This is a genomic window from Streptococcus sp. 20925_1_22, assembly GCF_041431685.1.
GTDB lineage: Bacteria > Bacillota > Bacilli > Lactobacillales > Streptococcaceae > Streptococcus.
In genome coordinates, this window is the sequence record NZ_JAPVYE010000001.1 from 403700 (window position 1) to 461076 (window position 57377).

Genomic DNA, 57377 nt, shown 5'->3' on the forward strand with positions numbered 1-57377 from the left:
GCATGGCGGGCATTTTCACTACATTCCTAAGAGCGACCTGTCACCAGCAGAATTGGCTGCGGCTCAGAGCTACTGGAATAGCAGGCAGGCCGGCGGACGGGTGAATACGCCTGACTACGGCAGGACGATTGCTTCTTCCAACACATGGAATCAGAATAGTGCTATCAATCAGGGTGGAGCTGTCTCAAATCCGACTCCACAGCTGCCAAATCATTCAAAGATTGAGCAACCAAGCCCTGGCTTAGCGGTTACTCAGCCGAGTCCGTCTAATTCGCTCCAGCCGTCTCAACCATCTCAGCCATCCTTGCCAAGTCTGCTGCAGCAACTCTATGCCCTGCCTCAGTCTCAGCGCTATCACGAAGGGGACGGTGTGGTGTTTGACCCACTGAAAATCAGCCGTCGGACAGAAAATGGGATCGTTATCCCCCACGGATACCACCATCATTTCATTCCTTATGACAAGCTGTCAGACTTGGAAGCGAAGATTGCCCGCTTGATTCCTATTGGTTATACTTACCAGCCGCTAGGAGATCCTCTGCAAGCTTTGAAGCCTCAGTTACCGTCACAGCCTGAGCACGACCATGGTTTTCATGCGGAGGCTGTCATTGGCAAGGACGACCAAGGCTACATGGTATCGCATGGAGATCATGCTCATTACTTTTACAAGAAAGACTTGACTGCTGAACAGATTCAAGCAGCGGAGCAGGTCTTGGCCAAGCAGCAACCAGCAAAACCGTTAGCAGTAGTCAATGACGCTGAACGCTATTCACGCGATGCCAGCGATGAGGAAAAGATTGCTTATATCTGCCAGACCTATGGCGTTCCCAAGGAAGCGGTTCGCATCTCAAATGGCTTCTTTGTCTTTAATAACCCTGACCAAGCCTATGATCCGACTCATATCCACCCCTATGCTGTCCGCAAGGAGCATGTTCGAATTCCTCTGGTAACGGGCAATGCAGAGCTGGACTTCATGAATGAGCTCTACACAACAGCCTTGCGCTCAGGTCTTTCACCTTACAGTCTGCAGGTGGAAGATGGTCAGTTTGTCATTCCTCATGGCGACCACAACCACTATATCAAAATCCAGTCCAAGGGCGCAGCAGAAGCCTTGAAAAATCGTCTGCCTCAGATTCAATCTAAGTATGAGCAAGGCGATTATGATGAGGCTGCTGTTTTGCAAAAAGTAGAAAGCCTGAAAGCGGATAGTCAGCGTCTCTATGCCGATGATCCTCTTATGCAGCGGCGGATTGAGCTTGCTTTGGGGCAGTTCGTGGAAACCATGAAGAAGCTGCCTAGCAACTCAACAGCTGGCTACCTGAGCAGTCTGGATAACTTTGATAAGCAGTTTATCCATGTGGATCAGACGGTCAAGCCAATCCAAGAGACCGAGCTAGACAAGACCTATCAAGGACTTTTGGAGAGAATGAACCGACTTGACACGGATAGTTATGGAATGAAGAAAGCTGACTTGCTGCAGCGTCTGCAAAATGCTTATGCTGGCCAGAATCAAGCTGAAATGGCAGAGCTAGGACAAGTATTATCTGCTTTAGAAGATTATCATGATCGGACAGGCGTCACAGCGGTTGATTATATTCGTTATTTCTACCAAGCTTTAGAGGATGGGCGTTTGAGCCCTGAGCTGCGCAGAAAAGCAGCCGAGCTGACCTTGACTCTCTATAAGTCTCAAGCCTTTATAGAAGCGACCAATCTCCAACAGCTTTTCCCTGCCCTCTATCAGACTAAAAAAGAGATTGCAGCTGCCCTTGCTAGCGGTCAGCCTTCTGCGTCCTCTGAAAAGACAGAACTAGATCAGGGAGAGCCCGATCAACCAACCTATAAGGCCATGATTTATGACTTTTTGAAGGGGATTTATGATGATTTTGGCACCTCGGATGATAGCGAGAAGAGTGCCCAAGCCCTTGTCTTCCTTGGAAAAGCGCAGGAATTGCTAGGAGAAATAAAGGATCAAAACAGCCGAGCAGACTATGCAGCTAGAATCTTGGAACTAGGCAAGGAATTAAAGAGCAGTAGCTCAGATAAGCAAGCTCTGCTGGCAGCAAGTCAGAAGCTTTTAGATCAGATGAGCCGGACTATTGCTGGACAAAAGGAAGAGCCAGCTAATACGGAAAATCAGGAAGTTTATCAACAGCTTTATAATTTGCTCATGTCTATCCATCAGTATTTGGAAAAGAATCAAGGAAGTGAGCAGCAATACCAGCAGCTGGACCAGCTTTTTGATAAGCTCGGACAGAGAGCTACAGACAAGAAAGAGCTGCTTAAGGAAATCCTGGCCTTCCAGCAGTCACTCGTCCATCCTGAGGGAGCAAGCGAGTCCGATTCTCAGCATAGGGACGATGATGGCTATCACTTTAATCTGCAGGATATGGTCGGAGCGGATGAGCAAGGATATCGAGTAGCCCATCTGGACCACGAGCATTATATCTACAAGAAAGACTTGTCAGAAGCTGAGCGTCAAGCTGCAGATGCCTATGCGGTGCAAAAAGGCTTCCTAAAAGCACTGGCTGAACAACCTGCTTCTGGTCAGCCAGCAAGCAGCAGTGCTCCAGAAACTGCGCAAAATGGCAATCTACCTTCTGAATCTGCCACTGGAGAAGCAGCTCAAAACCAATCTGACAAACCTGCAGAAGCTTCGATAGCTGCAAACCCGACTGGTCAATCAAGCTTAGCAGCGAGTTTTGTCATGACAGAGGAAGCATTCAACCAGAAATTGCAGGAGCTTTCTCAGCTCTACGGTGTCAGTCCAGAGGCTTTCAGCTATAATCCAGCAAACAGAAGCATCAGCTTTACAGGAGCAGACGGCCAACTGAAAACTGTCCAGATTAGCTAAGCTTACATTTTGATGTAAAAACAACAATACAACGAATGATGAAGACTAAGCCAAGTCTAATACCATCATTCGTTTTTGATTTTGACAACCCTATACTTATTTGATTGATATTGTGTTAAAATAAACAGAGACTGATAGATGAAAGGATTGTCATCATGACAGAAAAAAAACTACCCATCAAAGAATATCCTAGAGTAAAAAAAGAAGCTATTTATAGCCGCCTTATATTCTTGCTAACGGCCGTTACAGGAGCTATTCTATCCTTTATTTTGGTCTATTCAAAATCTAGGAATCTAATCTTTGAAAATGTTTCAATTGGTTTAGTTGTGTTTGCAGGTATTGTTATATCAAGGCCGTATTGGACAAAAAAGAAACAATACGAGAATCAGTATCCAGAATTGAAAGGAATGTCTACAAGAGGTGCTGAAGCTTCTGGGAATTTTTGGGGAAGACATCTGATTGTATATCCAGCCATTCTTGTTTATATGGTTTGGGCCTTTTTCGCCTATCATCATCCTGTTCAAAATCAGGAGATAGTAGATATTGAACTTCCAGCGATTAGTACAGAATCTGAGTATAGTTTAGATTTTCCAAAATCGGATAGTTCAGCCAGCACCGGCGACAGTCAGGGGGATAATCAATCAGATGCTTCGTCGGTCGGACAAGAGGAAGAGGTCAATAAATGAATAAAAGAAAACAAATTATTTTAGTGATAGCTGTCTTACTAGTAGCTTTCTGTAGCTTTGTCTATCTAAAAAAACAATTCTTTTCTCCTTCCAAGCCAAAGGAAGACTCCAGAAAGGAAACTCTTGTATTTGATTCTTCGCTGAAAGATATTACTCTGACAGATGATGGGCGCTATGTCTTAGTTAGTCCTAAAGATTCAAATTTGCAACCCAATGATTTAACACTTACAAGAAATTATGTAGTTTCCTCATTTATATCATATGATCAAACCTATTCTAAAGAATATAAAAAATTATCTAGTAAGCTCACAGCATTCGAAATTTTAATCTATGATCTGCGTAAGAAAAATTTTGAAGAAAAGCGTATAGACCTCAAAAAGACTGTAGAGAAATATACTTCAGAGTATAGCTTGATAGATGATGGATCTATGGAAAATATAGGATATGGGATTTATCATGATAATATAGACTACTTAGAAATTTTTGTCTCTAAAAAAGATAATGTAAAAGAAAGAAAAAAACTATTGTTAAATCTGGAAAATGGGAAATTGACAGAGCTTAGTGAAGCTATGGAAGAGGTGATTCTCGCACAAAATAGTTTCCCTTCCCTATTCAGAACCAATCTCGATGATATTCTATATTTTAATGGATTTTCAGACTTAAATTATTTAACTTATATTAATGATAAAAAGGAAAACGAGATTGGGCAGGATATTAATCTTAGCCGTGAATTTCCTGACTTGGTAAAGCGTTTAAAGAAAAATAGAGTTACAAAAATTCAGTATCGTAGAGGCTTGGTTTCTCCTGCAGATTACTATGAAGATCTTCGGCATTGGTTTGCGCCAGTTGGTCAGGATAAGCTAGATATAGTCGCAAAGGATTATGAAACGAACGAAGAAACCCCTTTAAATAATTACCAAGAATTCATTGATTGGTCCAAAGCGGAAGCTGAAAAATCACAGGAAAGGATAAAAGCAAATGGGAAAAAAGAGACGGATTAATACGACTCAAATTTACGAAACATCTGTTCGGTTAAATGTGGCAACTATGCCAGGAGCTCAAAATAATGTTTTTTAGAAAGTAAAATGATGAGGTTGATTTTCAAGAATTAATAGACCATCAATTTAACCCGGAAAATTTTGAATGTCAAAACCTTCAATTAATTGAAGGTGTATTTCTAAGATGAAAACAAAAAAGAAACGAGAGAAAAATGACCAAAGAAGAATATTTGATTTTAAAGAAAGAAGCGAATCTCCGCTTGCTCTTCATCATATTGCTTGTGATTTTAGGAGCTGTTTTATCACTTGTTATGATTGCAAATCATTCTCCATATCATAGTTTTATGTCTATTTTTACAATTACGATGTTTGGACTTAATTTTGGGTTTCTATTTCCTTGTTGGCAACGCAAAAAAGCAATCGAAGCTGAGCATCCTGATTGGAAGAAAATTAAGGGAAAAGACATAAAGATTTTAGGCGAAAATCTTTTAAAATCTGTTTCGATATTTCTTGGCACGGGGCTTGTTCTCATTGTTTCTTTCTTTTCGCTTTATAGGCCAGTTGTGACAAAGCCATTTATTATCATTGATCCTAAAGTATATGAAAGCATTGAGAATCATGAGCCAGCCCAATCCTCAACAGAGATATTAGAAGAATCGTCTGAACAGCAAAATACAGAAGCAACTTCTTCTTCATCGTCAGACAGCTCTGCTAATAGTAAAATCCCGAACAGTAGTATGTTAAAAGAAGTTCAGAAGCAATTTCTCGAAGATCTTCATAAACAACGTGAGGAAGAAAATCAGAATAATAATCAATAAGGCTGTGAATAAGTTGAAAATTCATTAACCTAAAAGAAGGTGAGATATGGCCGTAGGAGGATAATAAATGACTTTTAGAGATACATTGACTACAAAAGATAGAATACTAAAGTTAATTGATTTTGAAAAAAGAATAATAAATGAAAAGCAAAAAGAAATTAATGGTTTAATTAAGGATACGGAGGAAGGAGTTCAAAGATACAAGCTAACAAATGACGAAGTTATTGCAAATATCAAGGGGACGATTAATGTATTAACCGAAGAAATACTAGTTGCCACCTATACAGCTGGTTATCCTCTTGAAGATTTTAAGGAGGAATATATTAACTTTGTCAACAGTCTGCTTCCAGTTTGGCAGAGCAATTCTGGCTATCTTCAAATGGTTTGGGTCCTTTCTATTGGGATTCTTTTGGAGATTAATGATGAGATTTTTGATCAGCTAGTTGATTTGGTCAAAAAGGATGATCCAGAGGATTATTTGATTGATTACTTGATTCAGTCTCGTCATCCAGATTGGAAGATTCGGATAAACTATAATTTTCCAAGACCTTATGGCTTTACTCGGAAAATTATTGAAGAAGAGAATGCTGAACAGGCACTCAAACTGCTCAAAGAATATGTAACTAAGAAATGGTATCCAGGACATAGGGATACAGGTTGGTATGACTTGCATAAAGCAAATATTGATAATTATTATGGTTACTGGTCCTTTGAATCTGGTGCTCTCTGCAAACTCAAGGGCTTGGATTACAAAGAATTGGAAGGTGTCCCGTATTTCCCTTATGATTTGGTTGCTGAGGGTGCAGAAGTCTAAAGTATACTAAGAGATAATTAAGTGATAGCATTAACGATTTACAGAAATATTGACTATCTCTATTAAAAATTACAAATGAAACTAAAAATAAGGAAGGTTTTAAGATGTCCCAAGAGAAATATTTACAGGTTAAAAAGGAGTATAGAATTCGTCTTGCTTTAGTGATTTTCCTTTTCATTTTATTTGCCATACTAGATTGTATGCTAATAATTAGTTCTTCCAGATTTATCCCATTTTTAGCAACAGCCATGGCGTCTGTCATACCAGTGAATCATTTTCTGCTTGTTCCTTTTTGGCAACAGAAAAAAGCGATGGAAGAAGAGCATCCTGAATGGAAAGAACTTAGTACAAAAGGAGTAAAGATTCCTGCGGTAGATGCTAATAAAAGGACATTAGCAGGTATCAGTGCAACTTTAGCTTTGCTTCTCTCCTTTGCAGTATTCTATAGACCTGTTGAGCAGCAGAAGATTAATTATAAAGAGCTAAATGATGCACTCAAGGTTAATGAGGGAACATCTACCACATCTACCACATCAACATCTTCTATGTCTAATTCGTCAACTGCCATTGAAGAAAGTGCTCAAACGGAAAGCTCCAGTAGTGATAATAGTAACTCTCATTACCATATCCCTGGAGCTGATGACGAGACGATTAAGAAGGTGGTTGATAAATCCTTACAAGACTTGAGGCAGCAAAATTCTGGAGAACAGCAAGCAGAATAGAAGGAGGGAAGAAAATGAGTGATGCTAGTTTAAAAGCACAAATTGACAGTGATAAAGCCAACAAGTCTATGTTCCGTATTACGAAGAAGCGGTTAAAGGTCATGTAGATAATCCGAAATGGTAGGCTGATCCTGATGCATCTAGGATTGTCGCTGGAGAAGAGTTGAAGAAAGCGCGCTCACATTATCAACAGATGCTTAGAAAAGGTGAACTGCCAAAAGGATACAATAGACAAGGGTTGGCGTTTGGTGGTGAGAATGTTCCGGAAAATATTCAATTTACTGGAGAAACAACGATTAGACATTCAGAATTAGAAAGATAAGATACTAGTTTTTATCATGAAAATGGTTATGGTAAAAAGGATCAAAGGTATTGAAAATACATCAAAGAGAAGTGGACTATATGTATTTGGAAATAATCCAAATCATACTGAAGTCACTAATTTCCAAGATGAAGTATTGAGATGGCAAAGACAGCAAGGTTTAAGATAGGAGCTTGATAGATGAGTGAAGTATTACTGCCTGGAATTTGGTATGGCGAGGTAAGCCAATTAAGTTTGGATGAATTAAAGAATAGCTTGCTTTCGGTACAAGACGAGCGTGAGTGCATACTGTTAATTGTTGAAATAATGAAAAAGGGAGATTTTTCCGTTAAAAATCTTTTAATTGATTTAATGAATCAAACAGAAGATGAAGCTGTGTTAAATTTATGTATCAGATTATTTTGCTCAGTGTGTACAAATGATGATTTAAAAGATGTTAATAATTTTCGTTTTTTAGATTCTGTATCGGAATTTGGAGCTTTTACATTCGTTACTGGTGCAGTTGAAACAATGTCATATCAAGTTATTCCATATCTTTTGACGCTGTGGCAAGAATGGGAAGATTCTGATAATGATTTAGAAATTGCTATACAGGATGCGTTGGATTCTTTTCTCGAATATCGCTCGGTTTTATCAGAGAACGCAACGTTAGAGGAAGTAGGAAATCTATATATAGATGTAGTAAAAACTAAAAACTTAGATTGTTATTATTATAATACTTCTCTTGCTTTTCCTGGTTTGTTTACACAAGAAATTATGACTGCTCTACACATCGCTGCTCAAAAGAAAGAAAAATATCATTTATATCTTCAATCGTCACTTTTGTCTATCTATTCGGGCGAAAAAGTTCCAGTTTACACTAATGTTGTAATTTCAAGAGATGAAATTGATTTAATGATTAGTTATATTGATCGTCTAATCAAAAAACATTGGGTAGAAGGCATGAAGTATTTTTATGGTCATCCTGTTGAAAACTAGAAGTGTTGGAGAAAAGATTGTAAAATATTTTATCCCGAAATCTTTTACTAGAGGCTGGTTCGGATTATAAATTGAAAAATAAATCTGGGAAATCGTGTCTAGACTATGCGGAAGAATATTCTTGGAGAAGTAGTCTGCTTGATATTATAAAGGAGTATGAAGATGGTAGAAATTAATAACAATGATTTTGGTGGTTTCGTTGTTTCAAACAATATTCTTGATGGAAAAGCTATTCGATATTCCTATCGTGAGAAATCTGCTATCCCCCAATTAAATGGTTGGACACTTTTATCAATCGAAGATGATGAAGCTTACCTAGCTAATTCAAAAAATTTCACAATTTTAGGAGCAAATAGCATTGTAAAAATTGCTCCTGTTATGCTGGAAATTTTTGAAGCTCCATGCGGTACAGACTTATGCTGGCTATATGAGGAAGGCGTTCATGTAGGATTTTATGATTTGGTGAGAGATAGAGAAACAACTATCGAGGAAATCATTAGCTGAATATAGCAATGATGGAGGAAAACTAATGAGGAAACAGGAATTATTAGATTTTTTGAAACATAATAGTAGTAAAGTGAAATATTATCCTGTACACTTAAATAAAAAGGTTTTAGAGCAGTTTGCGATAGGTTATTATCAGGATTTAAGTGCAAATAGATTTATAGTGTATGAGGTGACTGAACGTCAACAGTTACATGAAAAAGCTAGTTTTGAAAGAGAAAAGGATGCTATTGAAGAATTATATGAGATTGTAAAGTTTAGATGTAGGATTAAAAGTATCCCTATTCAGTTAGATGTTTCAGAAATTGATGCAATCGGAACGAGTGATACAGACTTGGAACTTTTATTAATAGATGGTAATCTTTGGCTTCCAGATACCGAAGAAGAACATCTGTTGAAGCTTCAAGAAAAGCTCAACAACTACATCTACTTCCTCGAAAACAAGCAGTATGTGGCACGATACGGCGATAGCTTTAATAAAAAAGTCATCCATATCACATTCCAGTATTCTCCATCTGACAACGGTTTGGCCTTTCTCGCAGCTGTTCAGAAAGTGTTACAACCTACAGATATGAGCTTGAAGGTAGAATTGCCAGAGTGAGAAAAAACCACAGAAATTCCTCGTGAATTTCTGTGGTTGCTTTTTTTACTCTTGATAGGAAACAATTCCGATGATGGTATCGACAGCGCATTCCATGGTTTCTAGGCTGACATATTCGAAGCGGCCGTGCATGTTCTCACCGCCGGCAAAGAGGTTAGGTGTCGGGATACCCATAAAGGAAATTTTAGAGCCGTCAGTTCCGCCACGGATAGGCTCGATGATAGGCTGGATGTCCAGACTTTCCATGACTGCTTTGGCGATATGGATAGGTGTCATGTCCTTTTCAATGACCTGCTTCATGTTGTAATACTGGTCTTTGAGGCTCAGGATAACGCGCTCGCTGCCCAACTCTTGGTTCATCTTGTCAGCAATAGCCTGCATAGCAGCTTTGCGATTTTCAAAAGCCTCTGTCTCAAAGTCACGGACAATGTAGCTAGCATGAGCTTCTTCGACAGTCCCGGTCAGGTTCATCAGGTGGTAGAAGCCTTGGTAGCCCTCGGTCTTCTCTGGTCGGTCGGTTTCTGGCAGCTGGCTGTGGAAGTCAATAGCCAGCTGGAGAGCATTGACCATCTGGTCTTTAGCAGTTCCCGGATGGACATTACGGCCTTGGAAGGTCAGTTCTGCTCCAGCAGCGCTAAAGGTTTCGTACTGGAGTTCCCCTAGTGGTCCACCATCCACTGTGTAGGCAAAGTCCACATCGAAGTCTTCAGCATCAAACTTATCAGCCCCGATACCGATTTCCTCATCTGGTCCAAAGCCAACTCGGATTTCTCCATGCTTGATTTCTGGATGGGCAGACAGGTATTCGATAGCAGTCATGATTTCAGCAATACCTGACTTGTCGTCTGCTCCCAAAAGGGTTGTTCCATCAGTCGTAATCAGAGTTTGGCCCTTGTATTTATGGAGACTGGCGAAGTCCGCAGGATCTAAGTTAAAGCCAGATTGTCCTAGCGGAATCACACCGCCATCATAATTCTCAATGACCTGCGGCTGGATGTTCTCTGCGTTGAAGTCTGCTGTATCCATGTGGGAAATAAAGCCAATCTTGCGGGTAAAGCTAGGGTCATTGGCTGGCAGAGTTCCAATTGCAAAGCCGTTGGGCAGGTAGTAGACATTTTCCAAGCCGACCCGCTTCATCTCAGGAATGAGGACATTGTTGGCAAAGTCCACCTGACTCTGGGTGCTGGGTGTAGTTGTAGATGTCTCGTCTGAGCGCGTGTTGACCTTGACATACGTCAGGAAACGATCTAAAAGATTAGGATATTTCATAAATGCTCCTTTTTCATTTCATTTAAATCTATTTTAGCATATTCAGGGGAGAGTGAGAAATGTTTTTCGTTTCTTGGGTATAAAGGCAAAATCTAGCAATTAGTTTTATATCTTGTCAAAATCTGGTAAACTATATCTATGCAAATGGAAAAAACAATCAGCAAAGCTGTGATTTTGGGGGCTTCGGGAGGTGTAGGTCGTCAGCTGGCTAGAGAACTGGCTCAAAGGACAGACCAGCTGGTCTTGGTTGGCAGAGATGAAGCGAAGCTCACTCAGTTGCAAGAGGACTTGTCTGGAGTTAGAGCTAAGCTTTCCTGCAGAGTTTTGGATTTGCTGGATGCGGCTGCGGTAGACGATTTTGCTCAGCAGCTAGAGGCAGATCTACTGATTAATTGCTGCGGTGTGGCGAATTTTGGTCCAGCGCTATCTCTTTCGGAAGCTGCTGAAAATGCCCTCTGGCAGGTCAATTACCAAGCACCGATTCGGCTGATCAAGCAAGTTGCGGAGCGCAATTGCAAGATAAGACTTGTCCAGCTTTCATCACTAGCGGCACTTTGTCCCCATCCTTATCTGGCAGCTTACAGCGCCAGTAAGGCCGCTTTGCAGACTTACTGTCTAGCCTTGCAAGAAGAGATGCGCCTCAAAGGCTCTGAAATGAGAGTTTGTCTTTATATACTGGGACCGGTTCGGACTGCCATCTTTCCTCCAGAGCTGCAGGATGCTTTGGGTGGTGATCAATTACAGATGAGTCCAGTTATAGCGGCACGGCGCATCATTAGACTGCTCCAGCAAGGCCGTTCCTATGCTATAGTGGGCATGAGATATCGACTACTGGCTTGGCTCATGAAGCTACTTCCGCAAAGATGGATTATCCGTTTGATTGGCGCATATCTACGAAAGGGGCTTTGAACATGAAATTTATTTTTTCCCTGCTGGCTGCTGCCTATTTGCTTCTCTTTATCTTGCGTTGGCTCTTGTCTTTGGCTTATTTGAAAAAAGGGCAGAGCTCTTCATCAGACTTTCAAGAGGAGCTTTATACGGTGGTCCAGCCCATCCTATCTGGTGACCCCCGTTTGGAAAATGATTTACTAGCCAATCTCCAACAGACAGAAGCAGTTGAGTTTTACTGGCTGATTGATCAGTCTGACTCAGAGGCGCAGCGAGTGGCTGACAAGATTTGTCAAAATCCTTCCTATGCCCAGCGCATTCGCGTTTTTCTCATGGAGGATGTCCCTCAGGGGATTAATCCTAAGAGTTATAAGATTGAGCAGATTATAGATGAGCTGACCCGGCCATATCTGATTGTTCTCGACGACGACAGTGTCATTGATTTTTCAAAAATGGGAGAATTGACAGACCATCTGGGTGAGAATGTTATTTTGACCGGTATTCCCTATAATCAGGAACGAAGCAATTTCTGGTCCAAGCTAGTGGCAGCTTTTGTCAATGGAAATTCTTTCGTTACTTATTTTACCATGGCAGAAGTCAAAGCCAATCACTCGATTAATGGAATGTTCTACATTCTGCCACTTGAACTAGCTAGGGAACAGAGGCTCTTCAGTGCTATTAAAGACTATCTATGTGATGATTTGGCTGTGGCTGATTTTCTGCGCAGCAAGGGAGTGGAGATTATCCAGACGCGGGTGACCTGTAATGTTCGGACTACTATCAAGGATGCCAAGCGATATTTGCTGCAGATGAAGCGTTGGCTGCTTTTTAGCTCTATCTATCTGAAGGAGCACTTGGACTGGAAGGTTATTATTTTAATTGCTCTGCCTAGTTTTCTGCCCCTTCCTGCTTTGCTCATCAGTTTCATTCTTAGCTGGCCTTTTGTGCTGCTGGCTTTGCTTTTGCTCTTGGTTAAGGCGGTTTGGATGCTGGCTTATCGTCGCCTTATCCTAACTACTCAACCGCATCCTGATGAAGTGTTTTACGAAGTGCTGAATGATTTACTCTTGCCTTTGCTTTTCCTCTATGTTTTGCTTAGTCCGCGGGTGATTAACTGGCGGGGAAGGAAGATTCGAGTGACGGATGGGAAAATCCGCTATGAGTAAGATGAAGCAGTACTTGGATAAGTTGGATGCTCTGTCGCTAGATCAAACCTTGATAGAATCTAGTAAAGTCTTGCTTTTTCTCAGTGGCAGCAGTCATTTGAACTGCGCTAGTCTGACAGCAGGACAGCTTGAGTTTCTTGAGCAGATTTGTCCACCAGATTTCTCAGTGGTGGCTAGCAATTTTCCGTTTAACCAGGGATTTGAGCACGGGAGACAAATCCAAGTTACCTTGCTGAATGCTTCCATTTCCAATATCCGTTACTATTGGCATACTCTCTACAATTCTCGCTTTCAGGAGGCTTTGCAGCGGCATTTATCTCCTTTACTGGATGTTGAGGAGGCTGTCATTATCTGCAAAAGCTCTGGACTCAATATGCTGACTCAGTGGCTGGAGGACTTGGGTGAGGAAAAGCTGCCCTTCAGACTGAGAGTGATTGCGCTAGGGCCTGTTTCACGGAGACTCCTAAATCGCAAGGATATTGACTTGCTGGTCATTAAGGGAAAGAAGGATATTTACAGTAGATTTCTAGATGGCCATCCAGCTGATGTGGTGGTGGATAGCAACCATTTTGATTATGAATACAGGGAAGATGTGAAAGGATTAGTTCATGACTGGATTAGAAAAAGTGATAAAGATTGATGTGATTAGTGTGCCATTTAGTGGGCATTTGCTGCCTACTTTGACCTTAGTCAAGCCTCTGCTGACGGATCCGCGTTTTCGGATTCGGGTCATCACTGGCTGCCAAAAGAAAGAGCTAGTAGAGGAAATTGGTTTTGACTGTCTGGCTCTCTTTCCAGAAAGACCGACAGTGATGGAAGACATCGCCAATACTCCGCAGCAAAGCAATCTTTTGATTGCCTATCAGCAGTTTCGGGCCAATTCCAGACTAATTCCAGAAGTTATAGATGAGTTAAATCGAATTTGGCAAGAGGGTGGTAAACCGGATTTGGTCATAGCGGATTTTGTTGCTTCCCCAGCAGGCCTGATTTCTGATTGCTTTGGCATCCCTTGGATAACCACGATTCCGAGTCCGGTTGCGATTGAGTGCCGGACGACAACGCCGACCTATTTGGGAGGATGGAAACCTCATCAGGGTGCCTTATACAAGTTCAGAGATGCCTTGGGCAGGCAAGTTATTCGCTGTGGAAAGAAAATGGCCTTTGCCTTGGTCCGGAAGAGTTTGGGAGACTATCAAGATTTTAAACTCTATCGGGAAGACGGCACAGAAGCTATTTATTCGCCTTACTCTATCTTGGCTTTGGGCATGAAAGAGCTGGAGTTTCGAGATGATTTTCCTAAGCATCTTCGCTGGGTTGGCTACAAATGCCTGTCCTTTGATCGTCTGCCTGAAGCACATGAGTCTTATTTTGAGACCGATAAGAAGCGGGTTTTAGTGACTTGCGGTACGCATTTGAAATGGGAGAAGGAGCGCATGGTGGAGCGGGCGAAAAAACTGAGCCTACTCTACCCAGATTACCTCTTTTACGTCACCTTGGGAGAAGCTAGTGGCTTGGGAAATGTTCCTCGCAAACTGGCGGAAAACCTGCTGCTCTTTGACTATCTGCCTTATACAGATATTCTGGATAAGATAGATTTTGCCATTCACCATGCGGGGACGGGTATCATGATGGCCTGTATTGAGCATGAGATTCCCAGTCTCATTTTGCCGCAGGATTATGATCAGTTTGATAATGCCGTTCGTGCTGAGCTAGCCCAAGTAGGGCTGGTAGCTCGTAGAAAGACCGATGCTGAAGTGCTGCGCATTTTTAAGGAATTGACAAATCGCCCGGACTGGTCTCAGTTGAAAACTCTTGCCCAGCAAAGCAAAGAATATCAGCCTACAGAAATTCTCTATCAAGAGCTGGGGCGGCTGCTTAAGGTTGATTTATAACTGGAAAACTCAACAAATCATTAAAGCATACTTCCAATATTAAAGTGTCTGAATTATTAAATTTTCCTATTCTTTTCAAGGAATAGGTTTTTTGGTCTATTCAAGTCTTTTTTAAGATGTTAAAATGAAAGTGATTACAAGAAAGTCGTTGGAAAGTCAACTTGGCTTTCTCGAAGTGACTGAAGAGGAAAGATGATGAAGAAAGCAATTCTAATGATGACTTTTGGCTCGCCAGAGGAGATTAGCTTTGAGGGAGTGGCTGAATTTTTTACCAACATTCGCCGCGGTGTCAGGCCGCAAGACCATGAAATTCAGACCCTCTATGATAACTATGTCCTCATTGGTGGAACGCCTCTGCAGCGTATCAGTCTAGAAGAGGTGGAAAAGGTCCGTCAGCGTTTATCTGGTGAGTATGCGGTTTATTTTGCCAATAAATTCTCACGTCCTTTTATCACAGATGTGATTGAGCAGATGGAAGAGGATGGTATTGAGGATTGTATCTGTTTGATTCTAGAGCCGCATTTTTCTTACTATTCTGTCATGGGCTATGAGAAGTTTATCCAGAGTGATTCCATCCGCTTTAATATCATTAAGGAATGGTATCAGGAAGAAGCTATTCTTGATTATTGGGCAGAGGAGCTGAGAAAGATTCTTACAGAAGAGGTTGGAGAAGAGACCTTCAAGATTTTCTTCTCAGCCCACAGTGTGCCTATTCTGGCCTTGGATTTCGGAGATCCTTACATTGATCAGATCTATGACAATGCCCGCTTGATTGCTGAAAGGTTAGGTCTGACAGAAGAGGATTATCTCAATGTTTGGCAGAGTGAGAGTGACATCGGACTCCCTTGGATCAAACCTGACGTTCTGGACTACATGCGCCAGCAAGAAACACATCCGCAGCATTATATTTTTGTGCCGATTAGCTTTATCAGTGAGCATATAGAGGTCCTTTTTGATAATGACGTGGAGTGCAAGGAACTTTGCGATGATCTGGGTGTTGCTTATCACAGACCGCCTATGCCCAATGCAGACGACCGGCTAATTGATGCCCTGATTCAAACTATCCGCCGCCATGAGCATGAACCCTTCAAAGAATGCTTTCCAGAAGAAGAAACCTTCGATGAATTACAGCCGTCGGAGGAGAGCAGCCAGATTCTTGCAGAGGATGAAGAGCTGAAAATGCCAGATTTCGTCAAGAAGCTGATTGAGAAAAAAGGGCGCGAGAATGTTAAGATGCCATATTTTGTCAAGAAAATGCTGGAGAAAGCAGGAAAGCTGCCCAAGAGCTGATTGTTCATATTCGTTGATGAGTTTATAGGATCATTCTAGAAGGAGAAAACCGTGAGACTTTGGCACCAAGATTTGATTGAAAAACTTCCGCGCCAGCAGCTTTTAGGCCAGCACCGAGAGTGCGCAGCCTTACGTGGACGAGGGTGGGGTAAGCCGCATGCGACGGTCAACTATGTTTTTGAGCACAGTCCTTATTGCCTCTATGCTTATCATCTCTTGATTATGGAGGAGATGCAACGACGGGGCTATCAGCCGGATAGCCTTTGGCTGGACAAGGAATACCGTGGCAAAACCTGCCCACCCTACCAGGAGTTGCAAGCTGAGGAGCTCGAACATCCCATTTATCCGGAGCATGACGCAGCCTATCTGCAAGAATGCCTGGAAAATCTCAAAGAGAAGGGGATAGATATTGTCTGATTTCCAAGTGCCAAGACGGCATAGTATTAAGGTTATAGAACAACAAAAAGGAAGATATAGTGCTCTTCCTTTTTTATATGTTTTTTGTGATAAAATACCAGTGACTTTTAGGAGCTCGAAATTTTTTAAATTTTCCGAGTTGTAATTATTGACATTACAATTCCGTGTGTTATAATTTTAGATGTAACAAAGAGCATTACAATAAAAATTTGTAACTTAAAAGGAGGAACATATTATGGCAAGCATTACAATTTTTGGACAAGGAAATATGGGACAAGCAATCGCAAGTGTATTCACTTCAGGTGGACATGAAGTTGATTTTGTAGGGAAAGAAGGTCTTACAAAACGTGCGGGTGATATTGTTGTATTGGCTGTTCCATACGCCGCAATTGCAAGCATTCTTGAAGCTAATAAAGCAGCGCTCGCTGGAAAAATCTTAGTAGATATTTCTAACCCTGTAAACTTTGAGAATATGGATGAATTGCTTACACCGGCTGGGAGTTCAGCAGCAGAAGAAATTGCTAAGTTAATTCCTGAAGCTCGTGTGGTCAAAGCCTTTAACACAAATTTTGCGGCGACAATTGCTTCGAAACAAGTCTCTGATAAAGAAAGAACAACTGTTCAATTGGCTTCGGATGACCAAGAAGCTAAGAAGATTCTTGCTGGATATATCCAAGAAGGTGGTTTAGATACGATTGATGCGGGCGAGCTCAAACGTGCTCGTGAATTAGAGGCAATGGGTTTCTTGCAAATAACACTTGCTGCACATGAGAAAATCAACTGGACAGCTGGTTTTGCTGTTATTAAATAAAGAAAAAAATAGCCTCAAAGCAGGCTAATTCTTAGACTGAAAACAAAATCCTCAGAAGTTTGACTTCTGGGGATTTATACTTTTATGAGTTCAAAATAAACTTCTCGATAGCTGTAGCGACCCCATTTTCCTCGCAGCTGTCTGTGACGGCATCGGCTAGGCTTTTGACATGATCTGAAGCATTGCCCATGGCTACACCGAGGCCAGCATATTCCAGCATTTCGATGTCGTTGTTAGCATCTCCGATTGCCATGATTTCCTGAGGATTGACGTCCAATTGTTTAGCCAATCGCTCTAGGGCAAAGGCTTTGGTTACACCAGATGGCATGGCCTCGTAAATGACCGGCTGGGAGCGAACACCGCTGAAACTCTGGCAGATTTCTTGGCCAAAGTCAGCTTCAAAAGCATCTACCTGCTCTTGGCTGCCTAAAAACATAGCTTGAAACATTCTGTGTTGACCGCTGCAAGCCTCTTCCAGACTAATCTTGGTTGGAGTGGTGAATACTAGGCTAGCATCATTCACGACATAGGAACTGGCTTTTTCTCCGACGACGAAATAATGCTCCTCATCAAAGAGAGTCAGCTGGACAGGGCTATTTTCAGACAGGCTGTAGAGATAGCGAATATCCTGACCGCTAAGCTCTTGCCAGTCCACCAAACTCCAGTCGCTGGTCTGATGTGTAGCGCAGCCATTGTCCACGATGACATATTCGTTTTCTTGTGCAAGGCCCAGCTTGTTGTAATAAGGCTTGACGCCGACCAAGGGACGACCTGTGCAAAGAACCAATTTGACCCCTTTCTCAATAGCTCGGTGCAGAGCTTCAATGTTAGCTTGGGGGATTTCTTTTTTGCTGTTGAGTAAGGTGCCGTCCATATCAAGTGCAAGAATTTTAATCATAAAGTGTCTCCAAAATTATTCTCTGACTAGTATAGCATAATTTATAGAGAAAGTCCGAGTCTATAGGAAAAATCACTGGTCTTGTGTTATAATAAATAGAATACCCTAAAAGGATGAGACAAATGAATTTAGAAGATTTGAAAAAACGTCAGGAGAAGATTCGCAATTTCTCCATCATTGCCCACATTGACCATGGGAAATCAACCTTGGCTGACCGGATTTTGGAGGCGACGGAGACAGTTTCCAGCCGGGAAATGCAGGCCCAACTTTTAGACAGCATGGACTTAGAGCGGGAGCGCGGCATTACCATTAAGCTTAATGCTATCGAGCTCAATTATACTGCCAAGGACGGTGAAACCTATATCTTCCACTTGATTGACACGCCAGGACACGTGGACTTTACCTATGAGGTATCGCGGTCGCTAGCGGCCTGTGAAGGGGCTGTTTTGGTCGTGGATGCGGCTCAGGGAATTGAAGCTCAGACCTTGGCGAATGTCTATCTAGCGCTGGACAATGACTTGGAAATCCTGCCAGTTATCAATAAGATTGACCTGCCAGCTGCGGATCCAGAGCGGGTGCGGGCAGAAATTGAGGACGTGATTGGGTTGGATGCAAGCGAAGCCGTGTTGGCTTCTGCCAAGGCTGGCATCGGAATTGAGGAAATTTTAGAGCAGATTGTGGAAAAAGTTCCAGCTCCGACTGGAAATGTTGAAGCACCACTCAAAGCCTTGATTTTTGACTCAGTCTATGATGCCTATCGTGGGGTAATCCTGCAAGTGCGGGTTATGGACGGCGTGGTCAAGCCGGGGGATACCATTCAGCTCATGAGCAATGGCAAGACCTTTGACGTGACTGAGGTCGGCATCTTTACTCCGAAAGCCATCGGTCGTGATTTCTTGGCTACTGGGGATGTTGGCTATATCGCGGCTTCTATCAAGACGGTACAGGATACCCGGGTCGGAGATACAGTGACCTTGGCGGACAATCCAGCAGCAGAGCCACTGGCTGGCTACAAGCAGATGAATCCTATGGTCTTCGCTGGTCTCTATCCGATTGAGTCCAATAAATACAATGACCTGCGCGAGGCGCTTGAAAAGCTCCAGCTAAACGATGCCAGTCTGCAGTTTGAGCCAGAAACATCTCAAGCCCTTGGTTTTGGTTTTCGCTGTGGCTTCTTGGGCTTGCTTCACATGGACGTCATTCAGGAACGTTTGGAGCGTGAGTTTAATATTGATCTGATTATGACGGCGCCATCCGTTATCTATAAGGTCAATATGACAGATGGGGCTTCAATTGATGTGTCCAATCCGAGCGAGTTTCCGGACCCGACCAAGATTGATTCCATCGAGGAGCCTTATGTCAAGGCGCAGATTATGGTGCCGCAGGAATTTGTCGGTGCGGTGATGGAGTTGGCCCAGCGCAAGCGCGGTGACTTTGTGACTATGGACTACATCGATGATAATCGGGTCAATGTCATCTATCAGATCCCGCTTGCTGAAATCGTCTTTGACTTCTTTGACAAGCTCAAGTCCTCTACTCGTGGCTATGCTAGCTTTGACTACGAAATCTCTGAGTATCGCTCGTCCAAGCTGGTTAAGATGGATATTCTCCTCAATGGCGACAAGGTGGATGCTCTCAGCTTCATTGTTCACAAGGAATTTGCTTATGAGCGCGGTAAGCTGATTGTAGACAAGCTCAAGAAAATCATTCCTCGTCAGCAGTTTGAAGTACCTATTCAAGCCGCTATCGGACAGAAAATCGTGGCTCGGACAGACATCAAGGCCTTGCGTAAGAATGTCTTGGCCAAGTGTTATGGTGGTGACGTTTCTCGTAAGCGCAAACTCTTAGAAAAACAAAAAGCCGGTAAAAAACGGATGAAAGCTATCGGTTCTGTCGAAGTCCCACAAGAAGCCTTCCTCAGTGTCCTGAGTATGGATGAGGAATAAAGTCTTATATCTCTAGGATATATCCCAAAAGGAGAAAATCATGAAACAATCGTATCTGCTTGGAGCAGTTCTGGTATTAACTTCACTTACTCTTGCATCGTGTGCCAAGTCTGGACAAAAGCCTGATCAATCTAGTTCTTCGACTAGTTTCAGTGCACAAGTGAAAAAGAATTCTTCAAATTCTTCTTCTAAAAGAAGCAAGAACAAAACCAATCAAGAAACAAAACGTGTTGGTTCTCCAGAGTTTGGTTATATCGATATCCCAAGTAAATGGATTAAATTTTTTGATGCAGAGGTTGAGGGACTTATCCAATATACCGACGGTTCTGCTTATAATATCGTTACCATGAATGCTGTTTCTAAGGCAGAAGCTGAAGTAGCAGATGGTGAGACTTTCAATGCAGAAACAATTGCTCAACATGTAGCCTATAATTGGAGTCAAAAAGATAATATTGAGAAGATGTGGGGCTCTAAAAGTACTGTCTCAGGAATAGAAGCCTTTCAAATAAACATCATTCTGAAATCGGGACAACTTGCTAATACATTGGTTTTCCAAAAAGATGACAAAGTCTATATACTATCCTTTGAAGGCGACGAAGAAACTCTTGATGATTTCATTACAAACATGAAAGATACTTGGAGTCTTGATAGCAAGGGAGCAGTCAGCGAATAATAGTTTAAAAAAACAAGAGGCCTATTTATTAAGTCTCTTGTTTTTTCAGTGTAGAAGCTAATTATGTTTCACAAAAAGATAGTAACAAATCAGAAAAAATGTTCGGCTACTATCAAATCTAAGTAAAAAGACTTACAAAAATTTGTAGGTCTTTTCTTGAAATCCGAACGTTAGGAAATCTTTTTTTGATTTTACTTGACATTTTCTAAAATAGGAATATGATAAAATGTGAACACTGTATAAGACAGACCTTATGCGTGTTCGAAAATAATAGAGCGTTGCATCCGTAAGTCAATTTGACACGGCTCTTAAAAAACAAAAGGAGAAAGAATGAATACTTATATCCAAAAGAAAATCGCAAACATGAAGCTGACGCTTTCTGAAATGTCTGGTGGCTATAAACGAATGGTGACTAGTATGAAGAAGCTCGGCTTTTCTGGTACCTTGAAACTTATCTGGGACGATTTGTTTGCTCATCGCAGTCTAGGTCAATGGGTTTATCTCTTGATTCTAGGGAGTTTTCCGCTCTGGCTGGAGCTGATATATGAACATCGCATCGTGGATTGGACGGGGATGATTTGCAGTCTGACTGGGATTATCTGTGTGATCTTCGTTTCTGAAGGACGGGCTAGCAATTACCTCTTTGGTTTGATTAATTCTGTGATTTACTTGATTTTGGCCTTGCAGAAAGGCTTCTATGGCGAGGTCCTGACGACTCTTTACTTTACCATCATGCAGCCAATTGGACTCTTGGTGTGGATTTACCAAGGTCAGTTTAAAAAAGAAAAGCAAGAGTTTGTTGCTCGTAAGCTAGATGCCAAAGGATGGACAAAGTATCTATCGCTCAGTATGCTTTGGTGGTTGGTCTTTGGCTTGATTTATCAGTCTGTGGGGGCTAATCGTCCTTATCGTGATTCAATCACAGATGCGACAAATGGTGTAGGGCAAATCTTGATGACGGCTGTTTATCGTGAACAGTGGATTTTCTGGGCAGCGACCAATATTTTTTCTATTTACCTCTGGTGGGGTGAGAGTCTTCAGATTCAAGGGAAATATTTGATCTATTTAATCAACAGTTTGGTCGGATGGTACCAGTGGAATAAGGCTGCTAAAAAAGCATAGTCCTATAAACGGAAAAGAAATCGGATGCGACAATGTCTCTCTTTCCTTTCGTCCTAAAAATATGGTAAACTAGTGTTAGTAAAATTTATTAGATTTAGGAAGGAATGACCATGAAAAAGAAGTACTTTCTGCTCTCCCTGATAATCTTAGCCGGTCTTTCCCTGTCTTCTTGTAGCCTTATCAGGAGCTATAGAAGTCGGAAACCATCTGATTCCTCTAGTCGGGTTTCCCTGAGAGATGACAGCGATACAAGTAGTAGCAGTCGTAAAGAAAAAGATTCGTCAAAGACTACTGGTACGCAGCGGGTCGGCTCTGATGATTATGGCTATATCAGTATTCCTGATAATTGGATAAAGTTTACAGACGTAGATGGTGGCGACAGTGTCCAGTATACGGATGGAAGTGGCTATAACATTGTCACGATGAACGCTTATACAAAAGAAAAAGCTAACATTGGAGAAGGTGAAGAATTCAACGCTGAAACCATTGCCCAACGTATTGCCTACCACTGGAAGGATAATAAGGAAGTTGATGATTTTTGGGGAGCAAAGAGTACCGTAGCTGGAAATGAAGCCTTTCAGATTAATGTTGTTTTAAAATCCACTCAAAACTTAACGGTTTGGGTCTTCAAACAAGGTGATAAAGTCTATATGATGTCCTTTGAAGGCGATGAAGATACTCTGTATGAGTTTATCCCCTATATCGAAGAAACTTGGAGCGTCAGCAAGGACGGCGGAAAAAACATTTAGCGATAGCATTTGATGATAACTCTCTAAGTTTATAAAAAGCAAATCTGGGACTGGTTCTCAGATTTTTTTGTGAGGTGGAATATGTCATATTTTTGGGGTTTGACAATATTTAAGAGCGCTCATTTTATGATATAATAAAAACAATTTGAATACAGAAAGAAAAATATATGACTCAAGAAATCGACCTTGAAAAGTACCATCAGTTAGCTCTGCAGAAGCAGAAAGAGCATCGAAAATTTTTAGCCAGTCTCAAGAAGAGACCACCAAAAAACCTTGATAAACTAGCCCAGCAAATCCATGATGAGGTCTTTGAGGAGATTGACTGTACAGCCTGCGCCAATTGCTGTAAAACTCTGGGGCCGGACTTTAAGGAAGCCGACATTGTCCGCATTGCCAAGTATTTCAAGATGAAGCTGCCGGCTTTTGAAGAGGAATTTCTGCAGGTGGACGAAGACGGTGACAAGGTTTTCAAGGCCATGCCTTGTCCTTTTTTAGGTGGAGACAATCTCTGCTCAATCTATGATGTCCGTCCCAAGGCCTGCCGTGAGTTCCCTCACACAGACCGTAAGAAGATTCATCAGATTAATCATCTGACAATCAGAAATACCCTGACCTGTCCAGCGGCTTATCTCTTTGTGGAGAAGCTGCGGGATAGGTTGTAAAATCCCCTATAAATCTTGTACAAAAATTCTAGGGCGGAAGTATCTTATATCTGTTAGACTATAGTTAGAATTGAACACGGCCTAAAAGTTGTGTGAAAAAGATAAAATTTTCTCGGAGCAGGAGCCCCTCCGCAAATTTTCCTATTTTCACTTTGCTTTTAAGAGCCTTAGTATCTTTTATGAGGTGAAAAAGAATATGATGCATCAATTCAATCGAACCATGGAATATCTGGAAAGCAAGTTGGACGCAGAAGTGGACTTGCAACAATTTCAGCAGCTATCGGGCTATTCTTATGCTCTCTTTAGCAGGCTCTTTTCCATCCTAGCAGATATGACTTTAGCGGAATATCTACGCAATCGCAGGCTGTCAGAAGCAGTGACAGACTTGCGGGAAAGCTCTGAGAAAGTCATTGATATAGCACTGAAATACGGCTATGAGTCTGCGGATGCCTTTAGCGCAGCCTTCAAGAAATTCCATGGTGCGACTCCCTCAGAAGTTCGAAATGGAAGACCTTATCGCGTCTTTCCTAGACTTCAATTATCCTTAAAGATTACAGGAGGAAAGAACATGGATATCAAGATTCAAAAGAAACCTGCTTTTACTGTGGCAGGCGTCCTATTGAAAGCTATTGACAATAGCCAGTGCCCATCCGCTTGGGAGCAGCTCTATGCAAATCACAGCTTTGAAAGCCTAGAGAGTCTGGGCAGTGGCCAATCCTTTGGCGTCTGCTCGGATGTCAAAGAAGGCGAAATCATCAACTATATGGCCGCTTATGATGTGAAGGATAAAGCTAAAGCAGAAGAACTAGGTCTGTCAATCAAAGAAATCGCAGAAGCTGAATATGCCATCGTACCAGTCAAGGGGGCTATACCAGCCAGCATCCACCATGCTTGGAAATATGTCTTGGAAGTCTTTTTTCCAGAAACTGGCTATCGCCACTCAGGAGCACCAGATTTTGAAGTTTACACCGAGGGTGATATGTACTCCCCAGACTATCAAATGGAACTCTGGATACCTGTGGTGAAATAAAATGGTGATTGCAAGTCATTTTTTAGGCGATGATTACAGAGGAGGATGATGCTATGCAGATGTATTTTGGGGACGTTTCTCTTTGCTATACATATTCACTTGCGATGGCGCTGCATTCGTATGGTTATGATGTTCGCCCTGAGTTTTTGGAAGCCATTATGGTAATGGGAAATGGCGCTAGTATTATAAAGGAAGATGAAAAACACCCCTTAGTCTTCTTTGATAATGGGATGCCAGACAGTTCTATCAGCCATTCTTTAAACATTCTGGGTTTTACATATGATGAATACTATATAAAGGATTCAAATGCGGTGAATCATATCTCTATCAGAGAGATCTTAAGTAAGTTCTTGCTCGGCGGACCAGTTGTTCTTGGGCCTTTGGACATGGGGTATCTGACTTATAATCCCAATCATATTCATTTGTATGGGGTGGACCATTTTGTTTCGGTTTATGATCTAGATGATGAGTTTATCTATTTCCATGATCCAGCAGGCTTTGCTTGTATGAAAATGACTTTCTCAGAATTTTCGAAAGCCTGGGAAGCTAAAAATATCGACTATAAAAGAGGTTCTTTCTCCATGTGGGGAAACTTTAAAAAAATCAAATCTCCTACTTCCAAAGAAGTTTACCAGAAAACATCTATACTGATGAAGCAACGATATGAGCACGGCGAGGAGAATGTGATAGCAAGATATGCTAAGTCAGTAGCGGAGAATGGCTTGAATGAAGAACAAAAACATCTTCATCAATACTTTAGTTTCAAATTAGCTTCTATCAGAAATCTATACATGAGCAACTTCTTAAAAGACCACGATACGGTCAGATCTGAACTAAAAGAAAATTTAGCAAAATTGTTTGGCCAAGCTCATCTATTTTGTATCAAGGAAGATTATCAAAAACTGTCAGAAGTCTTGTTTGATATTGCAGCGCTAGATAATAAATTTAGAGATTTGTGTATTAACTATAAAGAAGAGTAGAAGAAGTGAGAAAAACGAAGATGCTGTTTGGGAATGTAGCAGAATCGAAATAAGGGATAGCAGACTATCAGATGTACCTCTGGATACCAGTGGTGAAGTAGATTAGAAATCAGCCGTTTATTTTTGAGCGGCTGGTTATTTTAGTTATATATTTTGATAATTGTTTAGATTGTATCAAAGCTTTAAATCAAAAGAATTCTGCCAATGATCTTACACTTTAAAAAAACTTTTAACCGATTTTGACGAGATGCTATGGATATATAGTAGAACTGGTTATCATTGCAGTAAATAAATTAGTTGTCTTCACTTTAAAAAATGGTTTGGAATTTAAGTTTAATTTCTTGCTCAAATTCCTTTTGGATTCGATAAATTGTAAAATATAGTACAACAAAACACTCACAGAATCTCAGATAGTGTAAATTGTAAGTAACCACACCACCCCATACACAAGAAGATTCTATGAGCTACTATCATTTGACCATAAAGGAACGGATTAAGATAGAGACCTATCTGGATTAGGGTTGAATTTTTCCCAATTTTCACTAATATTGGTGTCCATCAATCAACTATCAGTAGAGAGATGAAACGTTTTCCAGAACAGTGTTCAGCTGAAAGAGTTCAAAAATCGTATGACGACTTCGCGAAACAAAAAGGGCGAAAAAAATTTTTACACAGAACTCAAAAAGGAAATAGAGACTGCTCTAAAAGCTTCATGGTCTCCAGAATAGATACAAGGTCGCTTTAAACTAAAGAATAGACAAATAGTGACCTTTAAAACCATTTACAATTGTATTTACAGTGGTGTGATTCAGGTTGAATTATAAATCTTAAGACGGAAAGTGAAGAATAGGAAGAATCCAGAAACTAGAGGGAAGTTCATAATCGGAACTCTTATTTTTAAATGTCTCAGAGAGGTTAAAAAGCGTGAAGTCGTTGGCAATTGGGAGTTAGATACATCGGTTTCCTCAAGAGGAGGCAGTAAAGGATGTTTGGCAATCTTTCTGGAGTGAAAGACTCGGTTTTATCTGGAATTCAAAATGCCAGACACAACAGCTAAATCCATGTTGTCAGCTATTGAACGATTTACAAGACGATTTTGTAAAGAGTTTCTAAAGACCTCTACTTCAGATATAGGAAAAGAGTTTGCTTGGTTACCTTTTAGTTGAATAAATGTTGAACTTTTTATTGCAATTTATCATTAGAAAAAAGAGCGGAAATATTTTGTGAATAAATCAAAATTAATCAATTTCAAAAAGCTTAATAAAGCGGAAACCGGGTTTTTGAAAACACTTTAAATAAGAAATTTGGCGGACATTCAATTTTGAGTGACCTCAATAAGTACCTGTCTTAATTGCCTAACAATATGGTATAATATGACTATAAAAAAATCTAATATAAGGAGTGGCAACATGGGATTCCCACATTTACATCAAGCTGTCTATAGCATTACTCAATCTGTATTAGACCAAATAAAAGTTAATAATATAGAACAATTCAAACAATACTATAATGAATATGGAAGCTTTGATTTGCCAAGTTTTATAAATTTTGATAGGCATGTTTTTGAAAGCTCGGCAAATCTTAATGAATTCGCATTAAATATAACTAGAGATTCTAGAGCTAGTATTGGTAAGGCCATGCTTTCATACAGAACAATTACAAAGGGTACGTCAAAAGGGAATAGTCAATATAAGGGTTCAATATTTCATACAGGGCACCTACTTCCGTATATGCTAGTTGGAAATTTACCAGAAAAGGAGTTTAATTCACGAAAAACAAATCTTGAAAATGTTGTACCTCTAACACCGTGGGCAAACGGTAGAGGTTTTAAATTAAATACAAGCTACGGCAATTCTCAACGTGTTTATGAGCAACTAATCAAAGATAGTATTACTAAAGCTTTAGAATTATCTGAAACCGATTTTAGGGTTTTTTATCAAGTTGAGGCAATCTATGATAATGCTTTAGAAAATGTACCACGAGGTATACTTCTTCAAGCAATATCAAATAATAAAAGTCACTTAAGGGATTTACATGTATTTGTTCCTAATGTGAAATACGGAAGAAATAATAGTATTGATTATTCAGATTGGAAATTAAATCAAGAATTACTGATATCTATGTAAATTGACTCCTCAGAAAGGAAAAATACTAAATTGCCATACAAATTTCTACTTTTCGACCTTGACCATACGTTGCTGGATTTTGATACGGCAGAAGACATCGCCTTGACTCATTTTTTAGAGGAGCAGGGCGTGACGGAGATTCAAACCTACAAAGATTATTATATTCCCATGAACAAGGCGCTTTGGCGGGAACTGGAGCAGGGGGAAATTACCAAGCCGGAGCTGGTCAACACTCGCTTTTCTCGTCTTTTTGCACATTTTGGCATTGAGAAGGATGGCGCCGAGTTAGCCTTCCTTTATCAGCAGCATATTGCTCAGCAAGGACAAACATATGCTGGTGCTAGCGAGCTTTTGGACGGTCTGACAGCAGCTGATTATGAGATTTACGGAGCGACCAATGGCATCACGGCTATTCAGACCGGCCGCATGGCTCATTCCGACATTTCACCCTATTTTAACCATATTTTCATCTCGGAAAAGATGGGGACTCAGAAGCCCGAAGCTTTGTTTTATGAAAAAATAGCAGAGCAGATACCAGATTTTGACCTGTCCCAGACTTTGATGATTGGAGACTCTTTGACTGCAGATATTGCTGGCGCTAATAATGCCGGCCTGGACTCTCTCTGGTACAATCCCATGCATCTAGAAAATAAAAGTTTTTTTCAGCCGACCTATACCGCTTATTCTTATGACGATATTATCAGACTATTAGTTCCATACGGAGACTGCAAATGAAAAAAATCCTTGCTTTATTTTCTATTCTTGCCAGTTTGTTGCTACTGACAGCCTGTTATGCTAAGAAAGAAGAAGTCGACGAGAGCATACGAACGACGAAGGCCCTTTTTAAAATGCTCCCTTTTCAGCCCGTCAAGATTAGTTCTGATGGCAGTTATCATTATGAGGGTGGCGGGGCGACAATTGATTTGTATTTCACCGAGGAAGATATCCAAAAGTACCCTATTCTAAAATACCACCCAGATCGAAAGGGCAGTAAAATCGAATTTTATGAGATATTTTACGGAGAGAGAACAGCAGATCAGCTACTGGATTGTTTGGTAGACCAAGAAATAACTAGCTTAATTGATGAGATTAAGGGCGAGATGGAACATGACATGACAGCTGAATACCAGCAAAAATCAGAATTTGACAGAGCTCAATTTCAGACTATAAGCGTTTCGTCCTCTAAAAAGGTTGATGATTCAGAAAGTCTAAATAAATATCTCATGCTATATAGTAAGTTTTTAGTCGAATTCAGGAACAATCCAGAAAATCATGATAAGCTAAAAGAGATTGTCCAAAAAATGGATCAAGCTGGTCTTTTAAAATGGTCTTTCGAATTTCATTCAGACCAAGTACTGGATGAGAAAAATATATCAGAAGACGAGGTAAAAAGCAGGTCCTATAATAGTCGTAGTGGAGACACAGAGTATTATGCACCGGAGACCATTAATAAGTATATGGATTTAGGTGCTTTTCCTAAAGACGCTTCAGTCAAATTGTTTTTTAAAAAATATGAAAACCTTTCTGAACAAATAGTTTTAAACAACCAAAAAGACTAATCTAAAAAATTTTTAACTCTGTCAAGAAAAAAACTTGACAGCTGTTTTTAATCTGCTATAATAGAACATGTGCTTAATAGCTCTGCTATTTCACCAAAAGAAAAAATAAAGAAAAGAGACCTTAATAATGGCAGTAAAAATCCGTTTGACTCGTATGGGTTCTAAGAAAAAACCTTTCTACCGTATCAATGTTGCAGACTCACGTTCACCTCGTGACGGACGTTTCATCGAAACGGTTGGTACTTACAACCCACTTGTAGCTGAAAACCAAGTGACTTTGAAAGAAGACCGTATCCTTGAGTGGTTGGGTAATGGTGCACAACCTTCTGATACTGTACGCAACATCCTTTCAAAAGAAGGCGTATTGAAGAAATTCCACGATTCAAAATACTCTAAATAATAGAAGTGTAGGTTGACATATGGACACGATTGAAAATCTAATTATTGCGATAGTGAAACCTTTGATTTCACAGCCAGATGCCTTAACTATCAAGATTGAGGATACACCTGAATTTTTAGAATATCACCTGGATCTTGATCAGAGTGATGTTGGACGTGTAATCGGTCGTAAAGGTCGTACTATCTCCGCTATAAGGACGATTGTTTACTCTGTCCCAACCGAGTACAAAAAGGTTCGCATCGTCATTGATGAGAAATAAGAAGCAGCGGGGCTATGTGTCCCGCTTTTTCTATGGCCCTTAATGAAACAAGCCTTTAGGCGTAGTTGAATTTAGGGCCATTGATGCAGTTCGAGCTATGCGAGAACTACGTTCCTTAATTTCCTTGCAGAAACAAGTTATTAGGCTCAGTTGAATTTAGGACCATTGATGCAGTTCGAGCTTCGTGAGAACTAGTACTTCATTTAAGATAAAAACGAAATGCAGGGGCGAGTTTAGAGAAATTCGAAACTGGAGGACATATGAAGTCAGAAGATTATGCTTGGAACACTCATGAGCGTAAGTGTTATGAGAATGATCAAGTGATTTTACCGAGCCCTTATAAGCTAAAAATTCTGGATGATAGTGAGAAGAGATTGGAATTGGAGCTTGTTTTGGAGGAACTTCCTCAGGGGCAACTGGCTCGATGGGCTATGAAAATGGCGTCAAGCTTTATAGCTCTGATAGATGCGGAAGATGAGTCTGAAAAGCAGAAGATTTTGACTCAGGTAAGAGCGATTTTTTGGGCTCGACTTGATGATAGGGCATCTGCCTATGAACTAAGGCAGGCTGGTTTCTTGGCTAACAAACTGTCGCAGCAAGCCCAATCACAAATCGGTAAATATGCTGCGCGTGTCTTTGCCCAAGCAGTCGCAACAGGCCACATGCGGGGCCATGCTATCGTCGCAGCGGATTATGCCATCAAAGTCAGAAACTTGCAGAGTCCAGATGATTTGCAGCGGGCTGTCAAGGAAAGAGAAGGGCAGATAAGGCTAGCCTCTGCGTTTATTAGATCAGGAAAGGAAACTTTATGAAGCATTTATTTTCACGCTTGTCACCAGCGCAAAAGATTATCTTGTCTTTTCTTCTGGTGATATTCTGTGGCTCCTTGCTACTCAGTCTGCCTTGGGTGCAGACGGAAAGTTCCCAAGCGGGCTATCTGGATCATCTTTTTACAGCTGTCTCGATGGTCTGTGTGACAGGACTTTTTACTCGATCGGTTGTGGATACATACAATGTCTGGGGGCAGCTCCTTTGCATGTTACTGATTCAGATTGGTGGCTTGGGAATCCTGACTTTTATCGGATTTTTCACCATGGAAAGTCGGAAAAAGCTCAGCCTCAAGGATCGAAGTATTCTGCGGGATAGTTTTAGTTATGGTCATAATCGTACCTTAGGTCAATTTGTCCGTTCGATTTTTATCACGACTTTTACTATCGAAGGACTGGGTGCGCTCCTTCTCATGATTCGCTTCATTCCCAAGTTTGGTCTGAGAAAAGGGATTTTTAATTCTATCTTTTTAGCAGTTTCTGCATTTTGTAATGCGGGCTTTGATAATTTTGGCAATGATAGCCTACTAGGCTTGCAGACAGATGTTTTGGTCAATATCACCTTGGCTCTCCTCATCATCACTGGAGGCCTTGGCTTTATGGTCTGGTTTGACTTGGCGACTAAATTGGGAGGAAAACAGAAGGGACTGCACTTTCATACTAAGGTAGTCTTGCTGCTGACTGCTGGTCTCCTTGTTTTTGGGACGGTCACGAGTCTCTGGACGGAGTACAATAATCCTGGAACGATTGGCAATCTTTCCTTTGGCGATAAGCTACTGGTCAGCTTTTTTCAGACAGTCAGTATGAGGACAGCTGGCTTTGCTTCCATTGATTATACAGCTGCTCGTCCAGTAACCCTGTTTATCTATCTGCTCCAGATGTTTCTGGGAGGGGCTCCGGGTGGTACAGCGGGCGGTCTGAAAATTACGACCTTCCTAGTTCTTTTGCTTTTTGCTCGAAAGGAAATCCTGGGCTTGCCTCATACCAATATGGGGCGGAGAACACTGGCTCCTCAGCTAGTGCAGAAGGCTTTTGGTGTGACAGTGATTTTTCAGCTGACATTTCTACTTGGTCTTTTGGCTCTTGGGCTAGTGACTGATAGCAGTCATCGCTTTATTTACCTGATATTTGAGACTGTGTCAGCACTGGCTACAGTTGGTGTCACGGCCAATATCACTACCAGCCTCAATACAGCTGGTATGATTGTGATTATGCTGCTGATGTTTATTGGACGGGTAGGGCCGCTGACTCTTATGGTCAGTCTTAACCATTATCAACCGAAGAAGGCGGCTACCTTGCATTACAGCAAGGCGGACATTATGATTGGATAGGAGAAAAGAAATGGCAAATCAAACAGTTGGAATCCTCGGCTTGGGGATTTTTGGACAGAGTATCATTGAGGCCTTGATTTCTCAAGATGTAGAAATCATTGCGATTGATAATCACGAAGAGACAATCAATCAGTATGAAGACATGATTGCCGTTGGTGTGATCGGGGACATTACTGATATGGAGCTTTTAGAGGCGGCAGATGTTGGGTCCTGTGATACGGTCATCGTAGCGACGGGAGAAAGTCTGGAATCCAGCGTCCTAGCGGTCATGCACTGCAAGGCATTGGGCGTTAAAAATGTCATTGCCAAGGTCAAAGATGAAGTAACTCAGCAGGTGCTGGAAAAGGTGGGAGCTGATCTGGTTATTCTGCCTGAAGTGGAGGCTGGTATTTCATTGGCCAAGACCATTCTCTTTAACCATTCGATTGAGGTCTTCCAGTTGGATGATGATGTAGTGGTGGCTGAGTTTGAGTTGCCTGCTAGCTGGGTCGGGAAAACGGTCCGTGAAGTAGATGCTCGCAGGCTTTATCATCTTAATATTATCGGCTACCGTCTGAAAAAAAATCAGCCTTTGGAAAGCCATTTTACCCCAGACTTTGTCTGGCCAGCAGGCGTCAGCATTATGGCTGTGACTGATAACCAGCATTTGGATAATTTACGTGAAATAGTGAGTAGCAGCTAGGATAATTCCTCCTTGCTGGGGGCCAACCGATTCTATCTAGGCATTCGGCACCTTTCTATTATATGAAGAAAAAATCGATACATAGGAGCTCTTTCAGGGCTCTTTTTTGAAACCAGTTGCAAAATTTATTATACTATCACTAGAAAAGGAGTGATTTTATGAGCTTAACCAGCCAGATCATTACAGCAGATTTTCCAGATTTGGATAAGGTAGAAGCCTTGAATAATGAAGCTTTCCCAGAGGAGGAAAGGATACCGCTCAGTGAATTTTTACGATATGAGGAACAGGAGGATGCTAATTTTTTCGCCTTTTATCATGAAAAGGAATTTGTTGGTTTTGCCTTTGCCATCTCCAACGCGCAAGCCTTTTATGTTAGTTTCTTTGCTATTATGCCCCACTTGCGCAGCCATGGCTATGGCGGTGAAATCATCGAAAAGCTGGTCAATTTCTATCAGCGAACCATGCTTTTAGAAATCGAGCGCCTATATGAGCCGTGTGATAATCTTGAACAGCGTCAGGCTCGCTGGGAATTTTATAAAAGCAAGGGTTTCCGCTCGTCGAATGCATTTCTGGAATATGAGGATCTTAGCTTTGAAATTCTTTATTGAGGGGATTCTTTTGACGAATAATCTTTTTCGATACAAAGTCCTTGCCAGCCTTCCTCGCACTCATCCCAGTAGAAAAAGCGCTCCAGATTTTTAGGTCTGCCAAATAGTCTAGCTATGATTTTGGCTATTACAGGAATGCCCGTATTTTCCAGTAGCTCAATATAGGGGCCTTGACTAAAGTATATTAAGGCATTGTTGGTTTTTTTCCTTCTGCCGTATTCGACGACAAAACCCTTTGCTTCCCATTCCTTGACCGCTTGCCGTAAGTCTTTTACCTTGTAAATCAGATGGCCGCTTCTTATCATAGTAGTCCCTCCTTTTCGTATTCTGCCTTTACCTTAACATAGATTTTTAGGAAAAACAAGCCTTGAGATTAGCCTTCATTCACAGTGCAAGCAACTGCCTCTTGTAACACGGATCTTGGTTGAATATGAAAAATTTTTGATATATAATTTTTGGTATAGGGGTATCCTTATTCTGCTAGTAAAATAGCTATCCCTCAGATAGTAGTGTGTGCACAGATAATATTGTTAAGAATTGATTAGAAACATTATGAAAGAAAGAATGATCAAAACGAAAGTAGGACAGCTATTTGTGTCCTATCAACCTGCGGAAAAGATTGCTGTATTTTTAAGCGGTGCAGGGAGTCTGCCGACCTATGAAAATTTTTTGCCAGTTATTCGGAAGTTACCTAAGAATTAGGGCTATTTAACAATAGATTACCCTAATGCTGGCCAAAGCCCACTGGAAAAACAAGAAAATTTTGTTTTGGACGATTTAGTTCAATCTATTATAGAGGTTTTATCACATTTTAAAGTCCTCCAGTATGCTATTTGCGCGCACAGTATTAGCGGCCTTGTAGCTGTTAAAATTACTGAGTTAGAGCCGCTTTGTCAGGGACTAATCTTGATTGAGCCGACCACTTATTCTGTTCTATACGGAGAATTAGCGCAGAATCCTTATCCCGAATTTTTATCCTTACAGGAGAAAGTTCAGACGCTCGGTGGAGGATATGAATATCTGAAAAAAATAGGACAAGAGAGTTTTCCAGTAGCTGATTTTAAAATCTTATGGGCTAAGGCAGAAAAGAGTTCAGATAGATTAAAATCTGTACAAGAAGGATTTCAACATTACTGCAGTATTGCAAAAAGCGATTTTCAAAACATAGATATTTCTTTTCAATTCCCGATTTTTATCCTGAGTCAGGCCTATCGAGAACAAGAATATAAAGATTCCGAATTTGCTTCACAAAAAACTCAGATTATTTTAGGAGGCAATAATCACTATTTACATTGGAGTCAGTCAGAAAAGATAGCTGAGCTTCTTTTAGAAATGTGATTGAGAAGAGAAAGTCCAAAGTAATATAAAACATTCCTTGTTAATGAGCGATATTATCCTGTATTGTTTTGTAATAGATTTGCAATGATATTATAATAAAAATGCTACAGACAAAGGCTAGTATGTATAATAAAGGAGAAAAAAATGACTAAAATTAAAAGTAATATATCAGATGCTCAGAACTATGCAACAAAAATCAAACAAGGGAGTTCCAATTTATTAGGAATCGGACAGGCTCAACAGGATGATAAAACGACCGTTTCGGGGAATTCAAATGCTCATGAGGCTATGAAGGCATCCCAAGATGCCAGACAAGGTATTTCTAATGCTCTCTCTGAAATGGTGACGAATATCCATAGTGTTGCTGGAGAATTTGAAGCAGTGGATCAGCAGATAGCTGAATCTGTAAATGGCTAGATAAAATACTCTGACTATTCTGGAAATCAAGGAGGACAGACTGCTCATGGAAGAAGAAAATAAAGAGAAACCAGTTAAGTTTGTATATGATCCTGATATGACTCTGGCAGAACGATTGCAAGCGCAACGAGAACAGATGCAGAATCTGCGGGAGCAGGAAGAGTTGAAGCGAATGCTGGCTAACCAAGATAAGGTCATGTATAAGATAAGTCGGCACTTCCAGGAAGAGCAAAAAGTCAAGGAAAAGATTAAATCTCCAGAGGTGCGGATTGAAGACCTTCGCTACAAAGAATCAGAATTATTGGAAAAGGAATATCAGATAGACGGTGATTTAAAAAAAGTAACAGAATACTATGAATCTGTGGAGTCTGACGCACATAAAATGCATGCTTTATTAGATGAACTAGCCTATCGCTACAGTCCTCAAAACGGCTTTGAGCATATGCGTGATGAATTTTTGCAGAACTGGCAGAGTTTTCGAGCAAACTTTGAAGAAGATAGCGAAGTATTGAAAAAGCAAAAAAGAAAGGTCTCTGAAGAATATGATAAGGCCTACCACGAGCGTATTCGGATAGTAAACAGTTTAGAAGATAAGAGGAACTACCAATGAGTATAGACATGTATTTGGAAGATTCGCAGTCCCAAGCGGCCAGTACCCAGAAGATGATGCAAGAGGAAATTAAAGCTTACGAAGAACTGGAAAGAAGTTTGGTAGATTTTGAAGCCAGCACAGAATCGCTAAAGGGAAAAGCCTATGATTCAGCACGAAGTTATTCTGAACGGGTTCTTCGTCCTTTGGCACATGGCGGAAAGCTACTGTCGGAAGCAGTGGGTAAGACAGTTAAACAGTTTCCAGAATCATATATTGCGCAGGTTGCTAATGAAAGCCTAAAGGAGTCTGACATAGAAGCTAATATTCAAGGATTAACCAATATTATCACTATTCAGGAAACTAGCATATTTGGAGTAAAAGCAGTTGGACTATCGGAGTTAGTGAAGAATCAGCAGAAAATGATTGATACGTTGACTGATGCAAGACAAGTACTTCAAGAGAAACTAGATAAACTTAGAGAATTCAATAATTCATCGCCTCAAATTTTCTCAGAGATTGAAAATCTGAAAAATATGATTACTACAGGGCTCAACCATTTGAATAATGCATGGGATGCAAAGAAAGGAGTTTATGTCTTGCCAGCTAATCTGGATTGGGCAACACAAATAATGAATTATACTCCACCTTCAAATTTGCAAGACTCACAATCTAGGGATAAAGACTTTATAAATAATCTTATCGAACAATACGGTTATGATGAAGATACTGCTAAAAAAATATTGAAACTTAAAGAGGGAATCGATAAAAAATATCCTAGAATGTCTCAGAAGAAAAAAGATTATCTGCTCAATCGTTCTTTAGGAGCTCCGGTATATGATGGTTATAAATGGGATCAGACAGCTGGTGATCTAGATGGGGACTCAGCTCAAGAGTTTTATATAAGAATGGGCTTGACTGATGCTGAATCCAAAAGTTTATATTATGAAATAGAAAAGCAGCATTTTTTTCTAACTTTACTACAGGTACAATAGTAGATCCTGCTGCAGAAGGAGATGCAAAATACACTAATCGTTTAAAATTGTATAAGGAAACTCACAATATTTCAGGTATGTCTGATTCTGAAATAAAAGCAGCTTTTTTAAATGATTGGAAGGAGCAAAATAAACGCTATGCTAATAAAACAGATTTTGCTCATCAGTTCATCACGACTGCAACTCACCTCAACCTTTCCTTGCCACCAGGCTATATGATGCTAATGTTTGGAGGAAGAAAGGGAATTGAAGCAGTTTCGGGCTGGCGTGGTGATGCTACAACGGATGCAGAAACAAAACCATCTATGGGGAATGATGATTTTAGAGCAGATTTAGATGCTGTAAATATCACGAGCATCATGAATGAAAAGAAACTTTCTTTTTTGGAAGCTTCTAACTATTATTACCGACAGTTAGAAGATAAAACAGATTCCAAAACGGATAAGATGACACGTTCAGAATTCTTTCTTAAATATACTGATATTAATGATGTAAAAAAAGAGATTTTCAAGATGGTTCCTAAAAAGTTTTACGAAGGTGCCAAAGATACGTATACTGAGCCAACTGAGGAAGAAAAACGTGCCTATATCAAAAAACATTATCCTGATTCTTATAATTTCCTTAGAAGTTTGGAGGAACGAGATAATCAATTGGGAACTTATGCGGAAAGGGAATGATTATTATGAAAAAGGTTCTAATTTTTATATTAGCGCTTGCCTTGCTTTTGATAATTGGTTTTCTAACCTTCTACAATCAACAGGGCAGTCAGTCTAGCAGTATTTTTGATGAAATTTACAAGGATGAAATCCAATATGCAGGTGCTGGAGATAAGAGTCAGATGAAGCTCTTGAAAATAAAAGGAGCTGACCTTGTTACGGAAAAGGACAGTTCGGATTTTCAGGCAGGCACAGTGATGGTAGTATTCCAATCAAAGGATTTCCCAGAAAACAGCAATCTTAATATCATAGCAAATAAAAATCAGATGCTTATTTTTGATTATGAGGAGAAATGGGATGAGAATGTTCAGTTATCCTTGACTGCCAGTTATGATGCAAAGGCCAAGACTCTCACACAAAAAGCTAAACTCCTAGACTATGACAGCAAAGATGTTATCGTTCCTAGAGATAAGTTTGAAAGCTATGGTTTGACTCAAGCTAAGATTGAAGAAAAATTCGCCTTATTTGAGAACGTTTTCCTTAAAGAATGGAAAAATGTTTCAAGCGGCCGCTTTTCTCTCAGTAATAAGGGCAATGTGAAGGTTGTAAAAAAATGGAATTAAGAGAGCCATAGCTGTGATAATATGAATTACCTTTCTAACAAAGAGGTAGTGGAAGAAATTCTTCAATAGTCAAAACGCATAAAATTAATGCTTCTGTGAACATTGATTTTATGCGTTTTTTATGTAAACTATTATCATATTTGACTTTGAAATTGCTACTCTTTGAAATAAGTAAACCTTTCGTCGAGCTTGCCGTTTATTTTTTAATGACTTCGTTTGTTTTAGCTGGTAATTTTAATAATAAGATGAGTCTAGCCAAGAATCTCAGCAATAGCATCTCGAATTTCCTGAACGGTTGCGGATTTGCTATGGTCACTGGTATCAAACTCGATATATTGGCCATCATCATCAACAGTTCCCCCGACAGGCCCTTCGGATCCATCGACTGATGTTCCAATGGCAGGGGGGATGCTTGTATCTGCATAGTCTATATCAATAACGATGATGCGCGTATTGGCCTCTAAATCATCTATCATTGGAAGAGACGATGCGGAGGTCATGTTCTGACTAGCATAGTATTCTAGGAAAGCCTTGATGGTTAGGTTATCAATTTGAGCAATTTTTTCGTCAAGGGCTGAGATATTTCTAGTTTCTTTCGTTTCATTTTCCATTGCTTGGCCTTTTTTGACCTGTGTCAAAGCAGTCAAACTGGCGGCTGTGGTAGCTAGAATAGCAGTAGAGAGAAGGAGTTTGCTTAACTTTTTTCCCATAGGTATCACCAACTTCTTTCTAGTTTTGCGTAAACACACTTGGGTGTTTACGGTGTTGAGGTTCTATATGTATAATTATACGTTAAATAGCAACATTAATCAAATAAATATAGGCAAGAGAATTCCCCCTTATCTCTCTTGTACATTCCCCTATATCATGATAAAATACTAGGCAGAGTATAATATGTTGGAGTCGAGATGAATTATTTTAATGTTGGAAAAATTGTCAATACGCAAGGTTTGCAAGGTGAGATGCGGGTTTTGTCAGTGACGGATTTTGCAGAAGAGCGTTTTAAAAAAGGTAATACCCTTGCCCTGTTTGACAAGAAGGATCAGTTTGTCATGGATGTGGAGATTGCCAGCCATCGCAAGGTTAAGAACTTTGATATTATCAAGTTTAAGAACATGTACCATATCAATGACATTGAGAAATTTCGTGATTTCACTCTGAAAGTCCGAGAGGAAGATTTGACTGACTTGGAAGATGGGGAATTTTACTACTATGAAATCATCGGTCTTGAAGTCTATGAAAATGACGTTCTTCTTGGTAGGATTAAGGAAATTCTGCAGCCAGGAGCCAATGATGTCTGGGTGGTCAAGCGTAAGGGCAAGCGAGACTTGCTACTGCCTTATATTCCGCCAGTGGTGCTGGGGATTGACATTGAGCAAGGTCGGGTTGATGTAGAGATACCGGAAGGACTGGACGATGAAAATTGATATTTTGACTCTCTTTCCGGAGATGTTTGCACCCTTGGAGCACTCTATCGTCGGTAAAGCGCGGGAAAAAGGCCTCTTAGAAATTAACTACCACAATTTCCGAGAAAAAGCTGAAAAATCCCGGCATGTAGACGACGAGCCATACGGCGGAGGCCAGGGTATGCTGCTACGGGCTCAACCTATTTTTGATGCCTATGATGCCATTGAAAAGCAGCAGCCGCGCGTGATTTTGCTGGATCCTGCTGGTCGGACTTTTGACCAAGCCTATGCTGAGGAACTGTCTAAGGAAGAGGAACTCATTTTCATTTGTGGCCATTACGAAGGCTATGATGAGCGGATTAAGACTTTAGTGACAGATGAGATCTCGCTTGGGGACTATGTCCTTACTGGAGGAGAATTGGCGGCTATGACCATGATTGATGCTACCGTTCGCCTGATTCCAGAGGTTATTGGCAAGGAAGCCAGTCATGCTGATGATAGTTTTTCATCTGGACTCTTGGAATATCCTCAGTACACTCGCCCCTATGATTATCGCGGCATGGTCGTTCCTGAAGTCCTCATGAGTGGCCATCATGAAAATATCCGTAAGTGGCGTCTCTATGAAAGTCTGAAAAAGACCTACCTAAGACGTCCTGACTTGCTGGAACACTATGAAATGACGGCCGAAGAAGAAGCAATGTTAGAAGAAATTCGACAAGCTCAATCTGACTGACAAGCAAGGTTAACTCTTAGAAAGTATCTAGGAGTTTTTACTTTATTTGATACAGAAATGCTCATTTTTGTTGGAAAAACCATCTTATTTTTCTAATACAACATTTTTGTAACCAAATTGTAATAAAAAAACTATTAAAACTATACGTTTGCTACTAGTTAATACTAGCGTTTTGTGATAGTATATTACTATGCGGGCTGCTATACCCAGGTTAATTATAGTATGTGAGATTATAAAAAGGAGATTGATTATGGAAAAGAAAATAGGCAAGTCTGTTGTAGCGACTGGTATCGCGGCTACAACTATTATTTCTGGTGGACTGACCCATCAAGTGCACGCGGATGAGTTGGTTGAATCAACTATAACAGCTCCACAAGCGACTGAAGTAACTGGAAAACCGGTGACAGCAGCAGATGTAGCTGTTGCCCAAGAAAATGCTGAAGCTGCTAAAGCTAAACTCGATGAGCAAAGATCGATAGTAGATACTGCTAAAACAGAAGCTGAAGATGCAAAAACTAGCGTGAAAGTGGCTGAAGCCGCTGTTGAGAATGCTAAAGAAATACAGGCAGAAGCAACAGAAGAAAATGTTGCTAAAGCGGAGACAGAAGCAAAAACAGCAGAGCAAGAGGTTAGCACGAAAGACGTTGCTGTTCGAGAAGCAGCGGCTAAAGCTGCCAAGGCTGACCAAGCTGTTAAAGATCAAGCAAATACTATTAAAGCGAGTCAATCTCTGGTAGATGTTGCAGAGACTGAATTGAAACAAGCTAAAACACCACTTAACTCAGAAGAGCAAGCTGTAGCAACTGCTAAGAGTCAGCAAAGTCAAGCACAGACTGCTTTAGACAATGCAAAGGCTGAACTGACAAAGGCAGAGCAAGCAGCGTCTTCTGCTCCACAGGTGCAGGCTGAAATCCAGAATAAAATCAATCAGGCAAAGGAATCTTTGGGGCAAACCAATCAAGCTATTAGCTCGCTTGAAGGACAGATTCCGACTGCCGAGAAAGCAGCATCAACAGCTCCTGTTGACCTTCGCAATACGACTTATTCTCAATTTTTAGAAAATGTTCGTAACAATGCGGCCAATCAAGAAATTCGAGATGCTGCCAACAATGCTCTTGCTGTTTACCAACGTGGACAGAATGAATTTGGTATCTCAGTTAATTCTGACCCAACCAGTCCAGCTAGTCTAGAAAATAACCTGCAAGCTTTAGAGTTGGTGAAGGCCATTAATGCTTACCGTCGTAATGCTGGCTTACAAGAGTTGTTGGTTGATCCGTATGCAAATGTGGCTAGCCAGATTCAGACTATCTACTTTGAGCGCAATAACGGGCACATGGGCAAGCTGATTGGTAACGAAAATGTGGCGATTAGCTTTGACCCACAAGGAGCTGTCAATTTCTGGCATGGTGAAAAAGAACTCTACCAACAGATTGCAGCGCAATATGGACTGCCTACTGATGAAACTCAGATTGATGCTAATGCTATCTATACGAGAGTTGGATCTGGTGTATTTGCTCAGATTGGTCACTATGTTCAGATGATGGACAATAAAGCTAATGCTATCTCGGCGGCTTATGATAAACATCAAAACCGATTTGGCACACCTCATGGTACATCCGAAGTTGGTTTCCATCATATTAGCAACTTTGACCAACGTGTTAATAATGGTACTTTGCTGACTGTTGCGGCTATGGAGCAGTTGTTACGTGCTGGTGGTGGTCGTTCTGCAGGTTCTAACGCTAATGTTACAGCACTTAAGAATCAATTGGCTGAACTCAAGGCTCAAAAAGTTGGTCAGGAATCAGCTATTAATATCCTCAATGCTCAATTAGCTGATGCTCAAAAGGCAGCGGCAGCTCAAATTGCAGCAGTTGAAGCAGCTCGTCAGAAGGTAGCAACTGCTGAAAATAATCTGGCATTGACCAAGCAAAATGTTGCCCTTAAGCAGGAAGCTCTCGACAGAGCGACAGCTAAGATTGCAGCAAACCTAGCACCTTATCAGACTAACTTGAGCAATGCTCAGGCAGTTCTAGCGGCAGCTAAGGATAAGTTGGCAGAACTTCAGTCAGCCCAAGAAGCTGCGAAAGCTAGTTTGACAACTGCTCAAGAGGATTTCTTGGCTGCTCAAAAAACATTAGCAGCAGCTAAAAAGAAAGTTATTGATCTAAAAAATGCTCCTCAGTTACTAGCAGAAGCTGAGCGAGAGTTGGCAGAAGCGCAGCTTGATTTTGAAGCTAAACAAGCAATCTTAAATCAAGAGACTGCAACTTTAGCTGTCCTTGAGGAATCCTACAACAGTCTTCAAGCGAATTATGAAACTCTCTTAAATATCTTGAATCAAGCATCTCTCCTGTATGGAAATGCTCTGAATAGTAACTATCGCTCAGGTGAAGATAAACAGACTCTAACAGCTGTAAAAGGCGGAGCTGCTGGTCCAGGTGCAGAGGATGAATCTAAGAAAGATTCAGATGTTAAGACTGCAGAAGTTCATGCGAACACTCGTGAAGTCAAAGGAGCAACTACAGGCGCTGTTCAAGCGGCAGGTGGTGGTGCATTCACTGATTTTGTTGTAAATCCTGCAGCTCAGCTTGCTAGCGTAGCTACGACAGCTGATAAGGCTCCAACAGTTCCTGCTATTCTGCCAAATACTGGTTCAGAAGCAGAACGCCTAGCAATTTTTGGTATGGCACTTGGTGCAGCGGCCTTTTTGGGAACCAACAAGCGCCGTCGCAGAGACGAAGATTATAATTAAAGAAATTCAAAATGAGTCTGGAATAATTTCCAGACTCATTTTTTTGTTCAAGCCTAATAAACAATCTCATATAAAAGCGATGAGAAGTTAAGTTCCACATTTTCTAAGAAAGATAAAAACTTCCGATATTAACTGTCGGAAGTTTTCAATATTCATAATAGATTTTATTTGACCGCTCCGCCTGTTACACCTTCTACGTAGTATTTCTGCATGAAGATGAAGAGAAGAGTGATTGGGATAGCGATGATAATCGCTCCAGATGTGAAAGGCAAGAACCATTTATTGATGGCATCCTTATTAAGCATTTGGAAAAGTCCCAAAGCAACCGTGTATTTTTCCTTGACATCGCCTAGGATGACAGAGGCAAAGATGAAGTCAACCCAAGGTCCCATGAAAGCCATAAGCGCTGTATAAACGATAATCGGTTTTGAAAGCGGTAGTGTGATAGTCCGGAAGATTTGGAAGCGGGTCGCTCCGTCAATCATAGCGGATTCGTCCAAAGAATATGGGATAGTATCAAAGAAACCTTTAGCTATATAGAAGCCTAGAGCTGCTCCAGCTGAATAAACCAGAATCAGTGATGTCAGGGTTTGTGTCAAATTGAGTGCTTTCAGGATGTAGTAAACCGCAATCATAGACATGAAGCCTGGGAACATGTTAAGTACCAGGGCCAGCTTGAGGAAACGATTTTTATGCTTGAATTTGATGCGGCTGAGTGAGTAAGCCATACCAACAGTAATCAAAGTAGACAGGATACAGGTCGCTGTTGCAACAATCAGGGTATTCATAAACCACTGAAGAAAAGGATATGTGTTGTTATTAAACAGTCTGATATAGTTGTCAAGAGTATAGGTCTTAGGGAAGAAGTAAGGGACTGCATTAGAGCCTTCACCACGGAAGCTGGTCAGAAAAATCCAGATAATCGGCGTTAGCCAGATGAATGCTAAAACAGCCAGCAAGACATAAATCCCTAATAAACTGAGTTTTTTTCTATTTTTCATTATTTAGCAGTTCCTTCCTTGAATGATGCGGATCTAGTATAGGCTAAGAGACTGAAGGCTGCAGAGATTGCAAAGATCAGTATACCGATAACAGATGCCAGATTGTAGTCCTTGGCTGAAACGGTCAGTTTATAGAGCCAGGTAACCAAGAGGTCAGTTGAGCCTGCCTGATAGTAGGAAGAGTTAGTAGGTCCACCGCCTGTCAGGAAGTAGATAACGTTGAAGTTGTTAATGTTTCCGATAAACTGTTGGATAAGTGATGGCGCCATAATCAAGAGAATTTGAGGGAAAGTAATGCTCTTGAAGATTTGAAGCTTGCTAGCTCCATCAATTTCAGCAGCCTCGATTTGCTCGCTAGGTAGGTTCATGATAATCCCAGTCGCTACCAGCATGGTAAATGGAATACCAATCCACATATTGACAAGGATGATGGAGAACTTAGCCCAAACAGGGTCACTCAAGAATGGAATTGGATGCTGAATGAGATGCAGGCTTTGCAATAATCCGTTCAAAGGTCCATTGTCATTCAGGAAGTTGCGCATCAAGAGCAGTGATACGAATTGCGGCACAGCAATAGTGATAACGAAGAGCGTGCGCCAAACTTTCTTGTACTTGAGGCCTTTGGTATTGAGCAAGAGAGCTAAAACGATACCGAAGAAGAAAGTAGTAGCTGTTGCAGCAACCGCCCAAATCAAGGTCCAGCCTAAAAGTGGGAAGAAGGTGCTAGCCATACGACCTGAGAAAACATCACCAAAGCTAGAGAAGCCAACCCAGTCAAAGAGTGACTTAGGAGCTGGATGTTTATGGTCAAAGTTAGTAAAGGCCAAACAGATCATATAGATCAGAGGCAAGATGGTAAAGAGCAGTACTCCGATAAGAGGAATACTCATTAGGCCCATGTGAAAGCGGCCGTCAGCAAGCGTCTTAAAGTCCTCAACGAAGTTGGGAATCTTCTGGCCTGACTGCTTGAGAGCCATCAAATGACGAGCACTTTTCAGATTACACCAGTAGATGTAGGCGAAGACTGCACAGAAGATGAGAGAAGCAAGTCCAAAAATCAGCATCAGCATAGAGTTGTCACCCGCTACTTGAACGGTGATTTCCAAGCCGTTAACTTTTTTTATAGCCTCTCCTTGCTCTTGAGTTCCCAATGTAATCATGCCGCCAATAGCTGGTATGATTTGGACTGCAAAAGCAATTAGGAAAGCAATTTCTGAGAAGAGGAAGAGCAGACCCTTGATAAATTGTTTGTTTACAAGGTTGCTCAGTCCCATTACCAGAAAAGAGAGTTTGACATCCCAGGCTCCCTCTTTAAAGACCTGAACCATGGATGCATTGTCATAGGATGACTGAGTCATAGTATTCTCCTTATATTTACAAAGAAAGAAGTGAGGAGGCTGCCCCCCTCACTTCAATGCTTATTTAAATTTGCTTGAGTATTATTTAGCTGCTGCTAAATCTTTATCAAACTGTTGTAATTTTGCGAGGTATTGATCTTCACCAAATTTACCGTTGTAAGCATCGCTGAGGATTGCAGCACTTTCAGTCCAGAAGACAGACATTTGGCTAAGTTTAGGCATAACTGTTGTGTAGGTATCAGAAGAACCCATTGTAATAACAGCTTGTGCCAAGGCATCTTTCTTAACATCGTCAGACTCTTGTACTTCTTTGTTAGCAGGGATGATGTGACGTCCTTCAAACTTGAATTGGTTTTCTTGGCTTTCTTTGCTAGTAAGTGCTTGAGCCAGTTTGTAGCTTGCTGCGATACGGTCAGTGTCGCCGTTTGAAGGTGTTTGGTTTACTGCGTAAAGTTTTACACCGAGGAATGCTTTTTGTTGAACGTCTTGTCCACCGATATTAACTGTTGGGTAAACAGAGATACCAAGGTTGTCTTTGCCGACAGCTTTTTCAGCAGCTGCGTAGTCCCATGGACCTGATTGGAAAGCGTCAACTGAACCATCTTCAAATTTAGCAAGAAGGTTAGAAGCATCTACGTTTACAAAACCGCTGTTATTCTTTTGAGCTGCGATGAACTTCAGAACGTTCACACCGGCTTCGTTACCCCAGTTTGTTCCGTCAACTTGTTCACCGTCTTTACCAAAGAGAGTGTCGCCAACAGAAAGGAAGAGTGGAGCAGTGATGTATCCATTAGCCTCTTTCAAGTTTCCACCAAATTTAGCTTTAGAAGTGATGGTTTCATAAGACTTAACATCATCAGCGGAAAGTTTTGACTTGTTATAGTAGGTTACTTGTGATTCGATACCGTATGGGAAAGCATAAGTTTTGCCTTTGTATTGAGCACCAATTGCTGCTTGTTCAGTATCGTTTTTCTTGACTTCTTCTGCCATTTTAGAAGGAACTTCTTGAATAGCTCCAGCTTCAACTAATTTACCAAGTTGGTCGTGTGGCAGAGAGAAAACATCAGCAGCAGTACTAGCATCTTTTGTCAGATTTTCCTGAGCGTTTGGATCTTCCATTTCGACTACGTCGACCTTGTAGCCTGATTCTTTCTCGAACTTGCTAACTGTATCAGAGTAAGAATCTTTAGAACCAGTTGGTACCCAAAGTTTCAAGGTCTTGCTATCGGCTTTAGAAGAAGAGTTCTCCTTGCTACTGTTCGAGCTACAAGCTGCTAACAGCGTTCCTGCAGCCAGCAAGCTGACACTGCCCAATACTACTTTTTTCCATGTTTTCATTCCTATTTCCTCCCGGAATTTTTATTTACAATCCTATTATGCAACCGTTTGCAATTTTTGTCAAGTCTTTTTTTGAAATTTTTTTAAAAATATATTAATTTTTCTAAAATTTTTCTATTTTATTTCTGTTTATTTAATCAAAGCCTATTAAAATGGCTGTGCAATCGATTGCTTGATTTTTGCTTAGAAAATGCTTTGTTATAAAGAAAATCATGTTTCTTTTGAGATTGATTTTTGATACTTGCAAGAAGATATAAAGACAAGTTAAAGTTCAGTATTACCTATGAAAAGAATCAAACTTATGATTTTCTAATAATCTAGTGTCTACCTGTTGAATGCTTCCCTTTTCTGCTATAATAGACCTATGAACAAGCTAATCCAATCAAAGCTGGAACTGTTGCCGACCAGTCCCGGCTGTTACATTCACAAAGACAAAAACGATACCATTATTTATGTTGGCAAAGCCAAGAATCTGCGCAACCGGGTTCGTTCTTATTTCCGTGGTAGTCATGATACCAAGACGGAGGCTCTTGTTTCTGAGATTGAGGATTTTGAGTTTATTGTCACCGAGTCTAACATTGAGGCTTTGCTTCTGGAAATCAATCTAATCAAGGAAAACCAGCCCAAGTACAATATCATGCTCAAGGATGATAAGTCCTATCCATTTATCAAGATTACTAACGAAACCTATCCACGCCTAATCATCACGCGCCAAGTCAAAAAGGACGGTGGACTTTATTTTGGTCCTTATCCGGATGTCGGTGCGGCCAATGAAATTAAGCGTCTTTTGGATCGACTCTTTCCTTTCCGCAAGTGTACAAATCCGCCTGAAAAGGTCTGCTTTTACTACCATCTGGGGCAGTGCAAGGCTCACACTATTTGCCAAGTAGACAGCCAGTATTTCAAAGAGCTGGCTCAGGAGGTAGCTGCCTTTCTCAAGGGACAGGATGACCAGATTATTGAGGATTTACGGGGGAAAATGGCTGGCGCAGCGCAAGCTATGGAGTTTGAAAAAGCGGCAGAGTACCGCGACTTGATTCAGTCCATTGGCACCCTGCGAACCAAGCAGCGGGTCATGGCCAAGGATTTGCAGAATCGGGATGTCTTTGGTTACTATGTAGATAAGGGCTGGATGTGCGTACAGGTCTTCTTTGTCCGCCAGGGCAAGTTAATCGAGCGCGATGTCAATCTTTTTCCTTATTACAATGATCCTGACGAAGATTTTTTGACCTATATTGGCCAGTTCTATCAGGAAAAATCCCACCTCAAGCCCAATGAAATTTTGATTCCGGCAGATATTGACGAAGAAGCTGTACGGGCCATGGTGGATACCAAGGTGCTAAAGCCCCAGCGAGGCGAGAAGAAGCAGTTGGTCAATCTGGCTATCAAAAACGCCCGAGTCAGTCTCCAGCAGAAATTTGACCTTTTGGAGAAATCTATTGAAAAGACCCAAGGTGCAATCGAAAATTTAGGTCAGCTTCTTAACATTCCGACACCTGTTCGTATTGAGTCTTTTGATAACTCCAACATCATGGGGACCAGTCCTGTATCAGCTATGGTGGTCTTTGTCAATGGCAAGCCCAGCAAGAAAGACTATCGCAAGTATAAGATTAAGACTGTGATAGGACCTGATGACTACGCAAGTATGCGTGAGGTCATCAAGCGGCGCTATAGTCGAGTGATTCGGGATGGACTGACTCCGCCCGATCTGATTGTCATTGACGGTGGACAGGGGCAGGTCAATGTCGCTAAAGAAGTTATTCAGGACCAGTTGGGATTGGATATTCCCATCGCTGGACTGCAAAAAAATGACAAGCACCAGACCCATGAATTGCTCTTTGGTGACCCTCTGCAAGTTGTAGAATTATCCCGGAATTCGCAGGAATTTTTCCTGCTTCAGCGTATCCAAGATGAAGTCCACCGCTTCGCCATTACCTTCCACCGCCAGCTCCGGTCTAAGAATTCCTTCTCATCGCAGCTAGATGGCATTGAAGGCTTGGGACCAAAACGCAAGCAAAATCTTATGAAACACTTCAAATCTCTAACCAAGATTAAAGAAGCCAGTGTTGACCAAATCGTCGAAGTCGGCGTACCACGAGCAGTGGCAGAAGCAGTGTGGGCTAAATTAAATCTAGTAGATCAGCAGAAAACTTCCTTGCCTGAAGTAGCAGAGCCACAGGTGGATTTAGAATAGACAAATCTCATATAAGGACAGTGTTTGCAGAATTTTTTTAATAATTAGGAAAAAATTAACAGAAATGGATGGTCTATTATAATGCCTATAATGTTTGACAATAAAATAATTTTGTATTATAATATGTCTATTCTTTATTAATAGGAGACAGTAATGAGAAAAATTATTACAGCTAGTGTAGCGCTTTTATCGGTTATAACTTTAGCAGCATGTTCTGGAAAAACAACATCAGATTCTTCTGAAAAAGCTTCAAGTTCTGTAGAAAAAAAATCTACTTCAAAGAGTAAATCAAGTAGCTCTGAAACTTCATCAAAAACAGCTAGTTCAGATGTAGAAATCCCAGAAATTGTTCTTTTGACAGATGAAGAAATCGACAATGCTAAAACAATTGGTGACATGAAAGCTCTCTTTAGTAAGTTGATTGATAATTATAAAAAGTACATTGATGAAATTGGGAACAAAGTACCTGAGGCTGGGAAAGAAGCATACAATCAACAAGTAGAACCAGCTATTCAATCTATGGAAACTTCAAGAGAAACTTTTAATGAAACGCTCTCAAGTGCTGGTTCAGATGATACAGAAATTCCAGAACAAAATCGTGCTCTATTTGCTCAGCAATTGAAAACAGGACGTGATGCTATGAAGAAGGCTATTGAAGGGGCTTATAAAGCTCTTGGTCAGCTTAAATCTGGACAATAATATTAACAAAGCAGGTAAGAATCACCTGCTTTTTTTGTAGCAAAATGTAAAATAGATGGAAATTTAAGTGACTTAAAAGATAAGATTGAATCAAAAAATTTTTAAATAAAATATTGTTTATACTCAATTATAAATAAAAATAGGCATAATTTAAGCATTTCTAATAATGATTTAGTGAAATTTATGAAAGGAAAAAAACTGCAAACTCTTACAAAATATGATAAAATGAAGCTAGTATATTTAGAAAAGGATGCAACTTATGAAATTTCTAGAACTCAACAAAAAGCGTCATGCAACCAAGCGTTTTAACGACAAACCTGTGGATCCAAAGGATGTTCGCACAGCCATTGAAATTGCAACGTTGGCACCCAGTGCCCACAATAGTCAGCCATGGAAGTTCGTTGTGGTGCGGGAGCATAATCAAGCTTTGGCTGAAACAGCTTTCGGTGGAAATGTGGACCAGATTAAGGAAGCACCAGTGACCATTGCTCTCTTTACGGATACAGATTTGCCCAAACGGGCTCGCAAGATTGCGCGTGTGGCTGGAGTTAAGAATTTCTCTGATGAGCAACTCCAGTTTTACATGCAGAATCTGCCAGCTGAGTTTGCTCGCTATAGTGAACAGCAAAAGAGCGATTATTTAGCTCTCAATGCTGGTCTGGTGGCCATGAATCTTGTTCTGGCTCTGACTGACCAAGGTATCGGATCTAACATTATCTTAGGTTTCGATAAATCAAAGGTTAATGAGGTTTTGGAAATTGATGAGCGTTTCCGTCCAGAACTCTTGATTACTGTTGGTTATACTGATGAAAAACTAGAACCTAGTTATCGTTTGCCAGTTGATGAAATCATTGAGAAACGTTGATATAGTTATATTTACGATTTAATCCATAGTTTTATCGATTTAAATCGAATTGGAAATTGGGGTAAAATAATGACAATTGATTTTAAAGCAGAAGTTGAAAAACGAAGAGAAGATCTCTTAGCTGACCTGTTCAGTCTTTTGGAAATCAACTCAGAACGAGATGATTCCAAAGCTGATAATGAACATCCTTTTGGACCTGGACCTGTTCAAGCTCTGCATAAGTTTTTAGAGATCGCTGAGCGTGATGGCTATGAAACAAAGAATGTGGACAATTATGCTGGTCACTTTACTTTTGGTGAGGGTACTGAAGAACTTGGGATTTTTGCCCACATGGATGTAGTCCCTGCCGGGAGTGGCTGGAATACAGATCCTTACAAACCTGAAATTATTGATGGTAAGCTTTATGCGCGTGGTTCGTCTGATGATAAAGGGCCAACCATGGCTTGTTACTACGGTTTGAAAATCATCAAAGACTTGGGCTTGCCAGTATCGAAGCGCGTGCGCTTTGTGGTGGGGACAGACGAGGAATCAGGTTGGCAAGACATGGACTATTATTTCAAGCATGTTGGTTTGCCTGAGCCAGACTTTGGTTTCTCACCAGATGCAGAATTTCCAATCATTAATGGTGAAAAAGGGAATATCACAGAATATCTCCACTTTGGTAACAGTAATGATGGCAGCTTTAAACTAAAGAGCTTCACTGGCGGACTTCGTGAGAATATGGTGCCAGAATCAGCGACAGCTATTTTTACATCAGCAGTTGATGCAGCGGAATTGGATAAGAAATTACAAGACTTTGCTGCTGCTCACAAGGTTTCAGCTAGTCTGAGAGAAAATGGCGACGCTCTTGAAGTGACAGTCATTGGGAAATCAGCTCATGGTTCTACACCAGAGGATGGTATCAACGGAGCAACCTATCTAGCTCTCTTCCTCAACCAATTTGACTTTGCTGGTGACGCCAAGGCTTATCTGGAAGTTGCAGCTCAAGTTCTGCACGAGGACTTTGCAGGTGAGAAGTTAGGAATTGCTTATACAGATGCTAAAATGGGTGCTCTCAGCATGAATGCTGGTGTTTTCCATTTTGACAGTGCCAAGGCTGACAATACCATTGCTCTGAACATCCGTTACCCTCAAGGTACTGATCCGAAAACAATTCAGGCCGGTCTTGAAAAAGTTACTGGTGTTGTGTCTGTGAGTTTGTCTGAGCATGGATATACTCCGCACTATGTTCCAGCAGATGATGAGTTGGTAGCAACTCTTTTGAGTGTTTATGAAAAGCAAACAGGTCTCAAAGGACATGAGCAAGTCATTGGTGGTGGAACCTTTGGCCGTCTTTTGAAGCGCGGTGTGGCTTTTGGTGCTATGTTCCCAGACTATGTCAACACCATGCACCAAGCCAACGAATTTACTGATGTAGAAGACCTTTTCCGTGCTGCGGCCATTTACGCGGAGGCTATCTACGAGCTAATCAAATAAAAAAGAAGAACTCGTTTGGCCTTGCTGGATGAGTTTCTTTTCAAGGAGCTGTCATGCAAACAATAGAGGATATTGCCAAGACCATCATGGCTGATTCAGAAAATCAAGAATTTACGGAGCAGGGAATCAAGCCACTCTTTGCGGCACCTAAGAATGCTCGGATTAACATTGTTGGTCAAGCGCCGGGGCTGAAAACTCAGCAGGCAGGGCTTTACTGGAAGGACAAGAGTGGTGACCGGCTGAGAGAATGGCTGGGTGTCGATGAAGAGACTTTTTATCATTCTGGATACTTTGCGGTTTTGCCCATGGATTTTTATTTTCCGGGGCATGGGAAGTCTGGAGATTTACCACCTCGTAAGGGCTTTGCCGAAAGGTGGCATCAGCCGATTTTAGAGCTTTTGCCAGATATTGAGCTGACCATTTTGATTGGTCAGTATGCACAGAAATATTATCTGCATCAAAAAGGAAATATCAAGCTGACCGAGACGGTTCAGCATTATCAAGACTACCTGCCTGACTTTTTTCCTTTGGTTCACCCATCGCCCCGCAACCAAATCTGGATGGCTAAAAATCCTTGGTTTGAGGCTGAAGTGGTGCCAGAATTGCAAGCGTTGGTGCAAAAGATTATTCATCAATAAAGGAGAAAACTATGGATGCTTATCAACAAGTAGCTAACAAGTTGCAAGAGTTGGGGATCGCCTTTGATGTGGTGGAGCACCCACCTGCATTTACGACAGAGCAGGCAGATAGCTATATTGAAGGCATGGAAGGTGTTCGGACTAAGTCCATGTTTTTGACCAACAGGAAGAAAACTCAGTATTATCTTCTAATTATGGATGACAAGAAACGATTGGATATGGATGACTTTAAAGTTCAAGTGGGAGCCGATCGGATTCGCATGGCCTCATTGGAATCCTTGGCTGAGAAAATGAACCTACCAGCCGGAACGGTTTCACCTTTTGGTTTGCTCAATAATGAGGAGAAGGACATTCAAGTTTATTTTGATAAAGAGATTATCAACGAAGAACGCATGACTTTCCATCCTAATACTAATGAAAAGACCATCTTTATCTCTACACAGGATTTGTTCAAATTTTTGCAAGATTTGGGCTACTCTTACCAAGTCCTGGATCTTTAACTAACTGTTTTGCTGTGATAGAGGAGTACTATCCAGCTGCTCTCTCAGATTGTCAAACCGAGCGTCTTGTCCCTCTATCTTGATCTTGGATGAAGGACATATCCAGCAAAGTGCTTCCCTCAGAAGATTCTCCAACAGCCGGCTGATAATTTTGTCAAAGTTAAGTTTGATTTTCAGAAGTATCTAACTGATTTTTGAAAAGTCTAAGCTTAGAATGCTAAACTTTGTAGAAAGCGAGGTGATTCTATGGAAACGATGAAGGCTATAGTCATTTACGAAGCGGGTGGGCCAGAAAAGCTTCTGCTGGAAGAAAGACCGATTCCAGAACTTCAAAAAGGCTGGACATTGGTCAGGGTCAGAGGGTTTGGGATTAACCGATCGGAGATTTTTACTCGTGAGGGTTTATCGCCTAGTGTCACCTTTCCTCGAATTTTAGGCATTGAGTGTGTTGGTCAAGTGGCTGAGACGACTCGGCCTGATTTAGAGGTTGGTCAAAAAGTGGTTTCCATTATGGGTGAAATGGGGCGAGCTTTTGACGGTTCTTATGCTGAGTATGTCCTCCTGCCGAACGACCAAATTTATACAGTCGAGACCAACCTGACCTGGACAGAGTTGGCTGCAGTGCCAGAGACTTATTATACTGCTCTAGGCTCTATGAAAAATCTATGCATTGAGCCCAATGACAAGATTTTAGTCCGAGCTGCTACTAGCGGTGTCGGTTTGGCCTTTGCTAGATTGGTTAAGGCGCAGTTTCCAGACACACATATTGTGGGCTCGGTCAGTAGCGGATCCAAACAATTTCTGCTCAAACACCAAGCCTACGACGATATCATCATAGACCAGGATGGCCGACTGGAAACAGAGGATAAGTTTGATAAAATCCTTGAGTTGGTTGGTCCAGCAACTATCAAGGATTCTTTTGACCATATCGCTGAGGGGGGGATTATCTGTGTGACCGGACTCTTGGGAGGTCAGTGGGAGCTGGATGATTTCAACCCAATCGAAGAAATCAAAAACAACAGTTTTCTGACAAGTTTCCACTCAGCTCATGTGAGCCAAGACTTGATGGATGAATTATTTAATTACATTGACCGCTATCAGGTCAATGTTACACCAAGGCGTGTCTTTTCCCTAGAGCAAGTGCCCAAAGCTCATGCTTTTATAGAGGGGACGGCAGGTTTTGGAAAAATTGTGATTATGAATGAATAGGAGAAAAATGATGCAAAAAATTAGTGCGAAAGATTTATATGACAAATTGCAGGCAGAAGAACTGCAGTTGATTGATGTCCGCGAGGTGGACGAATTTACAGCTGGACATGTCTCTGGAGCTCTGAATCTGCCTCTCAGCAGCTTGCCGGAGAATTATGGGCAATTAGATAAACAAATCCCCTACCATATCATCTGCCAAAAAGGCGGCCGCTCAGCGCGTGCCTGCGAATTTTTGGAAGCCAAGGGTTACCAAGTAACCAATGTCGAAGGAGGAGTGGAAGCTTTTCCTGCTAAATTGACGTTATGACAAGCGATTAAGAAGAGCAAATGCCGGAATAGATTGAATTTCCGGCCCTTTTTTTGTATACTATAGTAGTATAATAATTTATAGATAGGAGATATTTTATGTCAAAACAAGATTGGCTTGAATATTTTGAGGCCGTTAATGGACGATCGGCTACAGAGGAAGAAATTGCCCAAGCATTGGCAGCTGGGGAATTTGTTGAGGCTGAACAGGTAAGTGCGGAGCAAGCGCCTAGTCAAGCTAGCCCAGCTTCATCAAGCTTTGAACAGTCTCAACAAGAAGCTCAACCACAAAACTTTGCTCAGCCACAAAACTTCCAACAGCCTTTTGCTCAGCAGGCCTCTCAACAATATCAAGAAGTTCCTCAGCAACAAGCAAATCCAAATCAATTTGCTAATCAGGGACAAGCTTATCAGCAACAAGGATTTCAGCAAGCGACCCCCTTTACTGGACAGCCTCAGTCTTCTGGTCCGCAAGCTTATCAGAACAACCAGCAGCAAGGACAGTTCAATTCACAAGTACCTCAACAAGGACCGCAGGCTTATTACAGTCAGCAGCCTCCTCAACCCAGCGAGTTTTCTAAAACAATGAAAGGTTTCTGGGCTTGGCTTGTTTCAGCTTGGAAATCACCGACATCTGAAGTTGAGAGCAGTAAGGTGAATGGCTACCTATCTCTAGGTTTGACAGTGTTCTTTTTTGCTATTGTCGCAAATTCCAACGTTTACAGTATCATCAATATGTTTAGGGTATACAGTCTTAGTTTGTATGATGTTGTTCCGTCTCTTAATTTCAAAGTCTTTTTTGTTTCCCTGATAGCAGCGGCTCTCTTCCTTTTTTCTATTATTTTAGGTGGTTTTGTTGTGAAGCGTTTGGTCTATCAGGATGGAAGTTTTACCTTTAATAAGGCTTTTGATTGGTACGGCCGACTGTATGCTATAGTTCTTCCGTTTATTGCTATTTCAGCTCTATTTGCTCTACTAGGAGTCATTCAATTGTCCCTTTTATTCACATGGATTGGAATTTTGTTAATTGGAGTTGGAGCGACCTTTGCTTTGATTTATTCCAAGACAAACAACTCTATGGATCCTTTTTATAAATATCTATTGGCCATTATTATCAATGGTGTGATTACAATTATCTTCTCTTTCATCGCTTTTTCTCTACTAGCTAGTATCGCAATGATGTAATAATTGGAGGAGATTTATGGCAACAAAAGAAAAATGGGTTGATCTCTTTGAAAAAGTAATTGGTCGAAAACCAACTGCAAGTGAGTTCCAAGCTGGCAAACAATCTAACTTTGATCCAAAAAAGATTAAGGAGATTGCAGGCGAAGTAGAGGAAGCAACCACAGAAACTTCGTCAGTAGAAAATACTACTGATGAAGCTTCTGAGAATCAAGATATTGTTCAGGAGACACCTTCTGAAGATTCTGTCACAGAAGAATCGGTTCAACTATCTTCCCAAGATGAGAAGCAAAGCTCATTTGAATCTAGTCAATATGAAGAACTTCGTAAGAATTGGCTGCAAGCTTTTGAAAATAATATTGGTCGAAAACCTACCAAAGAAGAATTTGCAGAAGCTAAGAGTCAAGGATTCTCTAACTTGCCTATTCGGTCTGAATTGCTCGACTCACAATTACCACAGAAGCCAGTAAAAAAGGCTAAAAAGAGAATATCCAAAAAGCAAGCAATCATGATTGGGGGTCCAACCCTTCTAGTTGCTGCTTTGATTGGAGCTTTCTTCTATCTAAACTCTATAACTGGGGTTAAAGTTGTTACAGACCATTTTGCAAAAGCAGTCTCTAGTAAAGACTTTGATGAAGTTGCAAGTCTTCTTTCTACTCAATCCGATAAGTGGACACGTGCTGAAGCAAGAGCTTTAGTTGAGCACCTAGAGAGCCAGGAGATTAATCTCGAAACTGAGCTAGATAACATTGTTGAGTCAAATGGCAAATCTGCTTATATCGATGACAACAATAATAAGATTTTAGGTGTTACTGAAAAGAGTAAGAAATTTGGTATTTTCCAGGAATATCAGATGGTTTCCTACCCAGTCAAAGTTAAAGTCAATACCAATTTGGATAATGCTACCATTAAACCTGGTGAGAAAAAAACTATTACTCTTAAGAAAAATACAGACACTGAATTGGGTGAATATCACTTTATCAAACAAGACTTTACACTCAAAGGTAAGACAGATGTTGGAGATGTAGAGAGTAAGGTTCAGCTTGATTTAGCTACGGCTAAAGATAATGAAATCAAACTGGATCTCAAGTCTGAAAAGAAACAGCTAAAAATTACGATGCCTTCTGAAACTTCAAAAGCAACAGATATTAAAATCGTTGTTAATGGTAAAGAAAGTGGTAGCAGTTTGACTCCTGAGTTGCAGCTTGTTCCTTATCAAGAGCTTGAAATTTATGCCAAGTTTACTTTCTCTGATACTACCTTTACTACCAATAAAGAGACAGTGATTGTGGAAGATGATACCACGAATGTGAAATTATCTCTTCCTAAGGAAGTGCTTTCTAAGATTAGAGAAAAGAACGAAGAAGCGAAAAAGGTTGAGGCTCAAAAGGCAAAAGTCTCTACTTTCCTTAATGACTACCGCAGTGCTGTTTTCAGCTCTGTTTCTAACAGAAGCAACAACTATTCTCAATACTACGATACCTCTAGTGCAGTATATCGAGAAATGGTTGAGTGGACCACTGGTGGTGGTGTTAAGAAAGCAAAAATTAACTATTATGAGCCAGGAGCTTTGGATATCCGCGAAATCAAGGAAGAAAATGGTTCCTATATCGTGACAACATATGAGGACTATACAGTCCACTATGTCGATAACACTCCAAATAGTGTAAATCGTAAAAATAAGACTTACTACTTGAAGCCTAGTGGGGATTCTTTTGTAATCTATAATCTTGAAGTTTCAGAAGGTTGATATTATGACAATGAAATACAGTAAACTAATTTTTCTTGCAGCATCTGTTCTTGTTCTAGGCGCGTGTTCGTCTGGTAAAGACACTACTGGAGATAGCTCTGATAAACAAGCGGCTAGCTCAACTAGTACAGTTAAGAAACAAGATGCTGAAAAAGATAAAAAGTCTAGCCAAGATACGACAACATCTTCAGATAGTGCTGATACTAAAAAGGAGCAAAATCACGAGGCCAAAACTCTTGATCAAAATGTTTCTTATAACGGCAGCTACTACAGTGTCAAAGGGAAATATGATGAGATTCTCGTTGTCAACAAACACTACCCTTTGTCAGCTTCCTATAATCCAGGTGAGAATGCGACTGCTAAAGCAGAATTGCTCAAACTGATTGCAGACATGCAGGCACAAGGCTATGCTATCAGCGACCAATACAGTGGCTTTCGCAGCTATGATACTCAGACAGAACTCTATCAAAACTATG

At 40.9% G+C, this 57377-nt stretch carries 58 protein-coding genes and 3 pseudogenes (2 of these 61 running past the window's edge); 54 read left to right on the top strand and 7 right to left on the bottom strand.

From position 1 onward, the window contains the following. The 11 genes and pseudogenes from O3621_RS02060 to O3621_RS02110 all read left to right on the top strand — a co-directional run. Positions 1–2848 carry the 3' portion of a pneumococcal-type histidine triad protein gene (locus O3621_RS02060; protein WP_314449123.1) on the top strand. Its footprint begins 704 nt before the window's first position, so the window shows 2848 of its 3552 coding nt (coding positions 705–3552); the start codon falls outside the window, past its left edge; the stop codon is at positions 2846–2848. A gap of 155 nt (positions 2849–3003) precedes the next feature. Continuing rightward, positions 3004–3534, top strand: a complete 531-nt coding sequence (locus tag O3621_RS02065) for a hypothetical protein (protein ID WP_314449120.1) — start codon at positions 3004–3006, stop codon at positions 3532–3534. After that, on the top strand, positions 3531–4535 hold the full coding sequence (locus O3621_RS02070) for a hypothetical protein (protein ID WP_371513499.1): 1005 nt from the start codon (positions 3531–3533) through the stop codon (positions 4533–4535). The genes O3621_RS02065 and O3621_RS02070 overlap by 4 nt, the downstream gene beginning before the upstream one ends. A 209-nt stretch (positions 4536–4744) precedes the next feature. Beyond that, a complete protein-coding gene (locus O3621_RS02075; RefSeq protein WP_314450318.1) occupies positions 4745–5350 on the top strand; it encodes a hypothetical protein in 606 nt (201 codons plus the stop codon). A gap of 67 nt (positions 5351–5417) precedes the next feature. Next, a complete protein-coding gene (locus O3621_RS02080; protein WP_314450316.1) occupies positions 5418–6164 on the top strand; it encodes a PoNe immunity protein domain-containing protein in 747 nt (248 codons plus the stop codon). A 104-nt stretch (positions 6165–6268) separates the two neighbouring features. After that, positions 6269–6886, top strand: a complete 618-nt coding sequence (locus O3621_RS02085; RefSeq protein ID WP_314450314.1) for a hypothetical protein — start codon at positions 6269–6271, stop codon at positions 6884–6886. 163 nt (positions 6887–7049) lie between these two features. Further along, positions 7050–7208, top strand: coding sequence for a hypothetical protein (locus O3621_RS02090; RefSeq protein ID WP_314450313.1), 159 nt, complete (start codon positions 7050–7052; stop codon positions 7206–7208). A gap of 180 nt (positions 7209–7388) precedes the next feature. Beyond that, positions 7389–8186: an Imm47 family immunity protein gene (imm47, locus tag O3621_RS02095; RefSeq protein WP_314450312.1), complete on the top strand. Its 798-nt coding sequence runs from the start codon at positions 7389–7391 to the stop codon at positions 8184–8186. Positions 8187–8227: 41 nt separating this feature from the next. Further along, positions 8228–8362: pseudogene (locus tag O3621_RS02100) on the top strand (ankyrin repeat domain-containing protein); the annotation flags it as partial. Beyond that, on the top strand, positions 8349–8690 hold the full coding sequence (locus O3621_RS02105; RefSeq protein WP_314450311.1) for a DUF2185 domain-containing protein: 342 nt from the start codon (positions 8349–8351) through the stop codon (positions 8688–8690). The pseudogene O3621_RS02100 and the gene O3621_RS02105, both read left to right, overlap by 14 nt. 25 nt (positions 8691–8715) lie before the next feature. Beyond that, complete coding sequence (locus tag O3621_RS02110) at positions 8716–9291, top strand: DUF6572 domain-containing protein (protein ID WP_371513502.1); 576 nt, start codon at positions 8716–8718, stop codon at positions 9289–9291. A gap of 45 nt (positions 9292–9336) precedes the next feature. Here O3621_RS02110 and pepT read toward each other — a convergent pair whose 3' ends face one another. Then, the gene (gene pepT / locus O3621_RS02115; RefSeq protein ID WP_314450307.1) at positions 9337–10560 is read right to left on the bottom strand and encodes a peptidase T; all 1224 of its coding nucleotides are present in this window, start codon (positions 10558–10560) and stop codon (positions 9337–9339) included. A gap of 138 nt (positions 10561–10698) precedes the next feature. Between pepT and O3621_RS02120 the strand changes: the two genes are divergently transcribed. The 7 genes from O3621_RS02120 to O3621_RS02150 all read left to right on the top strand — a co-directional run bounded on the left by O3621_RS02120 (position 10699) and on the right by O3621_RS02150 (position 17024). Further along, positions 10699–11469 carry an SDR family NAD(P)-dependent oxidoreductase gene (locus tag O3621_RS02120; protein WP_314450305.1) on the top strand — a complete coding sequence of 257 codons (771 nt, stop codon included), beginning with the start codon at positions 10699–10701 and terminating at the stop codon, positions 11467–11469. Between the two features lie 2 nt (positions 11470–11471). Next, a complete protein-coding gene (locus O3621_RS02125; RefSeq protein WP_172454726.1) occupies positions 11472–12614 on the top strand; it encodes a glycosyltransferase in 1143 nt (380 codons plus the stop codon). Then, complete coding sequence (locus tag O3621_RS02130) at positions 12607–13254, top strand: hypothetical protein (protein WP_172454727.1); 648 nt, start codon at positions 12607–12609, stop codon at positions 13252–13254. Before O3621_RS02125 ends, O3621_RS02130 begins: the two co-directional genes overlap by 8 nt. Continuing rightward, positions 13223–14506, top strand: coding sequence for a glycosyltransferase (locus O3621_RS02135; RefSeq protein ID WP_111675713.1), 1284 nt, complete (start codon positions 13223–13225; stop codon positions 14504–14506). Before O3621_RS02130 ends, O3621_RS02135 begins: the two co-directional genes overlap by 32 nt. A 195-nt stretch (positions 14507–14701) precedes the next feature. Further along, a complete protein-coding gene (hemH, locus tag O3621_RS02140) occupies positions 14702–15796 on the top strand; it encodes a ferrochelatase (RefSeq protein WP_314450320.1) in 1095 nt (364 codons plus the stop codon). Positions 15797–15847: 51 nt separating this feature from the next. Continuing rightward, a complete protein-coding gene (locus O3621_RS02145; protein ID WP_111675715.1) occupies positions 15848–16213 on the top strand; it encodes a TIGR02328 family protein in 366 nt (121 codons plus the stop codon). Between the two features lie 235 nt (positions 16214–16448). Next, a complete protein-coding gene (locus tag O3621_RS02150; RefSeq protein WP_111675716.1) occupies positions 16449–17024 on the top strand; it encodes an NADPH-dependent F420 reductase in 576 nt (191 codons plus the stop codon). Positions 17025–17106: 82 nt separating this feature from the next. Here the strand turns inward: O3621_RS02150 and O3621_RS02155 are convergent, their stop codons facing one another. Next, positions 17107–17922, bottom strand: a complete 816-nt coding sequence (locus tag O3621_RS02155) for a Cof-type HAD-IIB family hydrolase (RefSeq protein WP_371513507.1) — start codon at positions 17920–17922, stop codon at positions 17107–17109. A gap of 122 nt (positions 17923–18044) precedes the next feature. Here O3621_RS02155 and lepA point away from each other — a divergent pair, with 122 nt between their 5' ends. From lepA to O3621_RS02235, 16 genes and pseudogenes are all read left to right on the top strand, one after another. Next, complete coding sequence (gene lepA / locus O3621_RS02160; protein WP_227969477.1) at positions 18045–19868, top strand: translation elongation factor 4; 1824 nt, start codon at positions 18045–18047, stop codon at positions 19866–19868. A 40-nt stretch (positions 19869–19908) separates the two neighbouring features. Next, positions 19909–20541 carry a hypothetical protein gene (locus O3621_RS02165; protein WP_111675719.1) on the top strand — a complete coding sequence of 211 codons (633 nt, stop codon included), beginning with the start codon at positions 19909–19911 and terminating at the stop codon, positions 20539–20541. 330 nt (positions 20542–20871) lie between these two features. Then, positions 20872–21663 (top strand): nicotinamide riboside transporter PnuC, encoded by a 792-nt coding sequence (pnuC, locus tag O3621_RS02170; protein ID WP_111675720.1) that lies wholly within the window; start codon positions 20872–20874, stop codon positions 21661–21663. Positions 21664–21767: 104 nt separating this feature from the next. Further along, positions 21768–22412, top strand: coding sequence for a hypothetical protein (locus tag O3621_RS02175; protein WP_111675721.1), 645 nt, complete (start codon positions 21768–21770; stop codon positions 22410–22412). A gap of 167 nt (positions 22413–22579) precedes the next feature. Continuing rightward, positions 22580–23074 (top strand): YkgJ family cysteine cluster protein, encoded by a 495-nt coding sequence (locus O3621_RS02180; protein ID WP_314450444.1) that lies wholly within the window; start codon positions 22580–22582, stop codon positions 23072–23074. 196 nt (positions 23075–23270) lie between these two features. Next, positions 23271–24104 (top strand): AraC family transcriptional regulator, encoded by an 834-nt coding sequence (locus tag O3621_RS02185; protein ID WP_314450446.1) that lies wholly within the window; start codon positions 23271–23273, stop codon positions 24102–24104. A gap of 53 nt (positions 24105–24157) precedes the next feature. Beyond that, positions 24158–25084 (top strand): DNA repair protein RadC, encoded by a 927-nt coding sequence (locus O3621_RS02190; protein ID WP_111675724.1) that lies wholly within the window; start codon positions 24158–24160, stop codon positions 25082–25084. A gap of 1409 nt (positions 25085–26493) precedes the next feature. After that, positions 26494–27210: a DNA/RNA non-specific endonuclease gene (locus O3621_RS02195; protein WP_314450461.1), complete on the top strand. Its 717-nt coding sequence runs from the start codon at positions 26494–26496 to the stop codon at positions 27208–27210. A 30-nt stretch (positions 27211–27240) separates the two neighbouring features. Then, the gene (locus tag O3621_RS02200; RefSeq protein WP_314450459.1) at positions 27241–27945 is read left to right on the top strand and encodes a YjjG family noncanonical pyrimidine nucleotidase; all 705 of its coding nucleotides are present in this window, start codon (positions 27241–27243) and stop codon (positions 27943–27945) included. Further along, a complete protein-coding gene (locus tag O3621_RS02205) occupies positions 27942–28769 on the top strand; it encodes a hypothetical protein (protein WP_314450457.1) in 828 nt (275 codons plus the stop codon). The genes O3621_RS02200 and O3621_RS02205 overlap by 4 nt, the downstream gene beginning before the upstream one ends. 127 nt (positions 28770–28896) lie before the next feature. After that, complete coding sequence (rpsP, locus tag O3621_RS02210) at positions 28897–29169, top strand: 30S ribosomal protein S16 (protein ID WP_002895310.1); 273 nt, start codon at positions 28897–28899, stop codon at positions 29167–29169. Between the two features lie 19 nt (positions 29170–29188). After that, the gene (kphA, locus tag O3621_RS02215) at positions 29189–29428 is read left to right on the top strand and encodes an RNA-binding protein KphA (RefSeq protein WP_002895313.1); all 240 of its coding nucleotides are present in this window, start codon (positions 29189–29191) and stop codon (positions 29426–29428) included. Between the two features lie 260 nt (positions 29429–29688). After that, entirely contained in the window at positions 29689–30240 is a 552-nt protein-coding gene (locus O3621_RS02220) for a putative immunity protein (RefSeq protein ID WP_314450454.1), read from the top strand. Then, positions 30237–31586 (top strand): TrkH family potassium uptake protein, encoded by a 1350-nt coding sequence (locus O3621_RS02225; RefSeq protein ID WP_125378504.1) that lies wholly within the window; start codon positions 30237–30239, stop codon positions 31584–31586. Before O3621_RS02220 ends, O3621_RS02225 begins: the two co-directional genes overlap by 4 nt. Before the next feature lie 10 nt (positions 31587–31596). Next, positions 31597–32268 (top strand): TrkA family potassium uptake protein, encoded by a 672-nt coding sequence (locus tag O3621_RS02230; RefSeq protein WP_125378503.1) that lies wholly within the window; start codon positions 31597–31599, stop codon positions 32266–32268. 158 nt (positions 32269–32426) lie between these two features. Then, positions 32427–32873 (top strand): annotated as a pseudogene (locus O3621_RS02235) (GNAT family N-acetyltransferase); the annotation flags it as partial. Here the strand turns inward: O3621_RS02235 and O3621_RS02240 are convergent. Continuing rightward, entirely contained in the window at positions 32870–33181 is a 312-nt protein-coding gene (locus O3621_RS02240) for a VOC family protein (protein ID WP_314450279.1), read from the bottom strand. The pseudogene O3621_RS02235 and the gene O3621_RS02240 overlap by 4 nt on opposite strands. Positions 33182–33428: 247 nt before the next feature. On the opposite strand from O3621_RS02240, the pseudogene O3621_RS02245 reads away from it, so the two are divergent. From O3621_RS02245 to O3621_RS02270, 6 genes and pseudogenes are all read left to right on the top strand, one after another. Continuing rightward, positions 33429–34214, top strand: a pseudogene (locus O3621_RS02245) (alpha/beta fold hydrolase). A 144-nt stretch (positions 34215–34358) separates the two neighbouring features. Continuing rightward, entirely contained in the window at positions 34359–34631 is a 273-nt protein-coding gene (locus tag O3621_RS02250; RefSeq protein ID WP_314450277.1) for a TIGR04197 family type VII secretion effector, read from the top strand. A 46-nt stretch (positions 34632–34677) separates the two neighbouring features. Beyond that, positions 34678–35241 carry a DUF3958 family protein gene (locus tag O3621_RS02255; protein ID WP_314450276.1) on the top strand — a complete coding sequence of 188 codons (564 nt, stop codon included), beginning with the start codon at positions 34678–34680 and terminating at the stop codon, positions 35239–35241. Beyond that, a complete protein-coding gene (locus tag O3621_RS02260; protein WP_371513513.1) occupies positions 35238–36215 on the top strand; it encodes a T7SS effector LXG polymorphic toxin in 978 nt (325 codons plus the stop codon). The genes O3621_RS02255 and O3621_RS02260 overlap by 4 nt, the downstream gene beginning before the upstream one ends. A gap of 77 nt (positions 36216–36292) precedes the next feature. Then, a complete protein-coding gene (locus O3621_RS02265) occupies positions 36293–36892 on the top strand; it encodes a hypothetical protein (protein ID WP_371513514.1) in 600 nt (199 codons plus the stop codon). A gap of 5 nt (positions 36893–36897) precedes the next feature. Beyond that, the gene (locus O3621_RS02270; protein WP_314450272.1) at positions 36898–37494 is read left to right on the top strand and encodes a TipC family immunity protein; all 597 of its coding nucleotides are present in this window, start codon (positions 36898–36900) and stop codon (positions 37492–37494) included. A 251-nt stretch (positions 37495–37745) separates the two neighbouring features. On the opposite strand, the gene O3621_RS02275 is transcribed toward O3621_RS02270, so the two are convergent. Then, positions 37746–38204 (bottom strand): hypothetical protein, encoded by a 459-nt coding sequence (locus tag O3621_RS02275; RefSeq protein WP_125352624.1) that lies wholly within the window; start codon positions 38202–38204, stop codon positions 37746–37748. 198 nt (positions 38205–38402) lie between these two features. Between O3621_RS02275 and rimM the strand changes: the two genes are divergently transcribed. The 3 genes from rimM to O3621_RS02290 all read left to right on the top strand — a co-directional run bounded on the left by rimM (position 38403) and on the right by O3621_RS02290 (position 42385). After that, on the top strand, positions 38403–38921 hold the full coding sequence (gene rimM, locus O3621_RS02280; RefSeq protein ID WP_314450269.1) for a ribosome maturation factor RimM: 519 nt from the start codon (positions 38403–38405) through the stop codon (positions 38919–38921). Further along, positions 38911–39633, top strand: coding sequence for a tRNA (guanosine(37)-N1)-methyltransferase TrmD (gene trmD, locus O3621_RS02285; protein WP_125337200.1), 723 nt, complete (start codon positions 38911–38913; stop codon positions 39631–39633). The genes rimM and trmD overlap by 11 nt, the downstream gene beginning before the upstream one ends. 190 nt (positions 39634–39823) lie before the next feature. After that, on the top strand, positions 39824–42385 hold the full coding sequence (locus tag O3621_RS02290) for a CAP domain-containing protein (protein WP_314450265.1): 2562 nt from the start codon (positions 39824–39826) through the stop codon (positions 42383–42385). A gap of 164 nt (positions 42386–42549) precedes the next feature. Here the strand turns inward: O3621_RS02290 and O3621_RS02295 are convergent, their stop codons facing one another. The 3 genes from O3621_RS02295 to O3621_RS02305 form a co-directional block, all read right to left on the bottom strand. After that, on the bottom strand, positions 42550–43386 hold the full coding sequence (locus O3621_RS02295) for a sugar ABC transporter permease (RefSeq protein ID WP_101771393.1): 837 nt from the start codon (positions 43384–43386) through the stop codon (positions 42550–42552). Next, the gene (locus O3621_RS02300; protein ID WP_161543046.1) at positions 43386–44744 is read right to left on the bottom strand and encodes a carbohydrate ABC transporter permease; all 1359 of its coding nucleotides are present in this window, start codon (positions 44742–44744) and stop codon (positions 43386–43388) included. Before O3621_RS02300 ends, O3621_RS02295 begins: the two co-directional genes overlap by 1 nt. Before the next feature lie 81 nt (positions 44745–44825). Beyond that, a complete protein-coding gene (locus O3621_RS02305; protein ID WP_314450260.1) occupies positions 44826–46082 on the bottom strand; it encodes an extracellular solute-binding protein in 1257 nt (418 codons plus the stop codon). A gap of 364 nt (positions 46083–46446) precedes the next feature. Between O3621_RS02305 and uvrC the strand changes: the two genes are divergently transcribed. From uvrC to ldcB, 11 genes are all read left to right on the top strand, one after another. Then, positions 46447–48276 (top strand): excinuclease ABC subunit UvrC, encoded by a 1830-nt coding sequence (gene uvrC, locus O3621_RS02310; RefSeq protein WP_311154769.1) that lies wholly within the window; start codon positions 46447–46449, stop codon positions 48274–48276. A 153-nt stretch (positions 48277–48429) separates the two neighbouring features. After that, positions 48430–48975: a hypothetical protein gene (locus O3621_RS02315; RefSeq protein ID WP_002915030.1), complete on the top strand. Its 546-nt coding sequence runs from the start codon at positions 48430–48432 to the stop codon at positions 48973–48975. Positions 48976–49234: 259 nt separating this feature from the next. Continuing rightward, complete coding sequence (locus tag O3621_RS02320; RefSeq protein WP_032913401.1) at positions 49235–49840, top strand: nitroreductase family protein; 606 nt, start codon at positions 49235–49237, stop codon at positions 49838–49840. A 69-nt stretch (positions 49841–49909) separates the two neighbouring features. Continuing rightward, positions 49910–51316: a dipeptidase PepV gene (gene pepV / locus O3621_RS02325; protein ID WP_371513521.1), complete on the top strand. Its 1407-nt coding sequence runs from the start codon at positions 49910–49912 to the stop codon at positions 51314–51316. A 53-nt stretch (positions 51317–51369) separates the two neighbouring features. After that, positions 51370–51954 (top strand): uracil-DNA glycosylase family protein, encoded by a 585-nt coding sequence (locus tag O3621_RS02330; protein WP_002912595.1) that lies wholly within the window; start codon positions 51370–51372, stop codon positions 51952–51954. A gap of 11 nt (positions 51955–51965) precedes the next feature. Next, positions 51966–52454 carry a prolyl-tRNA synthetase associated domain-containing protein gene (locus O3621_RS02335; protein ID WP_124765985.1) on the top strand — a complete coding sequence of 163 codons (489 nt, stop codon included), beginning with the start codon at positions 51966–51968 and terminating at the stop codon, positions 52452–52454. A 246-nt stretch (positions 52455–52700) separates the two neighbouring features. Continuing rightward, positions 52701–53663, top strand: coding sequence for a zinc-binding alcohol dehydrogenase family protein (locus tag O3621_RS02340; protein ID WP_314450150.1), 963 nt, complete (start codon positions 52701–52703; stop codon positions 53661–53663). After that, the gene (locus O3621_RS02345; protein WP_371513524.1) at positions 53656–53970 is read left to right on the top strand and encodes a rhodanese-like domain-containing protein; all 315 of its coding nucleotides are present in this window, start codon (positions 53656–53658) and stop codon (positions 53968–53970) included. Before O3621_RS02340 ends, O3621_RS02345 begins: the two co-directional genes overlap by 8 nt. Before the next feature lie 98 nt (positions 53971–54068). Beyond that, positions 54069–55154 carry a DUF6574 domain-containing protein gene (locus O3621_RS02350; protein ID WP_314450153.1) on the top strand — a complete coding sequence of 362 codons (1086 nt, stop codon included), beginning with the start codon at positions 54069–54071 and terminating at the stop codon, positions 55152–55154. A 16-nt stretch (positions 55155–55170) separates the two neighbouring features. Further along, a complete protein-coding gene (locus tag O3621_RS02355; protein WP_314450155.1) occupies positions 55171–56901 on the top strand; it encodes a hypothetical protein in 1731 nt (576 codons plus the stop codon). Between the two features lie 4 nt (positions 56902–56905). Then, a protein-coding gene (gene ldcB / locus O3621_RS02360; protein ID WP_371513526.1) for an LD-carboxypeptidase LdcB/DacB crosses the window boundary here: on the top strand, positions 56906–57377 show its 5' portion. The gene runs 323 nt beyond the window's last position; 472 of the gene's 795 nt are visible here — the first part of the coding sequence; it begins with the start codon at positions 56906–56908; its stop codon lies off the right edge, out of view.

Bases quoted from the DNA above. Each gene is read 5' to 3' on its own strand.
- O3621_RS02065 (WP_314449120.1), top strand. From the start codon at position 3,004: ATGACAGAAAAAAAACTACCCATCAAAGAATATCCTAGAGTAAAAAAA.
- O3621_RS02070 (WP_371513499.1), top strand. From the start codon at position 3,531: ATGAATAAAAGAAAACAAATTATTTTAGTGATAGCTGTCTTACTAGTA.
- O3621_RS02075 (WP_314450318.1), top strand. From the start codon at position 4,745: ATGACCAAAGAAGAATATTTGATTTTAAAGAAAGAAGCGAATCTCCGC.
- O3621_RS02080 (WP_314450316.1), top strand. From the start codon at position 5,418: ATGACTTTTAGAGATACATTGACTACAAAAGATAGAATACTAAAGTTA.
- O3621_RS02085 (WP_314450314.1), top strand. From the start codon at position 6,269: ATGTCCCAAGAGAAATATTTACAGGTTAAAAAGGAGTATAGAATTCGT.
- imm47 (WP_314450312.1), top strand. From the start codon at position 7,389: ATGAGTGAAGTATTACTGCCTGGAATTTGGTATGGCGAGGTAAGCCAA.
- O3621_RS02105 (WP_314450311.1), top strand. From the start codon at position 8,349: ATGGTAGAAATTAATAACAATGATTTTGGTGGTTTCGTTGTTTCAAAC.
- O3621_RS02110 (WP_371513502.1), top strand. From the start codon at position 8,716: ATGAGGAAACAGGAATTATTAGATTTTTTGAAACATAATAGTAGTAAA.
- pepT (WP_314450307.1), bottom strand. From the start codon at position 10,560: ATGAAATATCCTAATCTTTTAGATCGTTTCCTGACGTATGTCAAGGTC.
- O3621_RS02120 (WP_314450305.1), top strand. From the start codon at position 10,699: ATGCAAATGGAAAAAACAATCAGCAAAGCTGTGATTTTGGGGGCTTCG.
- O3621_RS02125 (WP_172454726.1), top strand. From the start codon at position 11,472: ATGAAATTTATTTTTTCCCTGCTGGCTGCTGCCTATTTGCTTCTCTTT.
- O3621_RS02130 (WP_172454727.1), top strand. From the start codon at position 12,607: ATGAGTAAGATGAAGCAGTACTTGGATAAGTTGGATGCTCTGTCGCTA.
- O3621_RS02135 (WP_111675713.1), top strand. From the start codon at position 13,223: ATGACTGGATTAGAAAAAGTGATAAAGATTGATGTGATTAGTGTGCCA.
- hemH (WP_314450320.1), top strand. From the start codon at position 14,702: ATGAAGAAAGCAATTCTAATGATGACTTTTGGCTCGCCAGAGGAGATT.
- O3621_RS02150 (WP_111675716.1), top strand. From the start codon at position 16,449: ATGGCAAGCATTACAATTTTTGGACAAGGAAATATGGGACAAGCAATC.
- O3621_RS02155 (WP_371513507.1), bottom strand. From the start codon at position 17,922: ATGATTAAAATTCTTGCACTTGATATGGACGGCACCTTACTCAACAGC.
- lepA (WP_227969477.1), top strand. From the start codon at position 18,045: ATGAATTTAGAAGATTTGAAAAAACGTCAGGAGAAGATTCGCAATTTC.
- O3621_RS02165 (WP_111675719.1), top strand. From the start codon at position 19,909: ATGAAACAATCGTATCTGCTTGGAGCAGTTCTGGTATTAACTTCACTT.
- pnuC (WP_111675720.1), top strand. From the start codon at position 20,872: ATGAATACTTATATCCAAAAGAAAATCGCAAACATGAAGCTGACGCTT.
- O3621_RS02175 (WP_111675721.1), top strand. From the start codon at position 21,768: ATGACCATGAAAAAGAAGTACTTTCTGCTCTCCCTGATAATCTTAGCC.
- O3621_RS02180 (WP_314450444.1), top strand. From the start codon at position 22,580: ATGACTCAAGAAATCGACCTTGAAAAGTACCATCAGTTAGCTCTGCAG.
- O3621_RS02185 (WP_314450446.1), top strand. From the start codon at position 23,271: ATGATGCATCAATTCAATCGAACCATGGAATATCTGGAAAGCAAGTTG.
- O3621_RS02190 (WP_111675724.1), top strand. From the start codon at position 24,158: ATGCAGATGTATTTTGGGGACGTTTCTCTTTGCTATACATATTCACTT.
- O3621_RS02195 (WP_314450461.1), top strand. From the start codon at position 26,494: ATGGGATTCCCACATTTACATCAAGCTGTCTATAGCATTACTCAATCT.
- O3621_RS02205 (WP_314450457.1), top strand. From the start codon at position 27,942: ATGAAAAAAATCCTTGCTTTATTTTCTATTCTTGCCAGTTTGTTGCTA.
- rpsP (WP_002895310.1), top strand. From the start codon at position 28,897: ATGGCAGTAAAAATCCGTTTGACTCGTATGGGTTCTAAGAAAAAACCT.
- kphA (WP_002895313.1), top strand. From the start codon at position 29,189: ATGGACACGATTGAAAATCTAATTATTGCGATAGTGAAACCTTTGATT.
- O3621_RS02220 (WP_314450454.1), top strand. From the start codon at position 29,689: ATGAAGTCAGAAGATTATGCTTGGAACACTCATGAGCGTAAGTGTTAT.
- O3621_RS02225 (WP_125378504.1), top strand. From the start codon at position 30,237: ATGAAGCATTTATTTTCACGCTTGTCACCAGCGCAAAAGATTATCTTG.
- O3621_RS02230 (WP_125378503.1), top strand. From the start codon at position 31,597: ATGGCAAATCAAACAGTTGGAATCCTCGGCTTGGGGATTTTTGGACAG.
- O3621_RS02240 (WP_314450279.1), bottom strand. From the start codon at position 33,181: ATGATAAGAAGCGGCCATCTGATTTACAAGGTAAAAGACTTACGGCAA.
- O3621_RS02250 (WP_314450277.1), top strand. From the start codon at position 34,359: ATGACTAAAATTAAAAGTAATATATCAGATGCTCAGAACTATGCAACA.
- O3621_RS02255 (WP_314450276.1), top strand. From the start codon at position 34,678: ATGGAAGAAGAAAATAAAGAGAAACCAGTTAAGTTTGTATATGATCCT.
- O3621_RS02260 (WP_371513513.1), top strand. From the start codon at position 35,238: ATGAGTATAGACATGTATTTGGAAGATTCGCAGTCCCAAGCGGCCAGT.
- O3621_RS02265 (WP_371513514.1), top strand. From the start codon at position 36,293: ATGTCTGATTCTGAAATAAAAGCAGCTTTTTTAAATGATTGGAAGGAG.
- O3621_RS02270 (WP_314450272.1), top strand. From the start codon at position 36,898: ATGAAAAAGGTTCTAATTTTTATATTAGCGCTTGCCTTGCTTTTGATA.
- O3621_RS02275 (WP_125352624.1), bottom strand. From the start codon at position 38,204: ATGGGAAAAAAGTTAAGCAAACTCCTTCTCTCTACTGCTATTCTAGCT.
- rimM (WP_314450269.1), top strand. From the start codon at position 38,403: ATGAATTATTTTAATGTTGGAAAAATTGTCAATACGCAAGGTTTGCAA.
- trmD (WP_125337200.1), top strand. From the start codon at position 38,911: ATGAAAATTGATATTTTGACTCTCTTTCCGGAGATGTTTGCACCCTTG.
- O3621_RS02290 (WP_314450265.1), top strand. From the start codon at position 39,824: ATGCGGGCTGCTATACCCAGGTTAATTATAGTATGTGAGATTATAAAA.
- O3621_RS02295 (WP_101771393.1), bottom strand. From the start codon at position 43,386: ATGAAAAATAGAAAAAAACTCAGTTTATTAGGGATTTATGTCTTGCTG.
- O3621_RS02300 (WP_161543046.1), bottom strand. From the start codon at position 44,744: ATGACTCAGTCATCCTATGACAATGCATCCATGGTTCAGGTCTTTAAA.
- O3621_RS02305 (WP_314450260.1), bottom strand. From the start codon at position 46,082: ATGAAAACATGGAAAAAAGTAGTATTGGGCAGTGTCAGCTTGCTGGCT.
- uvrC (WP_311154769.1), top strand. From the start codon at position 46,447: ATGAACAAGCTAATCCAATCAAAGCTGGAACTGTTGCCGACCAGTCCC.
- O3621_RS02315 (WP_002915030.1), top strand. From the start codon at position 48,430: ATGAGAAAAATTATTACAGCTAGTGTAGCGCTTTTATCGGTTATAACT.
- O3621_RS02320 (WP_032913401.1), top strand. From the start codon at position 49,235: ATGAAATTTCTAGAACTCAACAAAAAGCGTCATGCAACCAAGCGTTTT.
- pepV (WP_371513521.1), top strand. From the start codon at position 49,910: ATGACAATTGATTTTAAAGCAGAAGTTGAAAAACGAAGAGAAGATCTC.
- O3621_RS02330 (WP_002912595.1), top strand. From the start codon at position 51,370: ATGCAAACAATAGAGGATATTGCCAAGACCATCATGGCTGATTCAGAA.
- O3621_RS02335 (WP_124765985.1), top strand. From the start codon at position 51,966: ATGGATGCTTATCAACAAGTAGCTAACAAGTTGCAAGAGTTGGGGATC.
- O3621_RS02340 (WP_314450150.1), top strand. From the start codon at position 52,701: ATGGAAACGATGAAGGCTATAGTCATTTACGAAGCGGGTGGGCCAGAA.
- O3621_RS02345 (WP_371513524.1), top strand. From the start codon at position 53,656: ATGAATAGGAGAAAAATGATGCAAAAAATTAGTGCGAAAGATTTATAT.
- O3621_RS02350 (WP_314450153.1), top strand. From the start codon at position 54,069: ATGTCAAAACAAGATTGGCTTGAATATTTTGAGGCCGTTAATGGACGA.
- O3621_RS02355 (WP_314450155.1), top strand. From the start codon at position 55,171: ATGGCAACAAAAGAAAAATGGGTTGATCTCTTTGAAAAAGTAATTGGT.